This window comes from Enterococcus sp. AMC1157, assembly GCF_058216555.1.
Window position 1 is genome coordinate 2,210,344 of record NZ_CM177099.1, and the last position, 57,671, is coordinate 2,268,014.

51 protein-coding genes and 1 pseudogene (2 of these 52 only partly in view) are annotated in these 57,671 nt (G+C 35.9%); 35 read left to right on the top strand and 17 right to left on the bottom strand.

Annotated elements, in window-relative coordinates; genetic code table 11:
• The 4 genes from AC4BBX_RS10770 to AC4BBX_RS10785 all read right to left on the bottom strand — a co-directional run.
• Window positions 1-2,117: the 5' portion of a YfhO family protein gene (locus tag AC4BBX_RS10770; protein WP_490453821.1), read on the bottom strand. The gene continues 490 nt to the left of window position 1, outside the view; only the first 2,117 of its 2,607 coding nucleotides appear in the window; it begins with the start codon at window positions 2,115-2,117; its stop codon lies off the left edge, out of view.
• 418 nt (window positions 2,118-2,535) lie between these two features.
• A complete protein-coding gene (locus tag AC4BBX_RS10775; protein WP_490453822.1) occupies window positions 2,536-3,153 on the bottom strand; it encodes a hypothetical protein in 618 nt (205 codons plus the stop codon).
• Between the two features lie 5 nt (window positions 3,154-3,158).
• The gene (gene floA, locus AC4BBX_RS10780) at window positions 3,159-4,160 is read right to left on the bottom strand and encodes a flotillin-like protein FloA (protein ID WP_490453823.1); all 1,002 of its coding nucleotides are present in this window, start codon (window positions 4,158-4,160) and stop codon (window positions 3,159-3,161) included.
• Window positions 4,160-4,789: an NfeD family protein gene (locus AC4BBX_RS10785; protein ID WP_490453824.1), complete on the bottom strand. Its 630-nt coding sequence runs from the start codon at window positions 4,787-4,789 to the stop codon at window positions 4,160-4,162. The genes floA and AC4BBX_RS10785 overlap by 1 nt, the downstream gene beginning before the upstream one ends.
• Window positions 4,790-5,302: 513 nt before the next feature.
• On the opposite strand from AC4BBX_RS10785, the gene AC4BBX_RS10790 reads away from it, so the two are divergent.
• A complete protein-coding gene (locus AC4BBX_RS10790) occupies window positions 5,303-5,749 on the top strand; it encodes a GNAT family N-acetyltransferase (RefSeq protein WP_490453825.1) in 447 nt (148 codons plus the stop codon).
• 154 nt (window positions 5,750-5,903) lie between these two features.
• On the opposite strand, the gene AC4BBX_RS10795 is transcribed toward AC4BBX_RS10790, so the two are convergent.
• Window positions 5,904-6,371, bottom strand: coding sequence for a hypothetical protein (locus tag AC4BBX_RS10795; RefSeq protein WP_490453826.1), 468 nt, complete (start codon window positions 6,369-6,371; stop codon window positions 5,904-5,906).
• Between the two features lie 172 nt (window positions 6,372-6,543).
• The gene (rpmB, locus tag AC4BBX_RS10800; RefSeq protein WP_490453827.1) at window positions 6,544-6,732 is read right to left on the bottom strand and encodes a 50S ribosomal protein L28; all 189 of its coding nucleotides are present in this window, start codon (window positions 6,730-6,732) and stop codon (window positions 6,544-6,546) included.
• Between the two features lie 758 nt (window positions 6,733-7,490).
• On the opposite strand from rpmB, the gene AC4BBX_RS10805 reads away from it, so the two are divergent.
• The 5 genes from AC4BBX_RS10805 to acpP all read left to right on the top strand — a co-directional run bounded on the left by AC4BBX_RS10805 (window position 7,491) and on the right by acpP (window position 13,214).
• Entirely contained in the window at window positions 7,491-7,853 is a 363-nt protein-coding gene (locus AC4BBX_RS10805) for an Asp23/Gls24 family envelope stress response protein (protein WP_490453828.1), read from the top strand.
• Between the two features lie 52 nt (window positions 7,854-7,905).
• Window positions 7,906-9,573, top strand: a complete 1,668-nt coding sequence (locus AC4BBX_RS10810; protein WP_490453829.1) for a DAK2 domain-containing protein — start codon at window positions 7,906-7,908, stop codon at window positions 9,571-9,573.
• A 127-nt stretch (window positions 9,574-9,700) separates the two neighbouring features.
• On the top strand, window positions 9,701-11,728 hold the full coding sequence (gene recG / locus AC4BBX_RS10815) for an ATP-dependent DNA helicase RecG (protein ID WP_490453830.1): 2,028 nt from the start codon (window positions 9,701-9,703) through the stop codon (window positions 11,726-11,728).
• A 111-nt stretch (window positions 11,729-11,839) separates the two neighbouring features.
• Complete coding sequence (plsX, locus tag AC4BBX_RS10820; protein ID WP_490453831.1) at window positions 11,840-12,841, top strand: phosphate acyltransferase PlsX; 1,002 nt, start codon at window positions 11,840-11,842, stop codon at window positions 12,839-12,841.
• 130 nt (window positions 12,842-12,971) lie between these two features.
• Window positions 12,972-13,214 (top strand): acyl carrier protein, encoded by a 243-nt coding sequence (acpP, locus tag AC4BBX_RS10825; protein ID WP_490453832.1) that lies wholly within the window; start codon window positions 12,972-12,974, stop codon window positions 13,212-13,214.
• Between the two features lie 165 nt (window positions 13,215-13,379).
• Here acpP and AC4BBX_RS10830 read toward each other — a convergent pair whose 3' ends face one another.
• Window positions 13,380-14,036: a Crp/Fnr family transcriptional regulator gene (locus AC4BBX_RS10830; RefSeq protein WP_490453833.1), complete on the bottom strand. Its 657-nt coding sequence runs from the start codon at window positions 14,034-14,036 to the stop codon at window positions 13,380-13,382.
• Between the two features lie 236 nt (window positions 14,037-14,272).
• Between AC4BBX_RS10830 and AC4BBX_RS10835 the strand changes: the two genes are divergently transcribed.
• The 13 genes and pseudogenes from AC4BBX_RS10835 to AC4BBX_RS10895 all read left to right on the top strand — a co-directional run bounded on the left by AC4BBX_RS10835 (window position 14,273) and on the right by AC4BBX_RS10895 (window position 29,685).
• Window positions 14,273-15,460 (top strand): MFS transporter, encoded by a 1,188-nt coding sequence (locus AC4BBX_RS10835; RefSeq protein WP_490453834.1) that lies wholly within the window; start codon window positions 14,273-14,275, stop codon window positions 15,458-15,460.
• 17 nt (window positions 15,461-15,477) lie between these two features.
• Entirely contained in the window at window positions 15,478-15,663 is a 186-nt protein-coding gene (locus tag AC4BBX_RS10840) for a hypothetical protein (RefSeq protein ID WP_490453835.1), read from the top strand.
• 775 nt (window positions 15,664-16,438) lie between these two features.
• Window positions 16,439-16,828 (top strand): annotated as a pseudogene (locus tag AC4BBX_RS10845) (ATP-binding cassette domain-containing protein); the annotation flags it as partial.
• A 372-nt stretch (window positions 16,829-17,200) separates the two neighbouring features.
• Window positions 17,201-19,192 carry a peptide ABC transporter substrate-binding protein gene (locus tag AC4BBX_RS10850; protein ID WP_490453836.1) on the top strand — a complete coding sequence of 664 codons (1,992 nt, stop codon included), beginning with the start codon at window positions 17,201-17,203 and terminating at the stop codon, window positions 19,190-19,192.
• A 75-nt stretch (window positions 19,193-19,267) separates the two neighbouring features.
• A complete protein-coding gene (locus AC4BBX_RS10855; RefSeq protein WP_490453837.1) occupies window positions 19,268-20,755 on the top strand; it encodes an ABC transporter permease in 1,488 nt (495 codons plus the stop codon).
• A gap of 3 nt (window positions 20,756-20,758) precedes the next feature.
• Entirely contained in the window at window positions 20,759-21,694 is a 936-nt protein-coding gene (gene oppC, locus AC4BBX_RS10860) for an oligopeptide ABC transporter permease OppC (RefSeq protein WP_490453838.1), read from the top strand.
• Window positions 21,695-21,705: 11 nt separating this feature from the next.
• Entirely contained in the window at window positions 21,706-22,794 is a 1,089-nt protein-coding gene (locus AC4BBX_RS10865) for an ABC transporter ATP-binding protein (RefSeq protein ID WP_490453839.1), read from the top strand.
• Complete coding sequence (locus AC4BBX_RS10870) at window positions 22,787-23,728, top strand: ATP-binding cassette domain-containing protein (protein WP_490453840.1); 942 nt, start codon at window positions 22,787-22,789, stop codon at window positions 23,726-23,728. Before AC4BBX_RS10865 ends, AC4BBX_RS10870 begins: the two co-directional genes overlap by 8 nt.
• 295 nt (window positions 23,729-24,023) lie before the next feature.
• Window positions 24,024-25,028, top strand: a complete 1,005-nt coding sequence (locus tag AC4BBX_RS10875) for an ABC transporter ATP-binding protein (protein WP_490453841.1) — start codon at window positions 24,024-24,026, stop codon at window positions 25,026-25,028.
• Window positions 25,029-25,973 (top strand): ATP-binding cassette domain-containing protein, encoded by a 945-nt coding sequence (locus tag AC4BBX_RS10880; RefSeq protein ID WP_490453842.1) that lies wholly within the window; start codon window positions 25,029-25,031, stop codon window positions 25,971-25,973. It abuts the gene before it with no gap.
• Complete coding sequence (opp4B, locus tag AC4BBX_RS10885; RefSeq protein WP_490453843.1) at window positions 25,973-26,935, top strand: oligopeptide ABC transporter permease; 963 nt, start codon at window positions 25,973-25,975, stop codon at window positions 26,933-26,935. Before AC4BBX_RS10880 ends, opp4B begins: the two co-directional genes overlap by 1 nt.
• A 19-nt stretch (window positions 26,936-26,954) precedes the next feature.
• Window positions 26,955-27,872, top strand: a complete 918-nt coding sequence (locus AC4BBX_RS10890; RefSeq protein ID WP_490453844.1) for an ABC transporter permease — start codon at window positions 26,955-26,957, stop codon at window positions 27,870-27,872.
• 19 nt (window positions 27,873-27,891) lie between these two features.
• Window positions 27,892-29,685: an oligopeptide ABC transporter substrate-binding protein gene (locus AC4BBX_RS10895; RefSeq protein WP_490453845.1), complete on the top strand. Its 1,794-nt coding sequence runs from the start codon at window positions 27,892-27,894 to the stop codon at window positions 29,683-29,685.
• 159 nt (window positions 29,686-29,844) lie between these two features.
• Here the strand turns inward: AC4BBX_RS10895 and AC4BBX_RS10900 are convergent, their stop codons facing one another.
• Window positions 29,845-31,173: an ISL3 family transposase gene (locus AC4BBX_RS10900; protein WP_490453846.1), complete on the bottom strand. Its 1,329-nt coding sequence runs from the start codon at window positions 31,171-31,173 to the stop codon at window positions 29,845-29,847.
• A gap of 470 nt (window positions 31,174-31,643) precedes the next feature.
• Between AC4BBX_RS10900 and AC4BBX_RS10905 the strand changes: the two genes are divergently transcribed.
• The 6 genes from AC4BBX_RS10905 (at window position 31,644) to AC4BBX_RS10930 (ending at window position 40,469) form a co-directional block, all read left to right on the top strand.
• On the top strand, window positions 31,644-32,603 hold the full coding sequence (locus AC4BBX_RS10905) for an IS30 family transposase (protein WP_490453847.1): 960 nt from the start codon (window positions 31,644-31,646) through the stop codon (window positions 32,601-32,603).
• Window positions 32,604-32,715: 112 nt separating this feature from the next.
• Window positions 32,716-33,408 carry a ribonuclease III gene (rnc, locus tag AC4BBX_RS10910; RefSeq protein WP_490453848.1) on the top strand — a complete coding sequence of 231 codons (693 nt, stop codon included), beginning with the start codon at window positions 32,716-32,718 and terminating at the stop codon, window positions 33,406-33,408.
• Between the two features lie 13 nt (window positions 33,409-33,421).
• A complete protein-coding gene (gene smc, locus AC4BBX_RS10915; protein WP_490453849.1) occupies window positions 33,422-36,997 on the top strand; it encodes a chromosome segregation protein SMC in 3,576 nt (1,191 codons plus the stop codon).
• A 32-nt stretch (window positions 36,998-37,029) separates the two neighbouring features.
• The gene (locus tag AC4BBX_RS10920) at window positions 37,030-37,839 is read left to right on the top strand and encodes a Cof-type HAD-IIB family hydrolase (RefSeq protein WP_490453850.1); all 810 of its coding nucleotides are present in this window, start codon (window positions 37,030-37,032) and stop codon (window positions 37,837-37,839) included.
• A 39-nt stretch (window positions 37,840-37,878) separates the two neighbouring features.
• A complete protein-coding gene (gene ftsY, locus AC4BBX_RS10925) occupies window positions 37,879-39,060 on the top strand; it encodes a signal recognition particle-docking protein FtsY (RefSeq protein WP_490455807.1) in 1,182 nt (393 codons plus the stop codon).
• Window positions 39,061-39,278: 218 nt separating this feature from the next.
• Window positions 39,279-40,469, top strand: a complete 1,191-nt coding sequence (locus AC4BBX_RS10930; RefSeq protein ID WP_490453851.1) for a coenzyme F420-0:L-glutamate ligase — start codon at window positions 39,279-39,281, stop codon at window positions 40,467-40,469.
• Between the two features lie 138 nt (window positions 40,470-40,607).
• Here the strand turns inward: AC4BBX_RS10930 and AC4BBX_RS10935 are convergent, their stop codons facing one another.
• Entirely contained in the window at window positions 40,608-41,180 is a 573-nt protein-coding gene (locus AC4BBX_RS10935) for a hypothetical protein (RefSeq protein WP_490453852.1), read from the bottom strand.
• A gap of 258 nt (window positions 41,181-41,438) precedes the next feature.
• Between AC4BBX_RS10935 and gshAB the strand changes: the two genes are divergently transcribed.
• The gene (gshAB, locus tag AC4BBX_RS10940; protein WP_490453853.1) at window positions 41,439-43,700 is read left to right on the top strand and encodes a bifunctional glutamate--cysteine ligase GshA/glutathione synthetase GshB; all 2,262 of its coding nucleotides are present in this window, start codon (window positions 41,439-41,441) and stop codon (window positions 43,698-43,700) included.
• 164 nt (window positions 43,701-43,864) lie between these two features.
• Here gshAB and AC4BBX_RS10945 read toward each other — a convergent pair whose 3' ends face one another.
• The 3 genes from AC4BBX_RS10945 to AC4BBX_RS10955 all read right to left on the bottom strand — a co-directional run bounded on the left by AC4BBX_RS10945 (window position 43,865) and on the right by AC4BBX_RS10955 (window position 45,436).
• Window positions 43,865-44,269 carry a hypothetical protein gene (locus AC4BBX_RS10945; RefSeq protein WP_490453854.1) on the bottom strand — a complete coding sequence of 135 codons (405 nt, stop codon included), beginning with the start codon at window positions 44,267-44,269 and terminating at the stop codon, window positions 43,865-43,867.
• 17 nt (window positions 44,270-44,286) lie between these two features.
• Complete coding sequence (locus tag AC4BBX_RS10950; protein WP_490453855.1) at window positions 44,287-44,730, bottom strand: YueI family protein; 444 nt, start codon at window positions 44,728-44,730, stop codon at window positions 44,287-44,289.
• An 85-nt stretch (window positions 44,731-44,815) separates the two neighbouring features.
• Window positions 44,816-45,436: an LbetaH domain-containing protein gene (locus tag AC4BBX_RS10955; RefSeq protein WP_490453856.1), complete on the bottom strand. Its 621-nt coding sequence runs from the start codon at window positions 45,434-45,436 to the stop codon at window positions 44,816-44,818.
• Window positions 45,437-46,140: 704 nt separating this feature from the next.
• Here AC4BBX_RS10955 and AC4BBX_RS10960 point away from each other — a divergent pair.
• The 6 genes from AC4BBX_RS10960 (at window position 46,141) to AC4BBX_RS10985 (ending at window position 50,816) form a co-directional block, all read left to right on the top strand.
• Window positions 46,141-47,334, top strand: a complete 1,194-nt coding sequence (locus AC4BBX_RS10960; protein WP_490453857.1) for an NAD(P)-dependent oxidoreductase — start codon at window positions 46,141-46,143, stop codon at window positions 47,332-47,334.
• A 12-nt stretch (window positions 47,335-47,346) separates the two neighbouring features.
• Window positions 47,347-47,922 carry a GNAT family N-acetyltransferase gene (locus tag AC4BBX_RS10965; protein ID WP_490453858.1) on the top strand — a complete coding sequence of 192 codons (576 nt, stop codon included), beginning with the start codon at window positions 47,347-47,349 and terminating at the stop codon, window positions 47,920-47,922.
• An 18-nt stretch (window positions 47,923-47,940) separates the two neighbouring features.
• The gene (locus AC4BBX_RS10970; protein ID WP_490453859.1) at window positions 47,941-48,357 is read left to right on the top strand and encodes an iron-sulfur cluster biosynthesis family protein; all 417 of its coding nucleotides are present in this window, start codon (window positions 47,941-47,943) and stop codon (window positions 48,355-48,357) included.
• Window positions 48,320-49,213 (top strand): metallophosphoesterase, encoded by an 894-nt coding sequence (locus AC4BBX_RS10975; protein ID WP_490453860.1) that lies wholly within the window; start codon window positions 48,320-48,322, stop codon window positions 49,211-49,213. The genes AC4BBX_RS10970 and AC4BBX_RS10975 overlap by 38 nt, the downstream gene beginning before the upstream one ends.
• Before the next feature lie 9 nt (window positions 49,214-49,222).
• A complete protein-coding gene (locus AC4BBX_RS10980; RefSeq protein WP_490453861.1) occupies window positions 49,223-49,807 on the top strand; it encodes a nucleotidyltransferase family protein in 585 nt (194 codons plus the stop codon).
• Between the two features lie 277 nt (window positions 49,808-50,084).
• Window positions 50,085-50,816: a PucR family transcriptional regulator gene (locus AC4BBX_RS10985; protein ID WP_490455808.1), complete on the top strand. Its 732-nt coding sequence runs from the start codon at window positions 50,085-50,087 to the stop codon at window positions 50,814-50,816.
• Window positions 50,817-50,981: 165 nt separating this feature from the next.
• Here AC4BBX_RS10985 and AC4BBX_RS10990 read toward each other — a convergent pair whose 3' ends face one another.
• Together AC4BBX_RS10990 and AC4BBX_RS10995 are read right to left on the bottom strand one after the other, a co-directional pair.
• Window positions 50,982-51,149, bottom strand: a complete 168-nt coding sequence (locus tag AC4BBX_RS10990; protein ID WP_490453862.1) for a hypothetical protein — start codon at window positions 51,147-51,149, stop codon at window positions 50,982-50,984.
• A 47-nt stretch (window positions 51,150-51,196) separates the two neighbouring features.
• Window positions 51,197-51,964 (bottom strand): helix-turn-helix domain-containing protein, encoded by a 768-nt coding sequence (locus AC4BBX_RS10995; RefSeq protein ID WP_490453863.1) that lies wholly within the window; start codon window positions 51,962-51,964, stop codon window positions 51,197-51,199.
• 290 nt (window positions 51,965-52,254) lie between these two features.
• Between AC4BBX_RS10995 and AC4BBX_RS11000 the strand changes: the two genes are divergently transcribed.
• The 3 genes from AC4BBX_RS11000 to AC4BBX_RS11010 are packed head-to-tail and all read left to right on the top strand — an operon-like array spanning window position 52,255 to window position 54,819.
• On the top strand, window positions 52,255-52,746 hold the full coding sequence (locus tag AC4BBX_RS11000; protein ID WP_490453864.1) for a PH domain-containing protein: 492 nt from the start codon (window positions 52,255-52,257) through the stop codon (window positions 52,744-52,746).
• Window positions 52,739-54,157 (top strand): PH domain-containing protein, encoded by a 1,419-nt coding sequence (locus tag AC4BBX_RS11005; RefSeq protein WP_490453865.1) that lies wholly within the window; start codon window positions 52,739-52,741, stop codon window positions 54,155-54,157. Before AC4BBX_RS11000 ends, AC4BBX_RS11005 begins: the two co-directional genes overlap by 8 nt.
• 53 nt (window positions 54,158-54,210) lie before the next feature.
• Complete coding sequence (locus AC4BBX_RS11010; protein WP_490453866.1) at window positions 54,211-54,819, top strand: DUF1054 domain-containing protein; 609 nt, start codon at window positions 54,211-54,213, stop codon at window positions 54,817-54,819.
• Window positions 54,820-54,858: 39 nt separating this feature from the next.
• Here the strand turns inward: AC4BBX_RS11010 and AC4BBX_RS11015 are convergent, their stop codons facing one another.
• The 3 genes from AC4BBX_RS11015 to acnA all read right to left on the bottom strand — a co-directional run.
• Window positions 54,859-55,404, bottom strand: coding sequence for a biotin transporter BioY (locus tag AC4BBX_RS11015; RefSeq protein ID WP_490453867.1), 546 nt, complete (start codon window positions 55,402-55,404; stop codon window positions 54,859-54,861).
• 547 nt (window positions 55,405-55,951) lie between these two features.
• Entirely contained in the window at window positions 55,952-57,223 is a 1,272-nt protein-coding gene (gene icd, locus AC4BBX_RS11020) for an NADP-dependent isocitrate dehydrogenase (RefSeq protein ID WP_490453868.1), read from the bottom strand.
• A 32-nt stretch (window positions 57,224-57,255) separates the two neighbouring features.
• Window positions 57,256-57,671 carry the 3' end of an aconitate hydratase AcnA gene (gene acnA, locus AC4BBX_RS11025; protein ID WP_490453869.1) on the bottom strand. Its footprint extends 2,260 nt past the window's final position, so only the last 416 of its 2,676 coding nucleotides appear in the window; the start codon falls outside the window, past its right edge; it ends in the stop codon at window positions 57,256-57,258.

A 57,671-nucleotide genomic window follows, 5' to 3' on the forward strand; every position in this document is an offset into this window, starting at 1 on the left:
TGTTCACCATTCACTGAAACAGTAACGGTTGAACTTTTTAATTGGCCAAAATTCGTTGGATACAAGCTAAGATAGGCTTGGGAATTTGCTGGAATATGCACCGACCAGGTAATATCCTTAGCGATGTTTGGCTCTTCTTCTTCAAAGGTTGTATGATTACCGACATTTTTAATGGTTGTATTTTTTAGCTCAATATCATGGATCGATTGAAATTGATAAAATTGTTCTTCCAAGCCAGAAAGTCCATTCATTAAATTCGTTTGGCTACCAAGATTATCGTTTTGGTATTGTTCGATTTCGTGAATACTTGCATCAGCTAAGAAACCTAAAGGTAAAGCATTTTGGTTTTCGTAGAGTAAAAAATCTCCAGAAGCATCAATTTCTTCAAAACCATATTTGTTGATTGATTGTTTAGCAAGATTATATTTGATTCCTACAAAACTATCCATTAATATCGTGTTGTTCGGATAACGAATATTTAAGTTTGTTCCTCGCGAACGAAAGCCTAGTTGATTTAGATAGCTAGAAGAGTGTCGATTTCGAATAGAAGAAAACATTCCGACACCACTATAGCCAAAGTTAATACTATCATTTGCAGATACTGGATCGAGATTTTCTAGACGATAAAATGAATCATTGGCTTCTTTGGTTGTATCCACCAAGTTGCGAATATCTTTGTGAGGTTTTGTGTACAAACTACGGGAAGCATAATTCCAGTCATCTAAAATCCCACGAATCATCCCATTTGTATTTAAGGTCATTTCTAGTGAAACGAAAAGTAATAAAAACAAAGCAAAACGTTTTTGAGTAAATAGACCTCGTTGATAGAAAGTAAAAATTAAACTATAAACAATCAAAAATGTAATCGTTAAAATAAAGGATAACAAGGAGACGTATTCGTAACTTTCTCCAGGAATTAAACCATAGGCGATGCAAAACATCCCAATCCACAAGCAAAGAATAGCGAGTGTTTTCCCGCGATCTCGAGGTTTAAATTGCTCCCAACCATAGCCAGCTAACATAACAATCAAGAATGACAGTAAGTAGGCATAACGGAATAAAAACATATTCGGTGCGTGCATACCATGCCAGAATAAATTAAGTGGCACAATATAGAAACTGGCGATTAAAATAACGAAAATTCCTGCATAAGCAAGTTTTGATTTCAAGGAGATTGATTTAGTTAAAAAGTAAAGTGTACAAAAAACCAAAGGCAGTAAGCCAACGAAAATAAAAGGAATCGAACCATATTTGGTGGTATCGTAAACACCAATCATATTTTTTATGAAAAAGTCTAAATAATCGGTGGCAGCTGTTTTAAATTTAGTGATTTCGGTCAAAGCTTCTCCATTGGTCTGTAAATCTAGAACCGCAGGTAAAATAATAATCATCGACGCTCCACCAGCAAGTAGCGAAGTGATTCCGTAGGGAAGAATGCTTTTTTTATAAACTTTCCAATGACTGAATAACTGGGCTAAGAAGTAAAGAACAGAAAACACACCAATCATAAAGCCCATATAAAAACTAGAAAAAAAGAGCATAAAATAACTAACAAATAGTAGTTTAGGTTTTTTTAGTTGTAATAAGCGGTCAATGCCCCAAATCACTAAAGGAAGATAGATGAAGGCATCTAACCACATAATTAATTCAGAATGAGCAGTGACAAAAGACATCAAGGCATAAGACACAGCTAAGGTGACTTGGTGCCAAGGATGAATCTTAAAGGTGTGTTTGGCATAAAACCAAAAAGCCAAGCCAATACTTCCAATTTTAATCAATGTGATGAAATATAAAGCATCTGGCATCCACTGATTTGGAAAGAACACAACCAAGGGTGTAAAAAATCCACCTAAATAATAAGAAATTATGGAAAGATAATTCAATCCTAATGAAGCATTCCAGGTATAAAAAATACTTTGTTTCCCTAACAACACATTACGAAAACTCGCATGGAAATTAGAAAATTGAGAAAAAGCATCACTGGCTAAAACACTGCGACTACTGCCAGGAAAAACGCCAATCGTTAAATAAATAAATACCATAATACCAAATGGGATAAAAAAGCTAGCTAACAGATAGGCTTTATTTTTTTGATAAAAATCTTTTGCTGCCGTCAAGAAAAGGCCTCCTCGTCTAGATAAAAATACTGCATTAAGTGTACCATAGAAAAGTAAAAGAGATGTAATAGAAAATGAGATTCAGATGATTCTTAAAAAAGAGGTTTTTTTATCAAAAGAAGTGAGTAAATACCCGAAAAGTGTTGTATATATAATGAAGAGGAGGGGGAAAAGTGGATCACGAATGGATGGAAAGAATTAGAAAAAGAGAAGAAACAGCTTTGCAAGCAGTTATACGCTCAGGTTAAGAAAACATCTTGCTAGACGAGCTATTGCCACTAGGTTCTAGTGGCTGGATTGAAACGCCTTATACTGATTTAAAAGATGTGGCTTTTTTAAAGATAAATAATCAAAAAATTTGGATATTCAGAAACTAAAAAAATACCGGACAAAAGCATCCGCTCCCATCCGGTATTTTCTATTTGTCTCGTAAAGCTAATGGTTTATCTAAGATTTCTTTGTAAATCATCGCATCTACAAGATGATTTTTTTTGAATGAAACAGCAGCTTTTTTGTCAACGGTTTTAATTGGAGCCATGATTCGTTTCTTGGGTCGTATCTCCCGAGGACGCATTTCTTGTGAAGCAGCTGTAACATCTTGTTGTTGTTTTCGAGCGGCTTGCTCTGCTTGTAATCTTTGTTTGGTGCATTCTTGTTGCAATCGCTGTTCCATTGATAATTGATTTCTTTGAGGAGTTCTTGTTTGGGTAGGAGTAGTCCGTTTAGCTGTATCTTCCTGATAAGCTTGTTGGAATTCTTCCTTGACTTGCTCTAAGAAACCTTTTCCTTGAACAGGTGCATTTCTCCGTTGTGCTTGCTGTGTATTCCGTCGTTGCCCAACTTGAGGATTGTTACCTGTTCGTGTTTGATTTGGTGGCATTTGACGGGACGACCGCATAATATCACCACTTCTTCGTTGTTGCTCGTTTCTTTGATTACGTTGGTTTCGTCGAATACTAACCACAACTATAACAATGATAATCAGTGGAGCCAACGTAAAAATTAATTGAAGTAAAGCTCCTATTAGTATAAACATAACGATCACTCATTTTCTTTAGTAGGATTTGCCTGATCAGAAATAGATGATCTCATTTGTGTGTCAGCATCGATATTTTGCATTTTATAGTAATCCATCACGCCTAATTTTCCTGCACGCAAAGCTTCAGCCATAGCTAATGGTACTTGTGCTTCAGATTCTACAACTTTTGCTTGCATTCGTTGTACTTGTGCACGCATCTCTTGTTCTTCGGCAATCGCCATCGAACGACGCTCTTCGGCTTTGGCTTGAGCGATGTTTTTATCCGCTTCTGCTTGATCCGTTTGTAATTGGGCTCCGATATTACGACCGACATCAACATCTGCAATATCAATCGATAGAATTTCAAAGGCTGTTCCAGAATCTAAACCTTTGCTTAAAACAGTTTTCGAGATAGAATCTGGATTTTCTAATACGGCAGCATGTTTTTCAGAAGAACCTACAGTTGTAACGATCCCTTCACCAACACGAGCGATGATAGTGTCTTCACCGGCACCACCGACTAAACGTTCAATATTGGCACGAACAGTTACTTTAGCTTTTACAATAATTTCAATCCCGTTTTTAGCTACGGCTGCAATTTTAGGTGTTTCAATGACTTTTGGATTTACCGATACTTGAACAGCTTCGAAAACGTCACGACCAGCTAAATCAATCGCTGCTGCTTTTTCGAAAACTAAATCAATGTCCGCACGTTGAGAGGCAATTAACGCATCAATCACTCGATTGACATTTCCTCCCGCTAAATAGTGGGCTTCCAGTTCGTTTGTTGAAAGAACCAAGCCTGCTTTAGTTGCTTTGATCATTGGTTGAATAATTTTTGAAGGATTTACCCTTCTTAAACGCATTCCGATTAATGTACCAATTCCGACTTTAACGCCCGAGAAGTACGCTGTAATCCATAATCCTACTGGTACGAAGCGTAGGAATAAAGATAGAACAAAAAGAACAACGAATGCTAGAATGACTACGCCAATGATACTACCGTCTGATAAATAATAACCCATTACACATCACCTTCCATTTTATGTTTTCTTACTAAAATTTTAGAACCCTGAATTTTTTCGATGACGATTGGAGTACCTGATTTAATTAAATCTTCTCCACTCAATACATCATACAAAGGACTGTCAGCCCCTCCGAAAGTAGCTTTTCCTGAGGGTCTCAAGGGTGTTTTTGCTTCCCCGATAAGCCCAGGATATAAAATTACTTGATTTTCTTCACTAACTGCAATGTTATCGGTTGCTAAATTTGTATCTAAAACAAATTTAGAGAGACGACCCGCAGTATATCCGCTTTTGACTAAAAAGACGACAACTGCTGCGGAACTGATAATAGCCATACTCATATCTCGAATAGCTATAAATAAATTTCCCCCTGAGGTAAGATATAATCCTGCGAAGAGCAAGATGCCACCCAAAATTCCAATAAGACCAAAATCTGGAATTAGAAATTCAAAGACAATCAGTAAAATACCTAGTGTGAACAAAGCGAATGGAATCCAATCATCAATACCAAGAGCATTGAGATAGAAGTAGAAACTGACAAGAGCTACCAGTGTTCCAGTCTTTGTCCACGGACTTAATAAAGCACAAGTCAAGCCGATGAATCCAACTGCAAGTAATAAACCTTCCATAGAATAACCTCCTTTACTTTATTTGTCTTTCTATAACAATGATACCATCTTACGACAACATTGTCATACTACTAGAGCCGTATATTATCGGTATTTTTGTAAAAATCATAAAATATTAAGTTTAAAAGCCGTGGTTAATAAAATATTTTTGTAGTGATTATTCTTAGTTAAAAAGAAAAAACTCTAACTTAAAAGTTTTTCTTTCAAAGTTATTACTTTGGTAGGGATTTGTAAGACAGTACTAGTTTATATCGAATTCAAGATTTCCGAAAGTCTGAATAACTGAATGTAACTATTTGAAGTGTCTACAAAAAGTATGTATTCAACAAACTCATGCCAATTTTTGATGAATATATATGGTATAGTTGAATAAAATTGATTGAAGAATTTATAACGAAGTAAGATTTGAAATGAAGAGAAGTACCCAAATGAAAGAAAGTATGGTTGGGCTGACTAATAACCTATTTAAACTGGAGTTGTAAAAAATGATACTGAAAGTAATTGGAGGATAAAATGATTGCATTAACAGAAATTACCGAAGAAAATTTTTATCAGGTAATTCATTTAGAATTAACTGATGAACAGCAAAGTTTTGTTGCGCCAAATGTTCGCAGTCTAGCTGAATGTTATTTATATCGTAACAATAACGATGTCTTTCCTTATGCTATTTGTGCCAATGGTGTAGTAGTTGGCTTTGCTCTGCTAGATGTAGATGACGAGGAGCAATCAATAACAATTTGGCGAATCATGATTGACAAAAAACATCAAGGGAAAGGTTACGGTCGACAAGCTATGGAAAAAATTGAGCAACGTATTTGTTTAGAAAATAAATATACACATCTTTACACTAGTTATTCTTTAAAGAATGTTCAAGCCAAGGGACTGTATGAAAGCTTAGGTTACGAAGCCCAAGGATTAAATGACCACAATGAAATGGTTGTACTGAAGAAATTAATGTGAGTGTCATGTTAAACTACAAATAAAAAAATCAAAGGGACTGTAAGATAAGTAGAAACAAAAATATCCGAACAAAATAGAATGATTGCCCATCAAAGCAATCTTTTATTGTTCGAATATTTTACTGTTAAACAACTTATGTTACAGTCCGTTTTTCTTATTGATTTAAATAAAGTTCGATTCCTAGATTTTGTAAAACTTGATATTCTAATTCATCCAGCTGCCAGAACAAGAGGTTTTCATGACCGATAACACCTAACATATACTCATTTTTATTCATTCTAAAAAATGAAATATCTTCAAAAAAATTGGGTGCTTGCCAGTTGGTAAAATCATCTGTATACGACAGCAGGATAGAAAGTGTTTTGTGATTGAATTGATAAGTATAAATATCAACACTTCCCTCACTTGTTTCGTTTACGGACCATTCTGTTCCCTTTGTTTTACTTATGATAAATGGTTGGAGTTCATTCAGCGCTTGATTTAATGTATCGTCAGTTTGTTCATCTGATGAAATATCTGCTCGAATGACTGTTTTGAATCGGTCACACTTTTTGAGTACATAGCTCAATAATAATGGATATAAATTTTCTTTATTAAGTTCGGTTGTTATATATTTTTTCATTACGTTTCCACTCCTGTATCTATTGCTTTGCTTATAGGCGGTAATCGAACTTATAAATCCAAAATCATTTGATATTTTTAGAAAAGTTACAGTTATATGTATAGTAGAGTTCTCATTTTAGACAGAAAAAAACCGTTCGCTAGTCGAACGGTTGTCTTAGTCTGTGTGTTTATTAAACGCGCTCAACTTTTCCAGATTTCAAAGCACGAGCTGAAACCCAAACTTTTTTAGGTTTTCCGTCGATTAATACGCGAACTTTTTGTAGGTTAGGTTTAACTGTACGTTTTGAAGCATTCATCGCGTGAGAGCGGTTATTACCACTAGTTGTTTTACGACCAGTAAAGTAGCAAACTTTTGCCATTGTTTATTTCCTCCTTTGCCTTGGTAGTGGAGCATTGAAAATCGGCTCATACTAAATGAATTTATCATAAATTTGAAATGTTTGCAAGTATATTTTTCTCCATTTGTTGACTTTTTTATAAGAACATTGTAAATTATACAAGGTTATATAGCGAGAATTTCAACTACAGCATTCGAATGAGAGTGATCAAAACTTCCAGCCTGGCTGACCTAAAAAGACACTCATTGTAGGAGACCGATTTGAGCTTCTGGAGAATCTCAAATCTCTCGGCGTTCAAACGCATTGTAGGAAGTGGAAGTTCTTTACTTCCAACTATGCGTAATTCATCCTCGTCTTTATACTATGATGATTGTTTTTTCTCCCAGTCAGACTTCCAGTTTTTGCATAGTCTTTCTGTTAATCTTATAAATGATGAAATAGTTTGCTTGAAGAAGATATCTGTCGCTGGAAGAACAAATCGGAGAAAGTTCCTTGTCGTGTGTTAAAGAGCTGAATGAATTACGCTGACTTAGCGGGGTTAGCGCTTAGTCAGCGTTTGAAGGTCAGCAGCCTAAGAGACTCATAAGAGGCTCGTGGCGGTCTCACACAACAAGGGAAATTTGGAGCTTTGTTCTGGAAGCTTCCGCATCAAATGCCAATAGAAACAAATTTCCATCTTTCACAAAGCATTTAGTTGCGCACTTCTTTTATTTATAAGGTAGCTATGTTAGAATACTATAGAAGAAAATAGATGCATAGTCTGTTAAGGAGGCTTTATCATGGCTGTTAAAATTAAAACATCATCTGGTACAATTGAGATTTCAAATGAAGTAATTGCAACTGTCGTTGGCGGTGCAGCAACTGACGTGTTTGGAATTGTAGGGATGGCAAGTAAGAATCAAATCAAAGATAATATCAATGAAATCTTACGCAAAGAAAATTATTCTCGTGGCGTAGTCGTACGTCAAGAAGAAAACGGTATTGCAGTCGATGTATACACTATCGTCAGCTACGGAACAAAAATTTCCGAAGTTTCTCGCAATGTACAAGAAAAAGTAAAATATAATTTAGAAACAATGTTGGGTGTCGTAGCGAATTCAGTGAACGTTTTTGTTCAAGGTGTGCGTGTATTGCCTGATTAGGCTGACAATGCGCTGAGAAATTTCAGCGATTGATCGTAAGGAGGATTTATCAGTGAAAGTAACGAATATCAGTGCCAGTCAATTCCAAGAAATGGTTCAAGCTGGTGCCAATCGTCTACAAACAAATGCAGAGTTTGTGAACTCATTAAATGTATTTCCAGTTCCCGATGGAGATACGGGTACAAATATGAACTTGTCTATGACAAGTGGAGCGAAAGCTGTGTCAGACGCGACTACAGAAAAAGTAGGCGAGTTGGCTAATCATTTATCAAAAGGCTTACTTATGGGAGCTAGAGGAAACTCTGGTGTCATTTTATCTCAATTATTCCGCGGATTTGCCAAACAAATTCCGAATGTGGATACGTTAAATGCAACAGATTTAGCGAAAGCTTTTACTCATGGAGTAGAAACTGCTTATAAAGCAGTAATGAAACCAGTTGAAGGAACAATTCTGACAGTTGCTCGTGTAGCGGCTGAATTTGGCGAGCGCAAAGCAGCTGAAACGGATGACTGTGTGGAAGTAATGACTGCTGTTGTTAAAGGTGCAAAACGTGCCTTAGCAAAAACACCTGATTTATTACCTGTGCTAAAAGAAGTTGGGGTAGTGGACAGTGGTGGTCAAGGACTGTTATTCGTTTATGAAGGCTTTTTAAGTGTGTTAAATGGCGAATATGTATTAGAAGAAAACTTTGTTACGCCTGCTGCCATGGAAGAAATGGTGAATGCAGAACATCATCGTAGTGTTCAAGGACACATGGCGACAGAAGATATTACTTTTGGTTACTGTACAGAAATTATGGTTAAAATCGGCGATGGTCCAACCGTGGATAGCGAATTTGACTATGATACATTCCGTAACTATTTAAATGAATTAGGGGATTCATTATTAGTTGTAAATGATGATGAAATCATTAAAGTTCACGTGCATACTGAACATCCTGGTGAAGTCATGAACTACGGCCAAAAATTTGGCTCATTAGTAAAAATCAAAGTAGATAATATGCGTGTTCAACACGAAACTCTTCTAGATAACGAAGACCGTACACCAGCTAATAAACCACGCGTACCATATGCAGTTATTGCAATTGCTGCCGGAAACGGTGTAAAAGAGTTGTTCACTAGTTTAGGTGCTGCTCATGTAATTAGTGGTGGACAAACAATGAATCCGAGTACAGAAGATATTCTAAAAGCAATTGAAGAAGTCAATGCGGATCAAGTAATTATTTTACCGAATAACAAAAATATCTTTATGGCTGCCGATCAAGCCGCAGAAGTTGCGGATATCCCAGTTGTTGTTGTACCAAGTCGTACAATTTCACAAGGTATGACAGCAATGCTAGCCTTTAACGATCAAAATACGCTGAATGAAAACAAAGAAGCAATGACTGAAATGTTGGATAGTGTAATCAGTGGCTCAATTACTCACGCAATTCGTGATACAACTATTGATGGCGTAGTTATCAAAGAAGGTAACTTCTTAGGAATGATTGATGGTAAAATTGTCGTTGCACAAGAAGATATTTTAGAAGCTTCAGTGACAACTTTGGAAAAAATGATGACAGAAGATACAGAAATTATCACAATTATTATTGGTGAAGAAGGTTCTCAAAAAGTTGCGGACAAATTAGAAGCAGCTTTATTGGAAATGGACGAAGATTTAGAAATTGAAATTCATGTCGGCGACCAACCTGTTTATCCATATTTATTTTCTGCAGAATAAAATAGCAAAAAAATGCGTATGTTAATCATAGTGGGTACGCAAGATATACAGAAAGAAAGCTTGGTCGAACCACTACAGACCAAGCTTTTTTGTTTAGTATAATCAGATTTCGAAGGGAGGGAAACCCATGCTAGAGCAATCGGTGCGTGTTTTATCAGGAGTAGGAGAAAAAAGAGCCAAGGATTTAGCTGATTTAGGGATTGAAACCATTGAGCAGCTATTAACCTATTATCCATTTCGATACGATGATATTCAAGAACGACAATTGGCAGAAATTCAGGATCAAGAGAAAGTAACGATTAAAGGGACCGTGGTATCGCCAGCAGTTGTTAGTCGTTTTGGTTACAAAAAATCAAGACTACAATTTCGAATGATGCAAAACCACGATGTGTTCAGTGTCTCCTTTTTTAACCAACCTTATTTAAAAGATAAGGTGGAAGTGTCTGAAGACATTGCTGTTTATGGAAAATGGGATGCTAAAAGGAAGTCGCTGATGGGCATGAAAATTTTAGGTAGTAATAGCGAAGGGGACTTTGCGCCCATCTATCATGTGAGTAAAGCGGTTAGGCAGGCAACGTTAATTGAACTGATTCGTAAGGGTTTTGAAACTTATGGCGATGCTGTTGAAGAAAATTTACCTTTATTTCTGATTGAAAAATATCGGTTACTCTCCCGTAAAGAAGCGATGTTTGCGATGCACTTTCCCAATGATCCCAAACAGCATCACCAAGCCAAACGACGTGTAGTTTTTGAAGAGTTCTTTCTTTTCCAAATGCGAATTCAAGGGCTTAAAAAAGCGGAAAAAGCCGAAGCCAATGGATTGGCAGTTTTGTATGATGTGGACCGCTTGAAGAATTTTACCCGCTCTTTGCCTTTTGAATTAACCAGCGCGCAAAAACGAGTGACCAATGAAATCTGTCAAGATTTACGAAGTCCCAAACACATGCAACGTTTGTTACAAGGAGATGTAGGGAGTGGGAAAACGGTAGTAGCGGCGATTGCCTTGTATGCTAATGTGACGGCAGGTTTCCAAGGGGCGTTGATGGTGCCGACGGAAATTTTAGCTCAACAACATATCGAGAGCTTAAATCAATTATTTGATCCCCTGGAAGTTCGGACTGCTTTGTTAACAGGTTCCACCAAAACAAAAGAACGACGAGCAATTTTAGAACAGTTGGTTAATGGTGAAATTGATGTCATCGTAGGAACTCATGCCTTGATTCAAGAAGGAGTCGATTTTTCTAATTTAGGTTTAGTGATTACCGATGAGCAGCATCGCTTTGGCGTTAATCAACGAAGAGTATTACGAGAAAAAGGGTACCATCCAGATGTCTTATTTATGACCGCAACCCCGATTCCACGAACGCTAGCCATTACGGCTTATGGTGAAATGGACGTTTCAGTGATTGATGAAATGCCAGCAGGGAGGATTCCAGTGGAGACACGTTGGATTCAACCTCCGCAATTAACCCAAGCTTTGGAATGGACGTATAAGGAATTAGATGCTGGACACCAAATGTATGTCATCTGTCCATTAATTGAAGAATCTGAAATGTTGGATGTTCAAAATGCTGTGGCAATCTTTGAAGAGTTGCAAGATTTTTTTGCCCCTAAATTTCAAGTGAGTTTACTACATGGGAAAATGAAAAATAGTGAAAAAGACGAGATTATGGAGGCTTTCAAAAATAATGAAAGTCAAGTATTGGTTTCTACGACTGTCATTGAAGTTGGGGTTAATGTGCCAAATGCCACCATCATGTTAATTATTGATGCGGATCGTTTCGGCTTAGCTCAGTTGCATCAGTTACGTGGTCGTGTTGGACGTGGGGCAGAGGCTTCCTATTGTGTGCTAGTTGCTAATCCTAAAAATGAAACGGGTAAAGAGCGGATGAAAATCATGACTGAGACGACTAACGGCTTTATTGTTAGTGAAAAAGATTTGGAATTGCGTGGTCCTGGGGAAGTATTTGGTTTCCGTCAATCAGGTTTACCGGAATTTGCAGCAGGTGATTTAGTAGCAGACGCACATATTTTAGAAGTAGCGCGAGAAGAAGCGCAAAACCTTTGGAGAGTAGAAGGTTGGCAAGTTTTACCAGAGAATCAATCGCTAGCTACTTACCTAGAAAAAGAAAACGAAAATCAATTTTTTGATTAAAAAATTATGCTATACTTAATCCAGCCACTGGAATGGTATACGTGAAGAGAATCAAACTTAAATACATTAAAACGACTTAATGAATACATTAATATGAACGGAGTGTTACTCATGAGAATTGCTGTAGATGCAATGGGTGGCGATAATGCCCCACAAGCGATTGTTGAAGGTGTAATGTTAGCAAAACAAGAGTTTCCTGACATTGAGTTTCAATTATATGGCAAGGAAGTTGAAATTAAAAAATACCTAACAGATGAAAAAAATATTACCATTATTCATACGGATGAAAAAATTGCCAGCGAGGATGAGCCAGTAAAAGCGATTCGTCGAAAAAAACAAGCGTCCATGGTTTTGGCAGCTCAAGCGGTAAAAAGTGGTGAAGCAGATGCGATTTTCTCAGCTGGAAATACAGGTGCTTTATTGGCTGCTGGTTTATTTATTGTGGGCAGAATCAAAGGCGTAGAACGCCCAGGATTAATGTCAACACTGCCAGTAGTAGGTCAAGATGCAGGTTTTGATATGTTGGATTTAGGTGCGAATGCTGAAAATAAAGCAGAACATATTTTACAATATGGCGTGTTAGGTTCTTTTTATGCGCAAAATGTTCGTGGGATTCAAAAACCAAGAGTGGGTTTGTTGAACAATGGTACAGAAGAATCTAAAGGTAGTGAAGTAACTAAAAAAGCTTTTGAATTATTATCAAATGAACCGGCTATTCACTTTGTAGGCAATGTGGAAGCTAGAGAAATCCTAAATGGTGTGGCTGACGTAGTCGTGACAGATGGATTTACTGGTAATGCTGTCTTGAAGTCAATTGAAGGTACAGCTTTAAATATTATGAGCTTATTAAAATCATCCATTTTAGGCGCGGGAGTAAAAGGAAAATTAGGTGCATTGTTATTAAAAGATTCCTTAAGAGGTTTACGGGATGAAATGGATTATGCAAAATACGGTGGTGCGGTGTTATTTGGTTTGAAAGCACCAGTCGTTAAAACCCATGGATCAACTGGACCAGAAGCAGTTGCAACAACCATTCGTCAAATTCACACGATGTTGGCAACAGACGTAGTTGGCAAATTAGTAAAACAATTTGATGAAAAACCAACAGAATAAAAAAATCGTAATTTGAATGCAATGATTGTTACGAAAATGCAAAAAAGCTAGACATTTTAACGTAAAAGACGTAAAATATAGCGTAGCTCTTTTTAAGGAGATTGTTGTAGAAGCGTGGAGGTGAATATAGTTGACGCGTGAAGAAGTATTTATTAAAGTAGCGAATGTGATTGCAAATCATTTTGAAGTTGAAGCAACTGAAGTGAGAGATGCCATGAGTATCAAAGATGATTTGAATGCAGATTCAATTAGCGTGATGGAATTTGTATTAGAGCTTGAAGAAGAGTTTGGTACAGAAATTTCAGATGAAGATGCAGAACAAATCCAAACAGTAGGTGCAGCAGTAGACTACATCACAAATAATTTAGCATAAAAATTAGCAGAGAGAGAGTGGTGAACATACCAAACTCTCTCTATTTGTTTGGAAATTTCTCCAGATTTAGCCAATAAAATAAGCACTCTTAAGTAGGCGACACTTTTGTTGTCTAATTAAGAGTGCTTACTGTGGGTTCGATTTCTCTCGTCTATCTAAAAAATATTAAACGATAATATTTTCTTTAATCATTTCAAGGTCGGTAATGATAATTTTTCGCTGGTTTATTTTAATAGCTCCCGCATCCTTTAGTTGCTGTATCATTCGATTGACACTGCTTGCTGAAGTAATGCCACAAAAATGAGCAATTTCCTCATAAGTCACTATAAAATCAATCAAGTACCCTTCCTCTGTAGGAACACCAAAAAGTTCATATAAATCATAAAGGTGTGTACATACTGCTCCGAATTTACCGTTCATCAGCATTTGTTGCATTTTCTTCATGGATTGTAACAAATTGACGCGATAGTATTCTTTGACATAATTTTGTAACTCAGGACTATTATTGATATCTTTCCAAAACTGAACACGATCAATTTGATAAAGGACAGCCGTGGGAGACTCAACGCGAATGTTGAAGGGAGCATCAATCAGCTTAGAATATTCATCTCTTAATAAAGAGACAATCTCAAGCCCTGTGATGTAACTAAAATTAAATTCTCTACCATCACTGGAAATGACACTTGTTTTGATAATTCCTTCTTTAAGGATGTAAGCAGAACTATCTTGTAAGCCTTCATACATCAAATATTTTTTTCTCTTTTTTACAATAATCGGATAAGAATGACTATCCAAGTATTCTTGCAATACGCGTTTATCCATTGAGACGCCTCCTTGGTACTGTTACTATAGCATTTAAACGTAAAAAAGTGCAAAAAACAATAACAAATATCACCAACATTTGTCATTGCTTTTTGCTATTAGCATATTTTTTTTACATAATAACATTTTTTATTCTCTCTAAGTCAGTATAATCCGATTGTTGAGTTGCCTTTTCCATGTAACTAGTGAATCAAGCACAAAGAAAAAGTAAATCAACGTTAAGAGGAGGAAAACAGATGGAGAAACAAGAAACATTGTTCAACAAGGGATTTATAGGAATCACAATCATCAATTTTGTTGTTTATTTAGTGTATTATTTGCTGATGGTGATTATTGCCGTTATCGCACAGGATAATCTGCAAGCAACTTTAGGACAAGCGGGTTTAGCTTCGGGGATTTATATTATCGGCACATTAGTAGCGCGTTTGCTCATAGGGAAAAAATTAGAACTATATGGACGTAAAGCAGTCTTAAGATATGGCTGTTTATTTTATCTACTGACAACGATTGCTTATTTATATACACCGACAATCAGTATGTTATATCTTATTCGACTATTGAATGGATTTGGTTATGGAACGGTGTCTACAGCAACCAACGCGATTGTAACGGCATATATCCCAGAATCTCGTCATGGCGAAGGAATTAATTATTATGGATTAAGTACCAGTTTAGCTGCAGCAATTGGTCCATTCATTGGAATGATTTTACTGAATACAACTAGCTTTTATTTTATTATTTTATTTTCAATTGTTTTGATTGCGGCAACGACAATTGCCAGCTTTGTATTTCCCGTTAAAAATCTTGTATTAACTGAGACACATCGCAGAGAGTTGAAATCATGGTCACTTGATAGTTTTTTTGAAAAGAAAGTTTTGTTCATTACTTTTATTGCTTTTTTAATGGGGTTATCATACTCAAGTGTGTTAGCATTTTTATCTTCCTACGCTCAAGTGATTCATTTAGTCCAAGCTAGTTCATTTTTCTTTGTTGTTTATGCGGTAGTGATTACTTTGACACGACCTTTATCAGGAAGAATTTTTGATGCTTATGGAGAGAATGCGGTGATGTACCCAAGTTATCTGTTTCTTGCTTTAGGATTATTTGTCTTGAGCATGACAACAACGAGTTGGTTATTACTCGTTTCCGGTGCTTTGATTGGACTAGGTTACGGAACATTTATGTCGAATGGCCAAGCGATTTGTTTGAAAAAATGTGAGAAACATCAAATAGGTATTGCTCTTTCCACCTACTTTATTGGTTTAGATTTAGGCTTGGGTGTAGGTCCATATTTATTAGGTGAATTAAGAACCTATCTATCTTTTCAAAAAGTATATGTCGTAGCAGCCATATTACCAGTATTATGTATCGTGCTTTATACGATATTTTATCATCAAGATACAAAAGAAAAAGTGACAATATGAGTAGAAACGGGGAAAGTATGATGGAAATTGATGAACGTTTTTTAGTTATGATGCAACAAACGATAAGTACTTTAAACGAAATCAACCACAAATTGGATGATATTGAAATGAGTACGCAAAATATGGATCATCGACAAGAAAGCCTAAATTATTCTTTTAGTCATTTAGAACAAACGATAAAAAATGATAATTTTGTAGGTTAATCGCTCTATTGGTTCATAGATATACAGAAAGAAGTGGATTTATATAGCAAGTTATAAAAATTAGAGTGTACCAAAAGCTAACAAAATCTGAGAAATGAATGAACTAGTTTGTTATCTGTATCTGATTCAGACAATGAACATTTAGTTAGAAGAAATTACCCTAGGACATTTTGTCTATGGTTGTGATGATGAAGCGGAAATATATCCAGCTATGCTTCGAAAACGGCACAGAAAAGTGGAATAATTGGTCACTATTAATAAAAAAGAATTTTACTACTTAGATGTTTTTGCTAGATACTTAGTAAAAATATCTTTTTTAGAACTTTTTTTATCAAGTGAAGTATTTTTCTCGTTTTTCTAGCGTTCAGGCATGAATTTTCAACGTTTGGGTATTTTTGGCTATAACAAAAGAAAATCTGATATATTGATTTTGTAAAAAGTTATATAAATGAAGAAGGTAACTTTGCTATGGAATGAACCACTACAAGTCTGAAAACTAAGTGGATGGGTTTGTAGTGAAAAGATATCAAATTCTTGGAACGACCTATTTGTATCCAAATGCTTGGAGAAATTGAGGTATTTATGGAAAATAAATGGAAGCAATTTGTAGTTGAGTTAAAAACAATCATTTCTTTCAAGTCTAATTTAGTGGATGATTTACAGATTATCAGTGATTTTTATTTTTTTGCAATCTGACATTGAAATGGTAACTAGAACATTCAATCTTGAAATTAAACACAATGGGATTTATGGAATCATTTGACGGAATGGCTCGGGTAAGTCAACCTTATATGCTCTCATTAATGGGGGACTAAGAATCAATTCTGGTAAAATAATCGGATTTGACCACAGTGTGTATGTACCAAATTTAGAAATATTCAACGAAGAACTTTCAGGAATGGATTATTTGAACCTGTTACCAAGTAAGGAACATAAATGCGCAAAAGACTTGAGGCAGCGATTTCTTGCAGAGCGATTTTTAAAGAAAAAAATTAAAAACTACTCTCTAGGTATGAAAGAAATTTTGGCATTTATTTTAACACTCTCACTTGATGGAGATTTAATTATTATAGATGAGTTGAAGAATGGTTTGGATCAGGGGATGCGTGATTTAGCCTACAAAATTCTTCATGAGGTTTTGAAGGATAAGGTAATATTGTTTTAACCAATCATATTTTAGAAGAGGTTTTTGCAAATGCCAGTGAAGTATTTTTGCTCAATGATTCAATACTAGAAAAAATTAGTGAACTATCAATATTGAGAATTTTAATAAGAAATACCCTAGAATTTAACGCTTGAAATATTAATTATTAAATTTTTTTTTTTTTTTTTAGAATGCTGAAACCCTTGAATTATCTGAACATTCTGTCTAGAAAGACTATTTTTGATTAAATTTCAGTGGTTTTTTCGATTTGAAAAAGGTTGACCAATTATTAAAATAGGAGTATTGTACTTTTATGAAATTTCTATTTAATTCTTACTAGTAAAAATTGAATGAAATTTAAAAAGGAAATAAAAAAACATGGAGGGTATGTTGATGAACAAGAAAAAGGTTTTTGCGGCATTATTGAGTAGTGTATTTGTTCTTGGTGCTTGTGGCAATAATAGTGATGGAACTGATTCAAGTGGCGCTGAAGGTGATGGAACTCAGGTTGGAAATTTAGTAAGAGAGTATAACAATGTTTTCTCTACAGATTTAGAAACTTTGGATTACACATTTTCACAACGAGCTACTAATAACGATCATAATACAAACTTTGTAGAAGGTTTGTTAGAAAATGATGAATTAGGAAACTTAGTTCCAGCGATGGCTGAAGATTGGGAAGTAAGTGAAGATGGACTCACTTATACATACCATATCCGCCAAGGTGTGCCGTGGATGGATAGCCAAGGAAATGAATATGGTGCAGATGTAACTGCGCATGATTTTGTAACAGGATTAAAACATGCAGTTGATATTCATTCAGAAACACTTTACATTGTTGCTGGAAGTATCGAAGGCTTATCAGATTATATTGATGGTGTGACAGATGATTTTTCAACAGTAGGAATTACGGCTGTAGATGATTACACACTTGAATATAAATTGAATCAACCAGAATCTTATTGGAACTCAAAAACAACGTATGGTATTTTATACCCAATTAACGAAGAATTCTTGAATTCTATTGGGGAAGAAAACTTCGGTAATCCTCAACCAGATGGTATCCTTTATAATGGTCCATTTATTTTAGTAAATAATACAGCTGGATCAGTGATTGAGTATGATAAAAATGAACAATATTGGGATTTAGACAATGTTCATATCGACACAGTTAAATGGACTTATAATGATGGTAGTGATCCAGATGGATTATTTAGAGCTTATCAAGATGGTAACATTACTGCAGCACGAGTATATCCAAACTCTGCAGGTTATCAAGACGTTGTAGCAGCATATCCTGATGGCATTACTTGGGCTGATACAGGTGGTTCTACCTTTAACTTAACATTCAACTTCAACCGTGGAACATTTGATGCAACTTCAAAAACAACAGACAAACAATTTGAAGATACTCAAAAAGCAATCCGTAACCGTGACTTCAGATTAGCAATGTTATTTGGTTTTGACAAAGCATCTTATAATGCACAAAACGTTGGGGAAGAAGGAGCTACTCGTAGTTTACGTAATACATTGGTTCCTAGCGAGTTTGTAACGATTGATGGTGAAGCTTTCGGAAACGTTGTACAATCAAAATTACAAGCATTAGATGCTGAAGCTTTTGGTGATGTTGATTTATCAGAAGGACAAGATGGATACTATAATCCTGAAAAAGCAGCAACATATATGGAAAAAGCGAAAGAAGCTTTGGAAGCCGATGGAGTGGAATTCCCAATTCATTTAGATATTCCTGTGGATGAAACAAGAGAAGTTGGTGTTAACCAAGTTCGTTCAATGAAGAGTACAATTGAAGAGTCTTTAGGGGCAGACAATGTTGTGGTAGATATTCAATTACTATCTAACGATGCATACCTAACAGCAACTTATCAAGCAACTACTGGTGAAGCTGGAGACTTTGATATTTCTAACGCTTCTGGTTGGGGACCTGACTATGTTGACCCATCTACTTACTTGGATATTTATGATTCACGTACAGGTGATATGTTGAGTACTTTAGGTTTAGAAGGATCTGCAACGGTTCAAGGGGATGACCCTTCAGCTGAAGCAAAAGAAATTATTGGTCTTTCTGAATACGATGCACTTCTTGATAAAGCAGCAGCAATTACTGATGATGAAAATGCTAGATATGATGCCTATGCAGATGCAGAAGCGCACTTGTTAAATGACGTTATTCAAATTCCAATCTACGCAAATGGAGGAACTCCAAGAGTAACTAATGTTGTTCCTTATTCAGCAGCATATGGTTGGGCAGGTATTGCTTCTACTAAATTGAAATATGTTCAAATTCAAGATTCAATTGTAACAGAAGATCAATATGAAGCTGCACGCAGCGAATGGGAAGCAAAACGTGAAGCTTTAGCAGAGTAGTAGTTCCGCAATACGTAAAAAAGGCTACTGTACAGTAGTCTTTTTTACTTTAAATTAGAAAGTAGGGAAAAACTCTTGAAGAAATACCTTTTATTCAGAATTTTAAGATCAATCGTGAGTGTTTTCTTAGTAACCACCATTACTTACACGCTCATTTATACCTTGATTCCTAGAAGAATTGTTTTTCAGGATGATGTGACGTATGGAAAATTAAAGAGCAAACCAGATGAACTAAAGGCGTATGAAAATACTGCGTTTAGAAACTTAGGATATATTGACTATTATGATTCAGCTTCATTAGTTGCTAAAGTAAAAGAAGATTATCCGGAAGTAACTGGAGAAGTAACAGATCAAAATACCGTGATTTTTCAAAAATGGGCAACTGATAATGGCTGGACGTTAAGTCAATTACCAATTAGTAAAGCCTATTATGCAGAAAAAGAAATTCCGATTTTGAATCGTGTTCTTCGTTTTTATGGAAATATGTTTGAGTTGGATCATCCTTGGAAAGTACAAGATCCAGAAAATCCAGACTTAGAACGATCTATTAAAATCCAAAATGATGAGCTAGCTGGTTGGTCATTAGTAGGTTCTGGAACACAACACAAATATTTGATTTACTTTAACTCAGAATTTCCATATATTCACCAAAATATTATTACAATGAATTTAGGAACTTCTTACCCAACATTTGCTGGATTACCTGTATTAGATGTTGTTGCTGGTGGGCAAGGTCGAACAGTGAGTGAAGAAATAACTTTTGAAGATGGAACAACTAGAAAAACAGCTGCTAACATATACACTCGTCAATATCAACCAACTTCAACGTTAACTGCAAATGATAAAAAAATGTATGACGATAATTATGCGCGAACACAAAACAATTATAGTGATCCTTCAATGATTGGTTTGTCTTTCAGAATGGGATTCATTGGTGTTTTAATTGCATACGGTATTGGGATTCCAATGGCGATGTTTATGGCACGTTTGAAAAACAAATGGCCTGATAAATTTGGTATAGGTCTAGTTACTGTTTTAATTTCAGTACCTAGTTTAGCATTTGTGTATTTCTTCCGTTACGTTGGAAGTACTTTCCTTAATCTGCCAGATTCATTTCCAACTTTAGGAGCAAGTAATATTAAGTCGTATATACTGCCAACAGTTATTTTAGGTCTATTATCTGTATCGGGCTTAGTTATTTGGGTTCGTCGATATATGATTGACCAACAATCTGCCGATTATGTGAAGTTTGCAAAAGCAAAAGGTTTGAGTTCTCGAGAAATTTCAAGAAAACACATCTTTAAAAATGCAATTATTCCAATTGTGAATGGTATTCCTGCAAGTATTATTGGAGCTATTACAGGGGCGACAATTACAGAAACAGTTTTTGCTGCGCCAGGTATGGGGAAAATGTTACCAGATGCAATCAAAGCACATAACAATCCCGTTGTAGTTGCGATTGTATTTGTCTTTACTACTGTAGCTGTAGCTTCAGTTCTAATGGGAGACTTAACCATGGCGATGGTGGATCCGAGAATTAATTTATCAGAAAAGGGTGAGTAATTAGTGGAAGAAACAACCAAAACACAAAATGATGGCTTTGTTTTTGTCAAAATTGATGAACTTGCCTCGGAAAAAATTGATACTCCAAAATACTCTTATTGGAAATCAGTTGGAAGAAAATTTTTCTCTAGCAAAGTAGCTATTTTTATGCTAATTATTCTAACTATTGTGTTGCTTATGTCATTCATTCAACCGATGTTTAGTGGCTATTCTTTTATGAATGTAGAGGGTGTAAATGATTTTTCAAGACGTTTTAATCCACCTAGTTTGGAAGAATGGTTTGGGACAGATGCCAATGGTCAATCAATGTTTGATGTTGTTTGGGCTGGCGCAAGAAATTCAATTTCTATCAGTGTAATTGCTACGGTTATCACTACAGTAATTGGTGTAATCGTGGGAGCAATTTGGGGAACATCAAAAAAAGTCGATCGTGTTATGTTAGAAGTTTACAATGTAGTAACCAATGTTCCTCAATTATTAATCATCTTCGTTATGGCATATACTTTAGGTAGTGGATTTTGGAACTTAATTTTTGCAATGTGTATTACAGGGTGGTTACCAACAGCGTATTTCATACGTGTACAAGTTATGATTATGCGCGATCGTGAGTATAATTTGGCATCGATGACTTTAGGCACACCAACTGGACGTATGATTGTTAAAAATATTTTGCCGTATTTAATTTCTGTTATTGTAACAGATGTCTCTCGTACCCTACCTTCCTATGTATCTTATGAAACCTTCCTTTCATTCTTAGGAGTTGGGTTAAGTATTAATACGTCATCATTAGGACGCGTCATTCAAAGATACACAAACAATCTAGGAAACTATCCATATTTATTCTGGATTCCAGTTGTTGTTTTAGCTTTAGTAACTGTCTCTCTTTATATTGTAGGTCAGACTTTAGCAGATGCTGCAGATCCTAGAACTCATATGTAAGGAGTATACCAATGGAAAATAAAACAATTTTAAAAGCTGAGAATATTTCAGTAAGTTTTACTGTTCGGGATAAGGAACTAAAAGCGATAAGAAATGTCTCTCTTGAGCTGAAAGAAGGAGAAACCTTAGCTTTGGTTGGGGAATCTGGTTCAGGAAAGTCTGTATTAACAAAAACTTTTACTGGTATGCTTGACTCAAATGGTTCTGTTAAAAATGGGACAGTTGAGTACAATGGAGAAAATTTAACTAATTTAAAAACAGATAAACAATGGGAAAAAATCCGCGGAAAAGAAATTGCAACGATTTTCCAAGATCCAATGACTTCTTTAAATCCAATTAAAACGATTGGTTCGCAGATTACAGAAGTAATTATTAAACATCAGAAAAAATCAGCTAAAGAAGCTAAAAGAATGGCGATTGAATTAATGGATCGTACAGGAATTCCTGATGCAGCAAAACGTTTCAATGAATACCCATTTCAATATTCAGGTGGGATGAGACAGAGAATCGTTATTGCTATTGCTTTAGCTTGTAGACCCAAAATATTAATTTGTGATGAACCAACTACAGCATTGGATGTAACAATTCAAGCGCAAATTTTAGATTTAATTAAAGAACTACAAATTGAGTATCAATTTTCAACGATTTTTATTACTCATGATTTAGGTGTAGTTGCGGCAATTGCTGATCGTGTGGCAGTTATGTATGCAGGTCAAATTATTGAAACTGGAAAAGTAGAAGAAGTGTACTATGATCCAAAACACCCATATACATGGAGTTTATTGTCTTCTCTTCCTCAACTAGGAAGAAAAGGAGATGACTTGTATTCTGTGCCTGGAACACCACCTTCTTTATATAAAGATATTGCAGGAGATGCTTTTGCACCAAGAAGTAACTATGCAATGCAGATAGATTTTGAAAAAGAGCCTCCAATGTTTCAAGTTACAGACACTCATTTCGCTAAAACTTGGTTGCTTGATCCAAGAGCTCCTAAAGCAGATAAACCAGAAATTATTCAAAACTTACATGAAAAATTAGTTGGTTTAACGAGTGAAATGGGTATTGACGATATAGAGGACGGAGGCGAAAATCTTGGCTAAAGATACAAAGGAAACTATTTTATCTGTAAAAGACTTAGAAATTAGTTTTGGAGAAGGTAAGAAAAAATTTGTTGCCGTTAAAAACGCAAGTTTCGATATCTACAAAGGAGAGACTTTTTCACTTGTAGGAGAATCTGGTTCAGGTAAAACGACTATTGGACGTGCGGTTGTTGGATTAAATCCAACAAGCAAAGGTGACATTATATTTGAAGGTAAACGAATTAATGGGAAGCTATCTAAGGCGGAACAAGCTGATAAAATTCGTAAAATTCAAATGATTTTCCAAGATCCATCCGCATCGTTAAATGAACGGGCAACAGTTGATTACATCATTTCAGAAGGTTTATATAATTTTGATTTATTTGACTCTGAAGAAGATCGAATCAAAAAAGTGGAAAATATTATCAATGAAGTTGGACTATTAAATGAACACATGTACCGATATCCTCACGAATTTTCCGGAGGTCAACGTCAACGAATCGGTATTGCGCGTGCTTTGATTATGGAACCTACTTTGGTAGTTGCAGATGAACCCATCTCTGCATTAGATGTTTCGATTCGTGCGCAAGTTCTGAACTTACTGAAAAAATTCCAGATAGAAAGTGATGTTACGTATCTATTTGTAGCTCATGATTTATCAGTTGTACGATTTATTTCAGACCGAATTGCAGTTATTCGATCTGGTCAAATTTTAGAATTAGCTGAAACAGAAGAGCTTTTCTTAAATCCATTACATCCTTACACGCAAGCGTTACTTTCTGCTATTCCAATTCCTGATCCGATTTTGGCTCGTCAAAAAGAGCTAATTGTTTATGATCCTGAGATGCATGATTATTCAGAGGATAAACCATCATTTGAAGAAGTGAAAACAGGTCATTTTGTTTGGGGAAATACTAAAGAAATTGAAGAATACAAGAAAGTAATTAAAAATTAGCTAAGGGCTTTTTAGATAAGATCATTAGAAAACGATTAGACAGTTATCTTCTGTTTAATCGTTTTTTTCTCTTGCAAACAGTGATTGTATCAAGGAAATTCACAAACAATTAAAAAATATGTGTTTTTATTGTGAATTAAATGTAAATGTAAAACTTGCAAATCAATACCCCTTTCTATATAATTATTAAGAAAATATTATACTACTTTAATAAAGCAATAAGAAATCCCTCTATTATGGGTATTTCCAAGTTTTTTTATTTTTGTAACTTTTTAATCAGAGAGGGGAAAGTAGATTGTCAACAGATAATCAATTACTGGATGTTCAAAATCTACACACGAGTTTCCGAATCAAAGATGAATATTTTGATGCAGTGGATGATGTATCTTTTACACTGAATCGTAATGAAATCTTAGCAATTGTTGGAGAATCTGGTTGTGGAAAAAGTACCCTAGCAACAACCATCATGGGTTTACACGATCCATTGAATACTAGAATCACTGGGGAAATTCTTTACAAAGATTTGGACTTAGCAAACTTAAATGAGACACTTTATAACAAAATTCGAGGAAACGATATTGGAATGATTTTCCAAGATCCGTTATCAGCATTAAATCCTTTAATGCGTATTGAAGACCAGATTAAAGAAGGCCTTTCTTACCACACTAAATTAACTAGTGAGCAACGCCAAGCCCGTGCGATGGAATTATTAGAACAAGTAGGAATTCCTAATCCGCCACGTGTTGGCCGTCAATATCCCCATGAGTTATCAGGTGGGATGCGCCAACGTGTAGTTATTGCGATTGCGATTGCTTGTAAACCGCCAATCATTATTGCAGATGAGCCAACAACAGCATTGGACGTAACAATCCAAGCGCAAATTTTAGATTTATTGACTGATTTACAAAGAGAAACAGAAGCAGGAATTATTTTAATTACCCACGATTTGGGTGTTGTAGCTGAAATGGCTGATCGTGTAGCAGTAATGTATGGCGGTCAGTTTGTGGAAGTCGCAACAGCAGAAGAGCTATTCGATAATCCGAAGCATCCATATACTCGTTCATTATTGAATTCTATTCCACAAGATGATTCTGAAGGCCAAGACTTACACGTAATCGAAGGAACTGTTCCTTCTTTACAAAAAATGGAGCGAACAGGTTGTCGTTTTGCTTCACGTATTCCTTGGATTCCTGCAGAAGCTCATGAAGCCAATCCAACTTTACATGAAGTGACTCCAGACCATTGGGTACGTTGCACATGTCATGAGCATTTTCATTTTAGAAACGAGGGAGAAGTGTAAATGTCAGAATTAATTACAATCAATGATCTGAAAATTCACTATCCGATTCGTAGTGGTTTTTTCAATTTAGTAACCGATCATGTCCATGCAGTCGACGGTGTCGATTTTACAATTGAAGAAGGAAAAACTTATGGACTTGTAGGAGAATCAGGTTCTGGGAAATCAACAACAGGTAAAGCCATTGTTGGTTTTGAAAAAGTAACAAGTGGCTCAATCATTTATCAAGACCAAGATATTACGCAAGCTTCTGTTCGTCGCAAAATGAACTACAACAAAGATGTTCAGATGATTTTCCAAGATTCAATGTCTAGTTTAAATCCTAAAAAACGAGTGCTTGATATTATCGCCGAACCTTTACGTAACTTTGATCGTTTAAGTGATCAAGAAGAGAAAAAACGCGTTAAAGAATTATTGGATATCGTTGGGATGCCAGAGGATGCTTTATATAAATATCCTCATGAGTTTTCCGGTGGTCAACGTCAACGTTTAGGAGTTGCTCGTGCAGTTGCAACCAATCCTAAATTAATTGTGGCAGATGAACCTGTTTCCGCATTAGATTTGTCAGTGCAAGCGCAGGTGTTAAACTTTATGAAACGTATTCAAGAAGAGTATAAATTAAGTTACTTATTTATCTCTCATGACTTGGGTGTAGTTAAACATATGTGTGACAACATTGCCATCATGTATAAAGGTCGCTTTGTAGAAATCGGAACAAAAAATGATATTTACAATGATCCACAACATATTTATACAAAACGTCTATTGTCAGCTATCCCTCAAATTGATGTACGTAATCGCGATGCTCACATGGAAAATCGTCGTATGGTTGAGAGAGAATATATCACCAATCAAAAAGAATATTACGATGAAAATGGTCGTGTGTATGACTTAACTGATCGTACTGCAACGCACAAAGTAGCATTAAGTAATGGGGGTGCGAACTAATGTGGAAAACGATTCTACGTCGCTTACTTTTGATGATTCCACAAGTAATTATTTTAAGTTTGTTGATTTTTATTTTAGCTAAAATGATGCCAGGTGATCCATTCACAGGTATGATCGATCCTTCAACGGATCCTGCTCGTTTAGAAGAATTGCGTCGTGCTGCAGGTTGGTATGATCCTTGGTATGAACAATATTACCGCTGGATTGTCAATGCACTGCAAGGAGACTTTGGTAAGAGCTTTATGTACAAATACGATGTAACGACTGTTATTGGTCAAAGAATTGGTAACACTGTTCGATTGGCAATTGTTTCAGTAGTTTTAACTTATGCATTAGCCATTCCTCTAGGTTTGTATGCGGGTCGTTACCAAGATTCTTGGTTGGATAAAGGTGTAGTTGTGTACAACTTTATCAGTTTTGCCGTACCAACCTTTGTATTAGCTTTGATGATGATTTATTTATTTGGTTTCAATTTACGTTGGTTCCCAACAAGTGGTAGTGTTTCGATTAATGAAACACCGGGGACAATTAGTTATTTCTTTAATCAGCTATACCATGTTCTCTTACCGTCGATTGTTCAGGCACTATTAGGAACAGCTGTTACGATTCAATATCTTCGTAGTGAAGTAATTGATGCCAAGCAAATGGACTATGTTCGAACAGCACGTTCTAAGGGAGTGCCAACAAGTACTGTATTTAATCGTCATATTTTCCGTAATGCATCTTTACCGATTGCCTCTATTATGGGATATGAAATTACCGGATTAATTACTGGGTCAGTTATGGTCGAACAAATTTTTAGTTACCCAGGAATTGGTAACTTATTTATTTCAAGTATTAACCAACGTGACTATTCAGTTATTACCGCGTTAATCTTGTTATTCGGTCTAGCTACCTTAATTGGTACCTTGTTATCAGACATTATCATGAGTATTGTCGATCCGAGAATTCGGGTTCAATAAAACGGGAGGGAAGTCACGTATGTCAAAGGAACAAGTTAAACAACCAGAAGCAGTGTCTATTCCACCCATGGGAATACGAATGATTGCTAGAGAGTTTAAAAAAGATAAGATAGCAATGTTTTCATTAGCATTGTTAGTAGCAATACTATTGTTTGCTTTTATTGGGGCAGCTGTATTGGATCAAGGTACAGTAACCCGTGTAAATATATTAGATCGTTTTGTTAGACCAGGTACAGTGTCCATGGATGGACACAAGTATCTCCTTGGTACGGATGAAGGCGGTCGTGATATCTTTGGTTTATTAATCTTTGGAGCTCGTAATTCAATTTTTATTGGTTTTTCAATCACGATCATTACTTCAATTATTGGGGTGATTGTAGGACTAGTAGCAGGTTATTTTGGTGGAATGATTGATAGCATCATGATGCGAATTGTCGATTTCGTGATGATTTTACCAATCTTCGTTATCATCATTGTATTAGTAACCATCGTTCCACGTTACAACGCCTTTACTTTAATTTGGATTATGTCTGCCTTTTATTGGGTAGGAAAAGCACGTTTATTCCGTGCAAAAACATTATCTGAAGCACGCCGTGATTATATCAGTGCTTCCAAAACGTTAGGAACGCCTGATATAAAAATTATTTTCCGTGAATTGTTACCTAACGTTAGTTCATTAATTATTACGAACTTAACGATGTCATTTGCGGCAAATATCGGTATTGAAACAGGTTTAACTTTCTTAGGGTTTGGTCTCCCGGCTAAAACACCAAGTTTAGGTACGTTGACTGCTTATGCAAACAACACCGAAACATTAGCGAATCGACCATGGGTTTGGTTACCTGCATCAATTCTAATTTTAGTCTTGATGTTAAGTATAAATTATGTCGGGCAAGCACTGAAGCGTTCAGCGGATGCGCGTCAACGACTAGGATAAAACGAGGGGGAAAAAAGTAATGAAGAAAAAAGCTCTTATTGGGTTAGTAACAGTTGCTGGGTTATCATTGACTCTAGCGGCATGTGGCGGCGGTAACGGCGGCACGGACACAAGTGGTGGCGCAAATGGTGGTTCTGGAGAAGCTGGAACGGAACTAAACTTTAGCCCACGTGTATCAAATACAGCAGAAGCAATTGAAGGTCAAACGTTAGAGATCGCTCAAGTTTCAAACAGTGATTTTCCAGGGATTTTTTCTAATGCGTTCTATTCAATCAGTATTGATATGGATTTCTTTGCTCCAGCTAATGAATCATTGTTCTTATTCGACGAAGATTTACGCATCATTGATGGAGGAGCTGCATCCATTGAATTTGATGAAGAAAATAAACAAGTACGCGTGACATTAAATGATGGCATAAAATGGAACGACGGCGAAGATGTAACGGCAGATGATTTAATCTTCCCATATGAAGTAATTGGACATGCGGATTATTCTGGTGTTCGTTATGATGGCGGTAAGAGAAACATCGTAGGTATGGAAGAATACCATGCAGGCGAAGCAGACACTATTTCAGGTATTGAAAAAGTAAATGACAAAGAAATCGTTATTACATTTAAAGAATTTGTTCCTTCAATGTTACAAGGTGGCGGACCTGTATTGAGTTACGCTATGCCTAAACATACTTTTGAAGGTATTGAAGTAAAAGATATGGAAGCTTCTGATCCAGTACGTAAGAACCCAGTTACATTTGGACCGTACTCTATCGAAAGTATTGTTCCGGGTGAATCTGTTTCTTATGTGCCAAATGAATTCTACTATGGTGAAACTCCAAAATTAGATAAAATCGTTATGACAAAAGTTCCAGTTTCACAAGCAGTAGCTTCAATCAATTCTAAAGGGTATGATATTTACAATGGTATGCCTACAGCTGAATATACTTCATGGCAAGATGCTGAAGGATATGAAGTAATTGGACAACTAGATAACGCATATAACTATATTGCTTTCAAATTAGGTCATTTTGATACAGAAGAAAACAAAAACGTAATGGATCCTGATGCGAAAATGGGTAACAACTTAGTCCGTCAAGCAATTGGTTATGCAATCGATAACGATACAATTGCTCAAAGACTTTACAATGGTTTACAACAAGGTGCAAATTCACTAATCGTTCCAGTATTCGGTAATTTACATGATGCTGATTTTGCAGGTTTCACTTATGATCCTGAAAAAGCAAACGAATTATTAGATGAAGCTGGTTATGTTGATGTGAACGATGATGGTATCCGTGAAGATGCAGATGGTAATGAATTCACTATTAACTTCGCTTTCCGTGATGGTGGAGATACAGCGCAAGCATTGGCTGAGTATTACATCCAACAATGGGAAGAAGTTGGCTTGAATGTTGAACTAGCTACGGGTCGTCTAATCGAAGTAAATGCCTTCTACGAACAGTTACAAAATGACGAAGGTGATATCGATATGTACCAAGCTGGCTGGGGAACTGGTTTTGACCCTAACCAAGAAGGTCTGTATGGCGAATTGGCTCAATTCAATATGACTCGTTATGTATCTGAGAAAAACACTGAGTTAATCAATAAAATGTCATCCGAAGATGCTTTTGATGCCGATAAAGCAAAAGAAATTTACAGCGAATGGCAACAATATGCATTTGAACAAGCGTTTGTTATCCCAACAACTTATTCTTATGCAGTATTACCAGTACATGAACGTGTAGTTGGTTATGATGTTTCATTTGATGTAGACCACGAAGTATATGCTACTGTGGGTGTATCTGCTGAATCTCGTTAATCAATCCAATTAACTCTGAACCGCTAGCCTTGAGCTAGCGGTTTTTGGCTCTTTGTCAAATAGTGTTGTTTAGCAATATCCATATAATTAAGAAGGACGTCTGTTCCTTCTTTTTTTGTTATTTAATTTTCAAGATAGTTTCATCTAACCCTATGCATTTTACTGAATATCCAGTACACCTTGTTGAATAAGGATGCGTTTTCGGAGATGTTTAAATGTACGAAATCCAAAGGCAATCCGTTGAATGACTTTAATTAAATTGTTTTTCCCTTCTAATTTTCCATTTGAGTACGACTGAGTAAAAGATAAGGTAATCGCTTTTCGATGTCTTTTTAAATACTGTAGTGACTTGATAAACGGCTTTTCTAATGAAGAAGGAAGATGGTCAATGAGTCTAAAAAACTCAGAGGCATTGCGCTCTTCAAAGGCATCTAATAAGTCTTGATACACGTCATAAGAAACTTTAAGAATAGGATCGATCGTTAATAAATAATCGACTACTTCGGACTCTGTGACATATTTTTGACGAAACAACGGAAATTGTTTGAGATGTTCATAGCCTAGTTTCTTATGTTTTTTTAGAAGTTGTTTCCAATATTTTTTTAGCTTTCGATAGTTTCGCCCCTCTTTAGAATCTTTCGGGTTTAATCGATTTTGAGTGCGAATGCGTTGTTGATTAAAGGCACGACTAATTTGTTGGATAATATGAAAATGATCAATGAGTATTTTGGCATTTGGGAAAACTTTGGGAACCATGGAAGCATAGGCTGCGTTCATATCCATAACGACATGTTGGACACCTTGTCTTGCTTTTAAAGAAAAACGTTGAAAGAAAGCAATTAACTTAAAGTTACGGCGGTCATCTAGAATATCAATGATTTTGCCTGTTTCGGCGTCACTAAAAATAAAACACATCTTTCCTTCACAGTCTCTGGTTCCTTTAAATTCATCAATTAAAAGATGCTTCGGTAAATAATTTTTATTTGCTTGATAGTCATGATAAAAGGAATCTAACACACGTTCGACCGTTTTAAAAGAAACAAAATACCGAGCGGCAATGTCTTTCATTGAAATCTTTTTCTTTAAGTCCACGGCAATAGCGAACTTCAGCGATTGAGAAATATAACAATTTTTGGCCACATAATAGGTTTGAGCTGAAAATGTTTGATGGCATTTCTTACATAAAAAACGTTGCTTGAAGAGTCTTAAAATCGTCGGTACTTCTTGAAAAGGAAGTAACTGAATATCTGATGGTTTCGGTGAATGTTTGATAATAGTTGTTCCGTCATTCACTGCACCACAACACTCGCATGCTTTGGGAGTATAGGTTAATACACCATAGAAAACGTTGGTTAGTCTGTCTTTCACTCTTTCTTTTTGATATGCTTGAGTAGAAAAGAAAAGATGAGAGTCTTTGATATTTAATAATTGTTTAAAGGTTTGGTCTAGCTTTTCATCCTTGAATTTGATATCTTTATAGCAGAGCATTTGTTTTCCTCCTTTAATTGGTTGTCCGACTTAATTATAAGGGAAACAGATGCTTTTTTGTTATTCAAAGAAAAAAGGTGTTCCTACTAATTTCTTAGTAACAACACCGAATATTATAGACCCCGGTTTTTTGGCATTAAAGGAAGTATAGCTTTTCAAGAAACGAATCGCAGGTTATCATTTTTCATTTGTGTATGAAGAATAAAAGCTATTGCTATACATTTAAAAATCTAAATCAAAAAACTGACAAAAAAAAACTCCAAAAACTCAGGTATTGTGTGAGAACACAATGAGTTTCTTGTAAAGAGGTTCAGCAATATCTGTTCTTTGTGGACAAATGGATGAAAAGTTTGTCAGTGCTTTTTATAATCACGCGAATTGTAAAATTAAGTTAGAAAAATAAAAAAGCCATTTATGGTACACTCAAATTGTATTTCCGACCAAAGAAAACAAAGGAGTGTAAACCATAAATGACCTACAAACATCTTACCATAGACGAACTGACTATGATAGAATCTTATTTTCTTCAAGGGACTAAACCGACTGATATTGCCAAACGAATGAAACGCGCTATTCAAACGATTTATACGGTCGTTAATCAATTTAAATTAGGCAAGACAGCACTTGATTATTGGTATCAGTATAAAGAAAATAAGAAAAAATGTGGTAGAAAAGTCATTCAATTACCTGCTCATGAAGTGGATTACATTAAAGAGAAAGTTTCTCTTGGTTGGACGCCTGACACCATTATTGGGCGTCAAGAATTAACTATTTCATGTGGTATGAGAACACTCTACCGTTTGTTTTCTAAAGGAATATTTGATGTTGAAACACTACCTATGAAAGGGAAAAGAAAACCTAATGGCCATCAGGAAAAACGTGGAAAACAACAGTTTAAGCGTTCAATCCATAATCGACTTGATAATTATCCAGATTTCAATTCTGAATTCGGTCACCTTGAAGGTGATACAATTGTTGGCGTTCATCATAAAAGTGCCGTCATTACTTTGGTTGAAAGATTATCTAAAGTAATTATCACGATTAAACCTAACGGCCGTAAGGCATCAGATATTGAAACTGCCCTTAACTGTTGGTTTTCTCGCTTTCCTAAAAACTTCTTTAAATCCATTACCTTTGACTGTGGAAAAGAATTTTCTAACTGGAAAACTGTCAGTAATCAGCATGATATTGCTATTTATTTTGCTGATCCTGGAACACCTTCTCAACGTCCATTAAACGAGAATTCCAACGGGATTCTACGTCGTAACGGATTACCAAAATCAATGGATTTTAGAGAAGTCGACCAACCATTTATTTCAAGCGTCAGCAATCAACGTAATCATATTCCAAGAAAATCCTTGAATTACAAAACACCTATCGAAGTATTTTTGAGCTATGTACAAGAAGCATTTTATTCTAACTTAATTTGACAAATCATATCAATAAAAAAGATTTACCAAGGAATTTATGACAATCATTTCCTAATTGGACAAAAAACAGTATAATGAAACAGTGTGAATAATTAATAAAGGAATGGAACGAATGGATAATCAGTTAATCATCGAATTAAAAGAGAAATTTACTATTGTTTTCCATGATGTCAGTTTGTTGGAACAGGCATTTACCCATTCATCTTATGTGAATGAGCATCGAAACTTACAACTATCAGACAACGAACGATTGGAATTTTTAGGAGATGCCGTATTAGAACTTTTAGTGTCACGTTTTTTGTATAATAAATTTCCAGATGTACCTGAAGGAAAGCTAACCAAATTACGTGCTGCCATTGTTCGAGAAGATAGTTTAGCTAAATTTGCCAAAGAATGTCATTTTGATCAATACATTCGTCTTGGTAAAGGGGAAGAGAACTCAGGTGGACGTAACCGTCCGTCGTTATTGTGTGATTTGTTTGAATCTTTTTTGGGTGCCTTGTATTTAGATCAAGGTTTAAAAGCAGTTCATAATTTCTTAACACGCATTATCTTTCCTAAAATTGAAGCAGGTGCTTTTTCACATGAGATGGATCATAAAACGAAGTTGCAGGAAGTTTTGCAACAATCAGGAGATGTCTTGATTGACTATCGTTTAGTGAAAGAAGAAGGGCCTGCCCATGAGCGCCTATTTTGGACAGAAGTTCATTGTGACGGCGTGTTGATTGGTCAAGGACATGGAAAATCAAAAAAATTAGCAGAGCAAGCAGCCGCTGCAGATGCTTTGTTAAATCTTGAAAAGTAAGTGAGGAAGGCAAGTGTACTTAAAACGAATTGAAATAGCTGGTTTCAAGTCTTTTGCTGATCGAACCGTTATTGATTTTGAAAATAGTGTAACTGGAATCGTTGGACCTAATGGTAGTGGTAAAAGTAATATTACCGAGGCAATTCGTTGGGTCTTAGGGGAACAATCTGCAAAAAATTTACGTGGTGGCAAAATGCCAGATATTATTTTTGCGGGATCAGATTCTAGAAGAGCGCTGAATATTGCCGAAGTAACCGTAATTTTAGACAATACCGATCAGTATTTGCCTGTCGAATATAGCGAAATAAGTGTAACTAGACGATTACGTCGAACAGGGGAAAGTGATTTTTTCCTCAATAAACAAGCGTGTCGTTTAAGAGACATTCAAGAATTATTTATGGACTCTGGTCTTGGGAAAGAGTCCTTTTCTATTATTTCTCAAGGAAAAGTAGAAGCGATTTTTAGTAGCAAACCAGAAGATCGCCGTGGGATTTTTGAAGAAGCTGCAGGTGTATTAAAATACAAGCAGCGTAAGAAACAAGCAGAGCAAAAATTATTTGAAACCGAAGATAATTTGAGTCGTGTGCAAGATATTGTATACGAATTAGAAGATCAATTAGCTCCTTTAGCAGAACAAAGCAAAACTGCTCAATTATACTTAGATTTAAAAGAGAACTTCACACAAATTGATGTGGCGTATACTGTGGCAGAAATGAAAGAAGCTAAAGGAATTTGGGATGAAACCCAAGAAACCTTAGAGGAAATGGATCAGCAACTAGAAAAAATTGCTCAAACTATTCATAAAGAAGAAAAACAATTACAAATTTGGCGTTTAAATCGCAGTGATTTGGATCAAGAGCTAGAGGAAGGCAATCAAAAACATTTACGTTTGGTAGAAGCTTTGAAACAAGCCGAGGGTCAACGTGAAGTTTTATTAGAGCGCTCTAAACATACGCAAAAAAGTAGCCAAGAATATCAAGATAATTTAGAAGAAGTTGCTCAAAAAGTTAGTGAGTTAGAAGAAGAAAAAACAGAACTAATTCAAGAGCTTTCTCAGAAAAATAGACAAGTTCAAGAGCTTGAAAAGCAAATTTCTGAAACAGAAAGAGAATTAGCTAAATACCAAAAAACCACAAAAGAACTGATAGAGGAACTTCGCGGGCAGTATGTTGATTATATGCAAGAGCAAGCCAATACTGGGAATGATCTAAAGTATTTGGAACGACAACATCAACAAGAAATGGCAAAAAATCAAAACGCCTTAGATAAACAAAACAAGGTGACCGAAGAAGCAACTGAAAAAGAACAGGAATATGCTGAAATCAGCGAGGCGTTAAAAGCAGAACAACAAAAATTAGCCGCTCAAAGAACAAACTATGTACAAACACAAGAGAAGGCTAAAAATAATCAGCAGCATTTTATTGATGCTCAAAAGAAAATGTATCAATTGATGAATGACTTACAACAAGTTAAAGCTCGTCAAAAAAGTTTGCAGGATATTCAAGAAAATTATACAGGATTTTACCAAGGTGTCCGTTTAGTTTTGCAACAGAAAGAACAATTGACGGGAATTGTTGGTGCCGTAGCTGAATTAGTGGATGTACCTCAAGAGTATACCTTAGCCATTGAAACAGCTTTAGGTGGTGCTGCTCAACATATCGTAGTAGAGGATGAAAGTGATGCACGAAATGGGATTACTTTTCTAAAAGACCGTCGTGGAGGAAGAGCAACTTTCTTACCTTTAACCACAATCAAACCACGAGTATTATCAGCAGCAGTACGTCAACAAGCCCAACAAGTCGATGGTTTTTTAGGGATGGCTAGCGAATTAGTTGTTTTCCCTGAAAAAGTTGCCAATATCGCTGAAAACTTATTAGGAACGACTCTTATTACTAAAGACTTGAGCAGCGCTAATCAATTGGCTCGAGCAATTCAATATCGTTATCGCGTGGTTTCTTTAGAAGGAGACGTAATGAATGCCGGTGGTTCTATGACTGGTGGTGCGACTAAACGTGGCAATCAAGGGAATTTATTTGGACAAACCAATGAATTGCAATTGTTAAAAGAACAAGCTGAAAAGCTAGATCAACGCTTAAAAGCAACTGAAAAACAAGTGCAACAATTTGAATCAGCGGCCAAAGAAGCCCAAGTAGCTTTAGAAAGCCTACGCCATTCTGGAGAAGCGGCTCGTATGAAAGAGCAAGAACTAGCCAACAGACAACAACATTTACAAGTGGAACTAGATCGCTTGCGAAAAGAGCAACAGCTTTTTGCCTATGAAAATCGTGAAGTCCAATCTTTCTTGGAAGAATATCAAGAACAAAAAGAAGAAATTCAAGAGAAACAAAAACAAGTGGAAGAAATGTTGAAAAAAATCAATCAAGAAATTCAACAGCTAGATGCTGAAGGGGATTTGATTGAAGAAAAACGCCAAAGCTTAGGACAAGCATTAAGTCGTTTACAAGCAGAATTTGCCGTAAATAAAGAACAGGTTGCCCACTTGCAACAAAGGATTGCAACCATTAGTCAATCGGAAACTGAACAACTTCGTCGCAAAGAATCACTGGAACGTCAACTATCCGCCTTATCCATGGACTTTTCTGATCATGAAATGACGGAGGAAGCTTTAGATAAGCAAGTGACAGAATTGAGTGAACGCAAAGAAGCCATTCGACAAGAACTACAAGAAACACGAGAAGAACGTTATCGTTTACAGCAGGCTATTGCTCGTAAAGACGAAGAATTAAGTCAATTAAATGTGCAACAAAAAGAAACTTTGGCGCATAAAACAAAAGTTGAAGTAGAAAAAAATCGAGCGGAAGTCTTATTAGATAATCGCTTGAATTATTTACAAGAAGAATATCATCTAACTTTTGAAGCCGCAGAAGCTAGTTATATAGAAGTGGAAAAAACAGAGGAAATTAAAGCTGAGATTCAAGGGTTGCGTCGTCGAATTGAAGCATTGGGACCAGTCAATTTAAATGCAATCGAACTTTATAAGCAAGTTAAAGAGCGTCACAATTTTTTAACCAGCCAACGGGATGATTTATTAGCAGCTAAAACTCAGTTGTTTGATACGATGTCCGAAATGGATGAAGAAGTAAAAACACGTTTCAAAGAAGTTTTTGAAGGCATTCGTCAGAAATTTAAAGTTGTGTTTCCAAATATGTTCGGTGGGGGTCGAGCGGAATTAATTTTAACTGATCCTACAGATTTATTAAATACCGGGATTGAAATTGAAGCTCAACCACCAGGTAAAAAACTACAAAATTTAAGTCTTTTATCCGGTGGAGAAAGAGCGTTAACCGCGATTGCTTTATTGTTCTCGATTATTCAAGTTCGTCCAGTGCCTTTCTGTGTTCTGGATGAAGTTGAGGCAGCATTGGATGAAGCCAATGTCTTACGTTTTGGTCATTATTTAAGAAGTTTCCAAAATGATACTCAATTTATTGTCGTGACTCATCGTAAAGGAACAATGGAGGCGGCTAACGTTTTATATGGCGTTACCATGGAAGAATCTGGGGTATCGAAAACTGTTTCGGTACGCTTAGAAGAAGTTTCTGAAGAAGGTAAAATTACTGTTAGTTAGACACAAAAAGTAAAATAAATGAGGGGTAGAACATGATTAAACTTATTGCTATTGATTTAGATGGAACGTTGTTAGACAACCAAAAACGAATTTCTGCTCGCAATAAATTGGCTTTAAAACAAGTCAAAGAGAAAGGAATTAAAATTGTTTTATGTACAGGTCGTCCCTTACGTGCGATTGAGCCCTTTTTAGAAGAATTAGATTTACTAAATGAGGGAGATTTTAGTATTACCTTTAATGGTGGACTAGTTCAAAAAAATGATACTGGTGAGGTAATAGAGCGAGCAGCATTGAATGTTGCGGATATCCATACCTTAGTGGATTTAGCGAAAGAGTTAGATTTACCAATGGATGTGTTGTCTCAAGATACAGTAATTATTTTAAATCCCTCTGAAAAACATTTGACACTTTATCCTGAAATGTCCCCTTTATTAAACCGTGAAGAAGGAATTGCTTCCGAATTAGTTGAAGGACGTTTGTATAACAAAGTAGTTGTGGCCTACCATCCAGAATATTTGGATCAACAAATTCAAAAAATTCCTGATGTGATTAAGGAAGCTTACGAAGTTATTAAGACCCGAGAAAATTTACTAGAATTTATGCCAAAAGGAATTACCAAAGCGTATGGAATTTCTTTATTGGCAAAAGATTTAGGAATTACTGTGGATGAAGTAATGTGTATCGGTGATGAAGAAAATGATTTACCGATGATTGAATATGCTGGTATCGGTGTGGCAATGGCAAATGCGATTCCAAGAGTGAAAGAGATAGCGGATGTCGTAACGGCTTCCAATGAAGAAGATGGCGTGGCACAAGTAATCGAAAAATATGTGCTACAATAAAAAAAGAGCAACAAAGTATTCTTGAAAAGGAGTGAGATGATGGGCTTATTCGATAAAATCAAAAGTGCTTTTATGAAAGAAAAGCAAGAAGAAGTTCAAGAACAAGAAGTACTTGAAGAATTAGAAAAAACCGAAGCCGAAGAAGAGCTTCTTGAAACAACAGATGAAATAGTTGAAGATGCAGAAGAAGTCGTAACGGATTGGTATAGTGAGAAAATAACAGGTGAGTTACCAGAGGAAGAAATTATCACACCCATTGTTGAAACAACACCAGTAGCGGAAGTTTCTCAAGAAAAATACGAAAAAGGCTTAGAGAAAACTCGTAAAACGTTTAAAGATCGGATGAACGAGTTGTTTGCTAACTTCCGTTCAGTAGATGAAGATTTCTTTGAAGAAGTAGAAGAAGCTTTAATCAGTGCCGATGTCGGTTTTGAAACATCTATGCGAATTGCCGATGAATTGAGACAAGAAGTAAAATTACGTAATGCCAAGAAACCTGCTGCTGTTCAAAATGCAATCATTGAAAAATTGGTTGATTTGTACGAAGAAGAGGGGCAAGATGAAGTCAATGACTTAAACTTGCAAGCCAATGGACTAAGTGTCTTTCTTTTTGTAGGTGTAAATGGTGTAGGTAAAACAACTAGTATTGGTAAATTAGCCAATCAATACCGTTTAGAAGGTAAAAAAGTTTTATTAGCCGCAGCCGATACTTTCCGTGCCGGAGCGATCGATCAGTTAGTAGTCTGGGGTAATCGAGCAGGTGTAGAAGTTGTTCGAGGCAATGCTGGTGGGGATCCAGCAGCTGTTGTATTTGATGCAATGCAACGTGCAACTGAAGAACAAGCAGATGTTCTTTTGGTGGATACAGCTGGTCGTTTGCAAAATAAAGTCCATTTAATGAATGAGTTGGATAAAATTAAACGAGTGATTCAACGAGTGAATCCATCTGCTCCCCATGAAGTATTGTTAGTGGTCGATGCAACAACTGGACAAAATGCGATGACTCAAGCCAAACAATTTAAAGAAACCACTGATGTGACGGGATTAGTTTTAACCAAACTAGACGGAACAGCCAAAGGTGGGATTGTCTTAGCTATTCGAAACGAACTTCATTTACCAGTCAAGCTTGTGGGTCTGGGCGAAGGCATCAATGATTTACAACCATTTAATCCCAATGATTTTGTGGTCGGTTTGTTCAAAGAGTTATTACAAGAAGAATAAGATTGAAACCTTTGCCCCTTTGATTTGTTCAAAATGGCGAAGGTTTTTTTGAAATTAAATCCTTCTAGCATTCGAAAACAGTGAACTAAGAAAATTAAGTTCATTTATCCTTAAAGAAAGGTTATGATAGTACAGTAGTGATTAATTATCACACATACCAATAAGTATCATTACAAACAAGGGAAATGAATCATACCAATCAAAGGAGCGAATGAATAGTGGAAAGAACAGTTGGAACGGTGACGAGAGGCTTGCGTTGTCCGATTATCAATCAAGGCGATGATATTCAAGCAATTGTAGTTGAAAGTGTTTTAAATGCAGCACAAGCGGAAGGATTTACCATTCAAGATCAAGATATTGTCGCTGTAACAGAGTCGATTGTTGCACGTGCGCAAGGAAATTACGCTAGTGTGGACCAAATTGCAAGTGACGTGAAAAATAAATTTGATGAGGCGACAGTTGGAGTGATCTTTCCGATTTTAAGTCGTAATCGATTTTCGAATATTTTAAAGGGAATTGCTCGTGGTGCGAAAAAAATCGTGCTAATGTTAAGCTATCCCTCTGATGAGGTAGGGAATCATTTAATTTCTTTAGATGATTTAGATGAAAAAGGAGTTAATCCTTGGACAGATGAATTGACGGAAAGTGAGTTTAGAAAATTATTTGGCTATAATAAGCATCGTTTTACTGGTGTTGATTATATTGAATATTACAAAGAGTTAATTACCTCAGAAGGAACAGATTGCGAAGTTATTTTTTCTCAAAAACCAAAATCAATTTTAAAACACACGAAAAATGTCTTGACGTGTGATATTCATACACGCTATCGAACAAAGCGTATTTTAGAAAGTAATGGGGCAGAGAAAGTCTATACGTTAGATGATATTCTTTCAGAGACTGTTGATGGGAGCGGTTATAATGAGCAGTATGGACTTCTAGGTTCGAATAAATCGACAGAAGAAGGGGTAAAACTATTTCCTCGTGACTGCCAACCCGTAGTTGATGGAATTCAAGAACGTTTGCTAGAAGCCACAGGTAAAAATATTGAAGTCATGGTCTATGGGGATGGTGCCTTCAAAGATCCTGTAGGGAAAATTTGGGAACTAGCAGATCCAGTAGTTTCACCCGCATATACGGCAGGTTTAGACGGTACGCCTAACGAAGTGAAATTAAAATATTTAGCAGACAATAATTTTTCTGGCTTACGAGGAGCAGAATTAGAGGAAGCGATTAAGAAACACATCAACGAAAAAGAACCGGATTTAACAGGGGCGATGGAAGCGCAAGGAACCACTCCTCGTCAATTAACAGATTTGATTGGTTCATTAGCGGATTTAACTTCTGGTAGTGGCGACAAAGGAACACCGATTGTTTTCATTCAGGGGTATTTCGATAACTTTACGAAATAAAAAAATGTCTTCGGAATGAAGCGACCCTCAAAAGTTAGACAAAAAAATCTAACTTTTGGAGGTCGTTTTTTTATTAATAGGACACTTATCCAAGAGTTAACAGATATGTGGTTAAGTGTTTGAGATTGGATTTGTTTTCTAAAGTCGTAACCAAGTATTTACGTACTTTTCAACTAAAGAGGTATCCATAAATTTTTCAGAGATAGTTGCATAGTCATCTCCAGCAGTATGTCGTTGTAAAAAGCCTTGTTCATTGATACGGAAGCGCTCATCAAGACTAGCTGTGTCATCTGAAGCACCTTCAATTTTTCCAAAGAGCGTTACATAAGCAAGACCATCATCTCCTAAAGTCACGTTTGCATAAGCAAATTCTAAAGGATTTTCGATATCTAAAACGTCATTTAACTTATTCTTTACCGCTAAAGCCCAATCGATTGCTTGATCAGAAGTCAAATTTCTCGTATTTACAGAAGGTTCCTCGCTAGAAGATTCGATAGTTTCTACGGTACTATTGCTAGTAGACTCAGAAATTTCCAAACTTGATGATTCGGTACTATCTGTTGGATTTGAACTAGCAGATTCGCTTAGACTATCACTTGTTTCTGTTATAGTGGTTTCTTCTGGTGTTCTTCCAGAGGGTATTGTGTTTTTGCAGGCAACTAACAAGATACTTAAAACAAACAGACAACCCCAGATACTTATACGTTTCATTCGTAAACCCTCCAATAATTAATTACTTGTTTTCTCTATAGTAACAAACTTGTGTCAATAATTCATAGATAATTATTGACCTTTAATTGTTTTGTAAGCTTTTTCTTCTCTATTTTGACGATAAATGGTAAAGATTATAAAAAGAGAAAACGGAATAAATAATCCAAGGAGTACATCATCTAGAGACAAAAAGTAAGCAAATAACTTTGAATGTTTGATATAATACTTTTAATCATGATGCAAAAGAAGGGAATAATTATGAATATACAAGAAATCTTAAAAAATAAAGAACTTCACCCTTACTTGCTGAAAGTCCGTTATGGTTTGGAAAAAGAAAGCCAACGTGTAACTTTAGCTGGTGATTTGGTTCATACGGAATACCCAAAAACATTGGGAAATCGCTCCAATCATCCTTATATTCAAACGGATTTTGCGGAAACTCAAATGGAATTAATCACGCCAGTTACTGAGAGTATCCCGGAACTCTTTCGTTATTTAGCAGCCCTTCATGATGTCACTTATCGCTCAATGAATGAAGGCGAGATGTTGTGGCCATTAAGTATGCCACCTGCTTTACCTGAAAAAGACGAAGATATTAGAATTGCAAAATTGGATAATTTTGAAGATGTTTTGTATCGTCGTTATTTAGCAAAAACATATGGACGTCGTAAACAAATGGTCAGTGGGATTCATTTTAATTTTGAATTTGCTGATACCTTGATTCAAAAAATGTTTCAACTACAAACGGAAGAAACAGATTATTTAAAGTTTAAAACTGACCTATATTTAAAAGTTACTCGTAATTATCTGCATTATCGTTGGTTAGTGACTTATTTTTATGGAGCGACACCCTTAAGTGAAGCCAATTATTTTACCGATGAAGCACCTAAAGAACCCGTACGAAGCATCCGCAATAGTGATTTTGGATATAAAAACTTTGAAGATGTGGAAGTGACTTATGCCACAATCGAAGCTTATTTAGCAGATATTAATCATATGGTGGAGACAGGGAAACTTTCTGAGGAGAAAGAATTTTATGCACCAGTTCGTTTACGTGGTGGCAAAAAAGTTGCTGACCTAGCGGAGGCAGGGATTCGTTACATTGAATTACGCAATATTGATTTAAATCCATATGAACTTTATGGAATAAGTGAAGAGCAAGTAGAATTCTTACATGTGATGTTGCTATTTTTATTGTGGAAAGAAGAAGGTGCTGGGGCAGATGAATGGGTAGCAGAAGGAGACCAGAAGAATAATCTGGTTGCTTTGGAACATCCATTGAAAGCAACGGCTTATCAAAAAGAAGCGGAGTTATTTGTCAGCGAGTTAGAAGCTTTTATTCAAGAAATGGATTTATCCGTTTCAGAATCATTAATTCCTCACTTAAAAGAAATGATTGCTGACCCCGCAAAAACTTTAGCAGGAAGATTATATACCGAAAGTTTAGCTACTAGTCAAAAAGATGTGGCTATTACTCTAGGAAAACAATATTACCATCAAGCTTGGGAAAAGCCTTATCAATTAGCAGGTTTCCGTGGTATGGAATTATCTACTCAAATCTTATTATTTGATGCGATTCAAAAAGGAGTCGCAGTGGAAGTACTAGATGAAAGTGATCAATTTTTGAAGCTAAAAGCCAATGACAAAGTAGAGTATGTCAAAAATGCCAACATGACAAGTAAGGATAGCTACGTCGTTCCTTTAATTATGGCAAACAAGACAGTGACGAAAAAAGTTTTAGACAAAGCAGGCTTCCGAGTACCAGCTGGACGTGAATTTGATGAAATGAATTCTGCCTTGGCTGCTTATCCTGAATTCGCACAAATCGGTTTTGTGGTCAAACCTAAATCAACGAATTATGGCTTAGGGATTTCGATCTTTAAAGATGGTTCTTCTTTTGAAGATTACCAAGAAGCAGTCAAAATTGCATTTGCGGAAGATTCTTCGATTTTAGTAGAAGAATTTTTACCGGGAACCGAATACCGTTTTGTTGTTTTCAACGGAGAAACTAAGGCAATTATGCTAAGAGTTCCTGCCAATATAAAAGGCGATGGCATTCACACAATTGCCGAACTAGTTGCTAAGAAAAATGAAGATCCATTAAGAGGAACACATCACCGTTCACCATTAGAATTGATCCAACTTGGAAGCATCGAAAAACTTATGCTGAAAGAACAAGGCTATACCGTCGATGCTATTCCTGAAAAAGATGAAGTGGTGTATCTGCGAGAAAATTCTAATGTAAGTACAGGTGGCGACTCCATTGATGTGACGGAGGAAATTCCAGAAGCGTACAAAGCAATCGCATCCAAGGCTGTTGAAGCGATTGGAGCAGTGATTTGCGGGATAGATTTGATTATTCCAGATGTTTCTCGTCCGGCTAATGAAAAAGGTGCCTATGGAATTATTGAAGCTAATTTTAATCCAGCAATGCACATGCATATTTACCCTTATCAAGGTAAAAGCCGTCGTTTGACAATTGATGTGCTAGAGCTATTGTATCCAGGGATTACGAAATAGAATAGTATTGGAAAGAATACAGGTGCTCGTTCTTCGAAAAATTGAGAAAATGAAAGAATACAGGTGTTCGTTCTTCGAAAAAGCAGAAAAATCAAAGAACATTAGTCACAATAAAAACCGAGTAAAAAGGAGAGGTGTTACGCTCCTTTTTACTCGGTTTCTGTTTAGTCATTCATATCCATCGTTTGTTTTGTATCATCTACGTGTAAACCGGTCAATTGTTCCCACCAAAGTTTCATTTCTTTTTCGTAAGTGGTAGGGAAAATTTGGACAATCTCTAATAAAGAGCGATTTTGGATTTTTGCATAAGGATAATTTAGACGAAGATTATTTTTTAATTCAGTCAGTAAACTATAATATTGGAACATTAAGAAATTCATTTCTTCTGGATCGTCCTCTAATAAGACCTTTGGCGCGCGATCCAACATAAAACCAAAGCTACGCATCATAAACATAATTCCATCCAAATGTTCTGGTGCAATTAACGAGGTGTCCTTTAAAATATCGATATGAATATCTAGAGCTGTTACAAGTTCTTTCTTTAGGGCATTATAAGTTGGGGTTGTCATAGGTCTACTCCTCCTCGTTAATGAAACAGGTTGTGCCAAAAACCATTTTTTTCTTGAGTGTCGGACGGTTGATCAGAAGGACGGACAAATTTTTTCTCAATATCAATCGTTTCTTCATTTACAGCTTTTTTTGCTACTACCAGTAAACCAACGTTGTTCTTGTCATAAGGAATTTCTTGATTCACGACTGTAAAGGGTAACTTAGCATTCATAGCCACTTGGATGTAACTTGTTTGTAGAGATTCTGGTAAGCTACCATTAATTAAAATTGAGCTAGCAGGAAATTTTTCCAAAGCGCTAATCAATTGTTTTTTATTAGCTTCATTTTTCATTTGTTCAATCGTCATACTAAGTTGACAGCGTTCACGAAAGGTTCCTAAATATTTTCGTTGCTCATCAGGTTTCAATAAGGGGGTACCGTAGCGGCCTTTGTCTAGATGCTTTTGGATTTCATCGGTCATCTAACCACCTCCTAAAGGGATCTTTTCTTTTATTATAACATAGAAAAATCTTTCACATGAAGATAAACTGACTCAAAAAAAATAACTAGCGATGTTTTTCAACAAATTCTTCAATGGGTAATCGGAAATCTAAATAGTGGGTTTCTAATTCTTGGCGACTCCAATTCCACCATTCAATTTTTTGTAAGGCAGCAATAATATCTTCTTCAAATCGGTATTTAATGACCTTCGCTGGAACGCCACCAACAATGGCGTATGGCGGAATGTCTTTCGTAACCACTGCATTGGAAGCAATCACCGCACCGTTACCTACAGTTACACCAGATTGAATGACGACACCATGACCAATCCAAACATCATTTCCGATGGTAGTGATTTTCTTTTTACGATTTTCTAAAAAGGAACTATCTTTTGGCGCAAAACCATAACCTTCGCCATTGTAAGCAAATAGATGTTGACTAGGTCGTTCATAAGGATGATTTGTGGGACCGATTCTGACCATCGCAGCAATACTAATAAAACGCCCTAAATAACTGTTTTGGATAAAACAATATTGACCAGTATAAGTGTAGGCATCAATAAAACTGTTATCAATATGATTTTCTTCCCCAATTTCTACGTACTCACTAAGCTCTGTTACTTGAATTTGGCTGCCAGTTCCAATAATTGGATCTGGTGTTGGAAAATTTGTGATGGATAAGTGCATAGAGATTCCTCCTCTTATTTAAAGTTACTATTCACAGTTACTTTTTTAATCCATAAGCTACACTACACATCGAAGACTGCTTTTGTCGACCATGGGACCAACTGGAGCCTGTAGTCTCCAGTCTGTCAAGCTTCAAACTGTCACTAATCGCTGCGCTAAGTGACAGTACCAAGTAGGTATTTTTCATCATCTACTCTGTCTTGCTACGCTAGCCAATCGTAGTGATTCAAAACAGTTCACATTGACTCCTTTTCACGGTGACGACGCAGTTTTCGCTGTTTTGTTACGCTAGATAGCTTTCAAAATTTCTGTAGGTTAACTCATAAAGTGACGATATACGATAAAAATAATGACAGAAATGCGTGCAAAAGATAATGTTTGTCAATCAATTTTCAGCGTAACGAAGAGAGAGGCTTGTGTTGTAGCCACGTTAAGAATACAATGTGAACAGCCAATTGATTTACTGGGCGTGTGAAGCTTGAAAGCTCCAAGACTACAGGCTTGGAGCGGTTCCGGGCTGACCTAAGCAAGCATCTCTCGTAGTGAAGCATCAGGCTTACCGTGAATAGTAACTATTTAAAAGATAATTCGATGAATATTCTTACTTATAGGTATCATTCTACCGCATTTTTTTGTAATATTTAACTTAGAAGTGTTTTTTTATTTTAACTAACCTTGATTGTATGGAAATAGGAGGATTTTTTATGACTAGATTAAAAGCATTAGATCCACTTTCAGAAGAGGTTCAACATAAATTAACCATTAAAGGATTTATTTTTGAGACAAATGAAAAGCCTCAAGCAATTTTTGTACGCAGCTCAGAAGTATCCAATGATTTGATTACACCTGAATTGTTAGTTATTGCTCGTTCAGGAACGGGTGTTAACACAATTGATATTGATCAGTGTACTCAAAATGGTACAGTGATTTTTAATACGCCGGGAGTTAATGCGAATGCGGTAAAAGAATTAGTTTTATCGAATTTATTTTTAAGTGTACGCCCGCTCATTCAAGCTCGTCAGATGGTACAAACATTAAAAGATGAAGTAGATTTAGAAGAACCAGATAGTGTATTAAAGGCAGCTGAAGAGCGTCGTCGCCCCTTTATCGGCGAAGAATTAGCCGGTAAAACTGTTGGGATTTTAGGTTTAGGAGAAATTGGTGAGCGACTAGCTCAAGCCTGTCATCAATTAGGAATGGATGTTTTGGGTTACGCCCGCACACCTAGAGAGAAACAAACCTATTATACGCAAGTTTCAGAGTTAGAGGATTTGTTGAAACAGTCAGATTTTGTGGTTATTTTATTGCCGTTGAATAAACAGACAGAAAACATGATTGATGAAGCTGAATTTAAACAGATGAAAAAGAATGCTGTCTTATTAAATTTTGGTCGTGGTCCGATTGTGAATGATGAAGCAGTTATTGAAGCCCTAAATCAGGGAGAAATTTCAAGATATATTTCAGATTTCCCCACAGCAAAACTATTAGGGCATGATAAAATTCGTTTGTTTCCTCATATTGGTGGAAGCACAACCACTGCACTAACGGAAGGTGATCGCATTGCTTTAACTAGAATGGAACATTATTTATATGAGGGGACGATCGAAGAATCAGTTAATTATCCTCATGCCGAACAGCATTTTGGCGCCCCTTATCGTTTAGCAATTTTTTATCGGGATCAACCAGGTGGTTTTGCTAAAATTATTGAATTGGTGACTGATTCTACCGCAGAGATTGATAATTTAACCAGCGAACGGAAAGATGGTGTGGTCTATGCTTTAATTGATATGGAGAGTCAGCAAGCAACTATTTTAGAAAAACTAACAACGGAAATTGCTGACTTGAACCATGTCATTCGAGTGCGACTATTAAAAAATCCGAATATGCTAGATGGATAGGAGGGAAACTGAATGGAAATTCAAGTAAATGAAGCTTATGTTCTTGCAGAAAATCGCCAAATCGAAACCAAACGATTAATTTTACGTCCAGTAGTGTTGGAAGACGCAGAGGATATGTTTGCCTATGCTAGCGATGAAGAAACAACTAAATTTGTCTTTGAGCAGCATCGTAATTTAATGGAAACTAAAATTTCGATTGCCAATTATTTTATGAAAGAACCTTTAGGAAAATATGCCATTGAGTATAAAGAAAACCATCAAATGATTGGTACGGTAGATTTACGAGTGAATACCAATGCGGGATTAGGAGAATTGGGCTATACTTTAAGTAAGAACTACTGGGAAAAAGGCTTAATGCCAGAAGCTTGCGAAGTCTTGTTGCAACTCGGTTTTGAAAAATTACGACTCGTACGGATTGAAGCAATTCACGATTTACGGAATCATAAATCTGGACGTGTAATGGAAAAAATCGGCATGACCAAAGAATGTACTTTATATGATGCAAAAAAACTACGAGGAGAAGTAGTCGATCTTGTAAAATACAGTCTTTCTAACAAAGAGTGGCAACAAAGAAAAGCTCTTCAGTAGCAAGAGGAGGAAACAAGGATGAAATTAACGATTACCAAAGAAGCTCAAGAAAAAATGACTGCTCTTCGTCAAGATGGAGATTATCTAGTTTTGGATTTTGAAGATGGTCAAGGTCCTTTTGTTGAGTCAGGAGCGTCTTGTCAGTTATATCCTAATTATCGCTTGTTGTTTGTACCTGAAAACTTTCCAGCATCAGAATTAGCTATTTACGATGATCAGTTGGAAACAAAAGCAGGTCCAGTTTATATGAAAAAAACTTCAGAGATGTTTTTAGATAATCAAGTGGTTTTAAAAGTAGAAAATGCTTATCAACGATTACAGCTACAATCAAATAGTGGTGTTTTGGTAGCTAATCTCCCAATGAAGCGTATTGAATTAGATGAGGAAGGTCGATATAATGGGCAAACTAGCCGTAGTAACGGACCTGCATGTTGATATCAATCATTTAACTGAACTTGAATTAGGAATGTTTCGAGATTTTTTATTAGAACAAGAAGTGACTCACTTTCACTTAGCTGGAGATACCGCCAATAAAGTTGAGCGAGTAGTGGCAGTTGTTGGATTTTTTAATCAAAAAATCCCAACGACTTTTCATTGGGGCAATCATGAAATGGCGGATATTACAGATGAGGTAAATTTTGAAGACTTCTCTGAGCCACATTTTTTGAATTTTAAAACAGTTGACCTTTCTTCAGAATATGTTTTGTTGGGAGTAAATGGTTGGTATGATTATCAATTTTCCGATATGAAAGATACGAAGGAAATTTTACGTTTGAAAAATCTATTTTGGTATGATCGGATGATTGACCGTCAAGGAACGGACCCTGAGATTAGTCAAAAAATTAGTCAACGAATGAGTGATGTCTTACAGACGATTCCAAAAGAAAAAAAGATTTTGTTGACGACTCATTTTGTTCCCAGAGAAGAGTTTATTGTACAACATTCAGGGAAGTATAGTCGTTGGAACCATTTGAATGCCTTTTTAGGAGCCAAATCATTTGGCGAGACTTTAGCATATTTTCCAAACGTGGATCAAGTGGTGTTTGGTCACACGCATCGAAGATTTGGGACACAACAAATTGATGATGTGATTTATCATTGCCGTCCCTTTGGTTATTACTTTGAATGGCAATTAACCCGAGAATTTATTTTAGGAAATCATTTGGCAGAAGTTTTTAATCCCACAAAAATGCGAGGGATTTTACGAAAAAATCAAGTCGCTTTCGATGCTTATAAACAAGAACATCTTTTAGAAGAATTTCAAAAAAGCTTAACGTTATTAGACTATTAAGGGGTAGCGATGCAAGAACAAGTGAAGCAATGGTTGACCGAAAATGAGGAATTAATGCAGTTATTAACGATTGTTGAAAAGTTAAACTTACCAGACTGTTGGATTAGTGCAGGGGCGATTCGAAACTATTTATGGAATCGTTTGGAAGGTCGCAATGAGTTAGAAGCCAGAGACATAGATGTCGTATATTTTGATCAAAATAGTCCTTACGAGCTAGCGTTAGAAATTGAAGCAGCATTAAAAAAAGATTATCCAATGTATCAATGGGAAGTACGAAATCAAGCACATATGCATCAACATAATTTTGAAGATGAAAAACCTTACACAAGTACTTTCGATGCTATCTCTAAATATCCGGAAATTTGCACAGCGATTGCTGCTAGAAAACAAGGTGGAGCTATTGAATTACTGGCACCTTTTGGACTGACAGATATTTTTAACTTTACCGTTCAAGCAACACCACATTTTAAGCAAAATTCTGTATATTTTCAGTTATATCTCACGCGTCAAAAACAGAAGAACTGGTCAGCAATTTGGCCACAGTTAAAAATGATAAATAAGATAACTAAAAGTTACTATTCACAGCAAACTTGATGCTTCACTGTGAGAGAGTCTTGCTTAGGTCAGCCCGGAACCGCTCCAAGCCTGTAGTCTTGGAGCTTTCAAGCTTCACACTCACAAGTAACCAATCAATTGGCAACTGTGCGTTGTTCACATTGAATTCTTGACGTGGCGACAATGCAAGCCTCTCTCAACGTTTACGCTGTAGGTTGATTGATAAACGGTACCTATTGAACTCATTTCTGTCATTATTTTTAATGAAACATTTTTTGAAATCATTCGAAATAAGTATGTAAATGAAGACGATCTGATACAATTTATTAAGTATTATCAATTAAAAGCGGATGCTATTTATTCAATTGCTATTTTGGAAACATCAAATAGTAAGTCACATTCAAATCGTCAAATGATGAATTTAAGCACTCGATTAAATCAAATGCTGAGCGGATATCGACAAAAAATGGTCTGTATTGAGTATAGCAATTCTTTTATTCTACTAGTACAAGATCCACCTGCTGATGAAAGAGAATATTTAAAGGCGATAAATACAATTGGAAAGTCATTACTAAATCAACTAGCAAAAGAATCGAATGATTTAGATATTACAATGGCGATTGGTCCAACTGTACCAAATCTCAAAGAAATTAATATTTCGTTTCAACAAGCGCTGCAAACCTTGGATATCTATAATAATGATAAGTCGTTTAAAAATTCCCATCAGATTATTTCATATGACGATGTATTCTTGAAACATATTGTCAGAGATCACTTGTCTACAGAAGGCTTGCAAAAAATCACAGAACGGTTTATTGCTCCATTAAAAGAATTTGACCAAATTAATAAAAGTGAATATCTAAAAACTTTGCAAGCTTATTATCAGGCAAATCGAAATATCACCAAAGCTGCTGAAAATTTATTTATTCATCGTAACACGCTGTTACATCGACTGAGTAAAATTGAAGAACTATTGAATATTAGCTTTGATATCCCTGAAGACAATTTGCAATTAGAGTTTGTTATCTATATCTTTCCTTTGTTGTAGTAAAAAGAACCTCAAGAAGTGATTTATTCAAAATAATCACTTCTTGAGGTTCTTCATCTATGAATAGGTAACTATTTTTACAGGAGTAATGGGTAGGGTGTGTGGTCTAAGATTATTTTAAGTCATTTTAAGAACAATAAAATTTTATTGATTTCTCCGTTCTTCTTAGTTTCTCAATCTTTCTTTCGCTCTTGTTTGCCGTTCGTTTTCCATCTTACGAACATTGGCTTGACGTTTTTCGATGTTTTGATTTTGATTCCGTCCGATAAAGTCAGGATTTAAGTGCGCAAATGCTTCAAAAAAACTAATGAAAAATCCTTTTTTCTTTGCCATGGTCAACATCCTTTCTATTGTCTTCTATAATTAGTGTATCATATTTACTAATATAACTCTTCGAATACAGGCATGACAGTGTCAATCAATCGCCGTAAGTCAAACGCCTCTTCTTTAAGAAACTCAGTAATTTCGTTTTTGGATAACTCTTCTCCAAAATTATTACCTGAAATAGGTGTTAAATCTGGAGTGAAATATATAAAGTTGCCACGCGCTTCTGAGTATAACATCAATTGATTCTTATCAATAAATGAAAGTTGGTAATCGTTAGAATAAGCAACATGAAAGTCGGTTATCAGTGTTTTGAACCATAAGTATGGAACAGCATTATAGTTTTCTATGGTGATGAAGTAGTTTGGTTTAACGTAATAATCCGTACCAATTTCTGAATTGTCTTCAATACTTAATAGATATAAATCCTTATATTCCCATTCAGCAGGCATGAAATCTGTTTGATAACTTTCTATTTTATTTAGGCGATATTGCTTCCAACCGAACCAAACTAGATTTAAACTGGCAAAAGCTAAAATAAATATCAACATTGCCAAGATTACTTTTTTCCAACGTTGATAAAATTTTCCTGCTTTGATTGTTGTGTCTATTTCTTCTACCATCATCGTATCCTCACGAAGCAATTCATCTAATGAAAGATTTAATAAATCACTTAATTGAATAATCATCGAAATATCTGGATATGTTCGTTCATTCTCCCAGCTTGAAATAGTTTTGTCAGAAACATTCAATTCTGTGGCTAATTCTTTTTGAGTGTAATTTAATTTTTTACGATAAGTTGCAATTGTTTTTCCAATGGGCATAAAAATCCCTCCTCATCTATAAGACAAGGGTAGCTGAGAAGGATAAAAAAGACAACCTATGATTTGTAGAGTGTTGATGTATTAGAGATTCTATCCCATTCATTTTTTTAAACTATTGATATTTTTTTGTTAAATAATTTTTGGTGATTTAACAAAGTCAGGAATTTCTGTCAAAAAATATGTAGATATTTAACAGAAAAGTGTAATAAAAAGATTACTTTCACATTTTAATGAAGTAAAATAAAGATAATTATTTTTAGAAAAATGAAATGAAACATTTGAGGTGAAACATGGAGTATTTATTATTATCAAAACAAATGCCAGAACGGATTCAACGTGTGTGGCGCAGAACAATTATTTTTACAAGTAGTCTACTGGTATTGATTGCTTTATTAGTTAGTGGAGGTCTTTTCTTTTTTTATGGCTGGAATAAGTATGTATTGTTAGGTGTTTTTACAATAATCAGTATCATTGCGATTTGGACAATTGTTAATATAAAGGTAGTTCCTTATCGTTATTCTTTTCGTCGATATGAAATCACTTCTGAAGATTTAGCTTTTCAAAAAGGCTATTATTTTCGCCAAACGACGATTGTGCCAATCAATCGAATTCAACACGTAACTACAGAACAAGGTCCTTTTTTACGTAAGGAAAATTTGATGGAAATTATTGTACATACAGCGGCAACTTCTCATCGAATTGCTGGTTTAGGCATAGAAGAAGCACAATCATTAAGAGAGCATATTATTGCGTTAGTAAAGGTGGTAAAGGAAGATGTCTGAAAAAAAGCATTATCATCCAATTGCAATTTTAATGGCTGTTGTAAAACAAATTCGTTCATGGCTTTTTCTAGTTGTGATTATTTTATTTCAAGGAAATATCTTTGGTATTTTTGGACTATTAATAGGGTCATTATTAGGAATGGTATTAATTCTTATTATCTATCATAACCAGTATTATCAATTAACGCCTAATCATTTAGTTGTTTCTTCGGGAGTTATTAATAAAAAAGAGACAATGATTCCATATGAACGAATTCAGACAATTAAACAGGAGCAGTGGTTTTTCTTTAAACCATTTGGTGTAGTTAGATTAGCTATCGAGACTGCAGGTGGAGTTTCTGGAGAGGCAGAAGCGGTCTTAACTGCCGTTCCGGAAATAGTTCTTACACAAATAGAAGCTCATCGACAGGAGCAACATTTGGCAGAAGAATATCAACGCTTATACGAAGTTAGTAACGGGCAAATCGTTTTATTTAGTTTAACTAATAGTAGTATTTTTGCAGGAATTTTTGCAATAATCGCCATAATAGAACAGGGATTTTTGGATAAATGGGAGGAAAAAATTTGGGGCTTAGTAGCACAAATTTTTTCATCAGGTTGGTTTATTATTAGTCTCATCATTGCATTAGGTTTCACTTTTTTTTCTGTTATCGCAATAGTTAGAAATTTTATCAGGTATCATCGTTTTCGAGTGACTAGACAGAAAGATATTTTAACGATCGAAAGTGGTTTATTTGAACGAAAAGTCCAAAAAATTCCTATTGGGAAAATTCAAGGATTAAAAATCCACCAAGCGCTGTTAAGAAAACTCTTTGGTTTAGCATCAGTCGAAGTATTGCTTGCGGGTGGACAAGAAATGGAAGAGGAACTTTCAGAACTATTCATCTTACCAATTATTCAAGAGCAACAAATTATTCCAGTTTTAGATTTCTTACTTCCAGAATGGACTCTAACAAAATCAGATATACAATATACTTCAAGAAAAAAATTGTGGTACTTTTTTAGAATTCCCGTTCTAGTACTGAGCCCGTTGATTTTTATTAGTGTTTTTTTCTCTCCATGGTTGAGTCTTATTTTAGGAGTAATCCTTTTAGTGTTAGTGGGACTAGCTTTCATAATGGGCTATTTTCAAGGATATTGGATTCAAGAAAAACAAATTTGTTTCCAAAACTATCGAGTTTTTACTAAAATTCGAACTATTATTCATTCATCTAAAGTTCAGGCTTTTTCACAGAAAACTTCAAAATGGTTATATAATAAAAAAACAGGTCATGTGACACTTCATTTTAAAGTGGGTGCTATTGGCTCATCAATGTCCTTAAAGTTTATTTCTTTTTCACATATTGAATCACTGTACACTATTTTTAAGAAAGAGATATCGCTCACTTCGCTATCAAAGAAAAATAGTTGATTGCACACGTATTTTGTAATTAAATAGAAGGAAAGGGGGAGAGAACCATTTTAATGTTTACTGAAAAAAGCTTTGAAGTATTTCAAGTAGAGGGTTTGGATGAACGAATGGCGGTTATTCGTAGTGAGATTCAGCCGATTTTTCAAGAGCTAAATGAGTATTTTAAAGCTGATTTAGAACCGAAGATTGGGGAAGAATTGTTTATTCATATTGCCCAACATATTCGTCGTACAGTTCATCCGCCAGAAAATACTTGGTCGGCGATTAGTCGTAAGAAACGTGGCTATAAGATGGAAGCTCATTTTCAATTAGGAATTTTTCCTGACTATGTATTTATGTGGTTATCGGTGATTGATCAACCAAAAGGCAAAAATCAGATGGCAGAACTGTTAATTGATCATCCTGAATGGTGGAATGAGTTACCAAAAGATTTTGTCTACAATAAAGATCATACAATCAGTGATTACTTTGAGTTAGAGACCGAGGGAATGGAAGCAGCTTTACAACGCTTAAAGAAGGTCAAGAAGAGTGAAATTCAAATTGGTCGAGTGATTCCAAGAGAAAGTAAATTATGGGAAACACCGGCAAAAGCTAAAGAGTATATGCTAGAAACTTATCAAGCGTTACTGCCAATGTATCAAGGATTACAAATAAATGAATAAAAAGAAATGGGCGCTGATTTCAGCCCCATTTCTTTTTATTTATCTATCTTGAACTAAAAATTTTTGAGGTAGACGTTGTAGCAAGACAAGACCAATTATTCCTGAGAAAACGGCTTTGATAACTTCTGGTAATAAAAATCCAACGAAACCGGATAACAGTGCAGCACTCCAAGTCATATCAGCAGCGAATTTTAACCAGACACTACCAAATAACAAGGTAACGATGAAACCAATTAGATTGGCTAAAACAATCCAAAACAAAGTTGTGGGCACTTTTTCTAATAAAGTTCCTAATACTAAACCTGTAAATAAAAATCCGACTAAGTACCCACCTGTAGGACCTAATAAAGATGCGATTCCACTGCCTCCTCCGGCATAAACAGGTAAACCAATCAGACCAAGTAATAAATAAATAATAATCGCCCAAGTACCAACTTTACGACCTAACAAAGTCACGGTCAACCCAACAATAAAGGTTTGTAAACTTAAGGGAACTAAACCTAAAGGAATAGTAATTTGTGAAACAATACTAATGATTCCTGCAAAAATTGCCGCAATTAATTGTTCTCTTAAAGATAATTTCATATAGTCACTCGCTTTCTGTCAACTATTATTTTTTATCTAGTTAACGATAAAAAGACTATAGCATAAACGTTAACTGTTTGTAAATAGTAAGTTAACGAAAAGTGAAATAAACAAAACGAGAGTTATCATTCCCAGCAAACTTGCCGCTTCACTGCGAGAGAATCTTGCTTAGGTCAGCCCGGAACCGCTCCAAGCCTGTAGTCTTGAAGCTTTCAAGCTTCACACGCACAGTAAACCAATCAATTGGCAACTGTGCGTTGTTCACATTGAATTTTTGACGTTGCGACAACGCAAGTCTCTCTTCGTTATACTGAAAATTAAATAATGTGTATTATATATTGCACTCATTTCTGCCATTATTGTTACCACATATCACCACTTTATGATTTAACATACAGAAATTTTGACATTTATCTAGTGTAGTGAAGCGTCAAATTTGCTGTGACTAGTATAAAACAAGAAAAAAACATCCGAACAAAGAATGAATGCCGGCAAATTTGCTGGGAGCAATCTTCTTTGTTCAGATATATTACAGTTCGTATTATCGTTACTTTTCTTTAATCAAAGAAACCAAAAGTGAACCAAATTCTTGAGTCGATAATAAGGTTGCATCTTCCATTGCTTGCGCAAAATCAGAAGTGACCTTTTTTGAACGGATCGCTTCTTCAATCGCTTCGGTGATTAAGTCAGCGGCTTCTTGCCAACCTAAAAATTCTAATAACATACCACCGGATAGAAGAAGTGAACATGGATTTGCTTTACCTTCTCCTGCAATATCGGGTGCTGTTCCATGAGTAGCCTCAAACAGAGCATAACCTGTATGATAATTAATATTTCCACCAGGTGCAATCCCGATGCCGCCAACTTGAGCGGCTAGAGCATCAGAAATATAATCACCGTTTAAGTTACAAGTAGCAATCACGTCATATTTTTCTGGATATAATAAAATTTGTTGTAAGAAGTTATCGGCAATTACATCATTGACGATGATTTTTCCAGCTGCTTTAGCATCCGCTAAAGCTTGATCAGCGACCTCAATACTAACTTCTGTTTTTAATGCTTGGTATTGGTTCATCGTGAAACAAACGTCTGCGTATTTACTTTCTACTAGCTCATAACCCCAGTTTTTGAAGCCACCTTCTGTAAATTTCATGATGTTTCCTTTATGAACTAAGGTTACAGTCGGACGTTTTTGTGCAATTGCAAAATCAATTGCTGCGCTAATAAGACGAATACTACCTTCTTCTGAAACAGGCTTGATTCCAAGAGCGGATGTTTTAGGAAAACGAATATTTCTAACTGAAAAGTCATTTTGCAGAATATCAATTAATGCTTGAGTTTCAGGTTGTCCTTTGGCAAATTCAATTCCTGCATACACATCTTCGGTATTTTCTCGGAAAATCACCATGTCCGTTTTTTCTGGTTCTTTTAATGGAGAAGGCACGCCATCAAAATAGCGAACTGGGCGGACACAAGCGAATAAATCTAAGGTTTGACGTAAAGTCACATTAAGAGAACGTATGCCTCCGCCAACAGGTGTTGTCAAAGGACCTTTCAAAGCAACTTTCGCTAGTTCGATGGCATCTAACGTGTGGTCAGGCAACCAACTGCCTGTTTCATCAAAAGCTTTTTCTCCGGCTAGGACTTCTTGCCAGAAAATTTTCCGATCATCTCCATAAGCTTTTGCAACAGCTGCATCAAAAACTGGTTGGGAGGCAGCCCAAATTTCTGGACCGACACCATCCCCAGCAATAAATGGAATTGTAGGAGTATCCGGAATCAGACGTTCCCCTTCTTCGGTAACTGTAATATAAGTCATGCTATTCCTCCGTTGTCTAGAATATAAATTTGTTAAGCCATTTTTTTGCGAATTACCATTGGCAAGATGCCTTGGTTTTTCCAATAGCGAATATCAGCAGGTGCATCAAAGCGTAAACGGGTAGTGAAATGAATTTCTTCGCCATCTGCTTTTTTCGCAACGACTTCAATTAATTGTTGAACTTGCGGTTCTTCTGGTAAAAAGATATCAAAGGTTTCTTCACCGGTTAAGCCTAAACTATCCGCTGTTTCTCCGTTAAGATACTCTAACGGGACAACCCCCATCATCACTAGGTTACTGCGATGAATTCGTTCAAAACTTTCCGCTAGAACAGCTTTCACACCTAATAATTGTGTTCCTTTGGCTGCCCAGTCACGAGAAGAACCCATGCCATAATCTTTCCCAGCCAAAACAATCCCACCAAGATTATTTTCTTGGTATTTCATGG

What these genes read in the sequence shown, in the direction of transcription:
- AC4BBX_RS10775 (WP_490453822.1), bottom strand. Translation starts at nt 3,153, where the DNA reads ATGTTTATACTAATAGGAGCTTTACTTCAATTAATTTTTACGTTGGCT.
- floA (WP_490453823.1), bottom strand. Translation starts at nt 4,160, where the DNA reads ATGGGTTATTATTTATCAGACGGTAGTATCATTGGCGTAGTCATTCTA.
- AC4BBX_RS10785 (WP_490453824.1), bottom strand. Translation starts at nt 4,789, where the DNA reads ATGGAAGGTTTATTACTTGCAGTTGGATTCATCGGCTTGACTTGTGCT.
- AC4BBX_RS10790 (WP_490453825.1), top strand. Translation starts at nt 5,303, where the DNA reads ATGATTGCATTAACAGAAATTACCGAAGAAAATTTTTATCAGGTAATT.
- AC4BBX_RS10795 (WP_490453826.1), bottom strand. Translation starts at nt 6,371, where the DNA reads ATGAAAAAATATATAACAACCGAACTTAATAAAGAAAATTTATATCCA.
- rpmB (WP_490453827.1), bottom strand. Translation starts at nt 6,732, where the DNA reads ATGGCAAAAGTTTGCTACTTTACTGGTCGTAAAACAACTAGTGGTAAT.
- AC4BBX_RS10805 (WP_490453828.1), top strand. Translation starts at nt 7,491, where the DNA reads ATGGCTGTTAAAATTAAAACATCATCTGGTACAATTGAGATTTCAAAT.
- recG (WP_490453830.1), top strand. Translation starts at nt 9,701, where the DNA reads ATGCTAGAGCAATCGGTGCGTGTTTTATCAGGAGTAGGAGAAAAAAGA.
- plsX (WP_490453831.1), top strand. Translation starts at nt 11,840, where the DNA reads ATGAGAATTGCTGTAGATGCAATGGGTGGCGATAATGCCCCACAAGCG.
- AC4BBX_RS10830 (WP_490453833.1), bottom strand. Translation starts at nt 14,036, where the DNA reads ATGGATAAACGCGTATTGCAAGAATACTTGGATAGTCATTCTTATCCG.
- AC4BBX_RS10835 (WP_490453834.1), top strand. Translation starts at nt 14,273, where the DNA reads ATGGAGAAACAAGAAACATTGTTCAACAAGGGATTTATAGGAATCACA.
- AC4BBX_RS10840 (WP_490453835.1), top strand. Translation starts at nt 15,478, where the DNA reads ATGATGGAAATTGATGAACGTTTTTTAGTTATGATGCAACAAACGATA.
- AC4BBX_RS10850 (WP_490453836.1), top strand. Translation starts at nt 17,201, where the DNA reads ATGAACAAGAAAAAGGTTTTTGCGGCATTATTGAGTAGTGTATTTGTT.
- AC4BBX_RS10865 (WP_490453839.1), top strand. Translation starts at nt 21,706, where the DNA reads ATGGAAAATAAAACAATTTTAAAAGCTGAGAATATTTCAGTAAGTTTT.
- AC4BBX_RS10880 (WP_490453842.1), top strand. Translation starts at nt 25,029, where the DNA reads ATGTCAGAATTAATTACAATCAATGATCTGAAAATTCACTATCCGATT.
- opp4B (WP_490453843.1), top strand. Translation starts at nt 25,973, where the DNA reads ATGTGGAAAACGATTCTACGTCGCTTACTTTTGATGATTCCACAAGTA.
- AC4BBX_RS10890 (WP_490453844.1), top strand. Translation starts at nt 26,955, where the DNA reads ATGTCAAAGGAACAAGTTAAACAACCAGAAGCAGTGTCTATTCCACCC.
- AC4BBX_RS10895 (WP_490453845.1), top strand. Translation starts at nt 27,892, where the DNA reads ATGAAGAAAAAAGCTCTTATTGGGTTAGTAACAGTTGCTGGGTTATCA.
- AC4BBX_RS10900 (WP_490453846.1), bottom strand. Translation starts at nt 31,173, where the DNA reads ATGCTCTGCTATAAAGATATCAAATTCAAGGATGAAAAGCTAGACCAA.
- AC4BBX_RS10905 (WP_490453847.1), top strand. Translation starts at nt 31,644, where the DNA reads ATGACCTACAAACATCTTACCATAGACGAACTGACTATGATAGAATCT.
- rnc (WP_490453848.1), top strand. Translation starts at nt 32,716, where the DNA reads ATGGATAATCAGTTAATCATCGAATTAAAAGAGAAATTTACTATTGTT.
- AC4BBX_RS10920 (WP_490453850.1), top strand. Translation starts at nt 37,030, where the DNA reads ATGATTAAACTTATTGCTATTGATTTAGATGGAACGTTGTTAGACAAC.
- ftsY (WP_490455807.1), top strand. Translation starts at nt 37,879, where the DNA reads ATGGGCTTATTCGATAAAATCAAAAGTGCTTTTATGAAAGAAAAGCAA.
- AC4BBX_RS10935 (WP_490453852.1), bottom strand. Translation starts at nt 41,180, where the DNA reads ATGAAACGTATAAGTATCTGGGGTTGTCTGTTTGTTTTAAGTATCTTG.
- gshAB (WP_490453853.1), top strand. Translation starts at nt 41,439, where the DNA reads ATGAATATACAAGAAATCTTAAAAAATAAAGAACTTCACCCTTACTTG.
- AC4BBX_RS10945 (WP_490453854.1), bottom strand. Translation starts at nt 44,269, where the DNA reads ATGACAACCCCAACTTATAATGCCCTAAAGAAAGAACTTGTAACAGCT.
- AC4BBX_RS10950 (WP_490453855.1), bottom strand. Translation starts at nt 44,730, where the DNA reads ATGACCGATGAAATCCAAAAGCATCTAGACAAAGGCCGCTACGGTACC.
- AC4BBX_RS10955 (WP_490453856.1), bottom strand. Translation starts at nt 45,436, where the DNA reads ATGCACTTATCCATCACAAATTTTCCAACACCAGATCCAATTATTGGA.
- AC4BBX_RS10960 (WP_490453857.1), top strand. Translation starts at nt 46,141, where the DNA reads ATGACTAGATTAAAAGCATTAGATCCACTTTCAGAAGAGGTTCAACAT.
- AC4BBX_RS10965 (WP_490453858.1), top strand. Translation starts at nt 47,347, where the DNA reads ATGGAAATTCAAGTAAATGAAGCTTATGTTCTTGCAGAAAATCGCCAA.
- AC4BBX_RS10970 (WP_490453859.1), top strand. Translation starts at nt 47,941, where the DNA reads ATGAAATTAACGATTACCAAAGAAGCTCAAGAAAAAATGACTGCTCTT.
- AC4BBX_RS10975 (WP_490453860.1), top strand. Translation starts at nt 48,320, where the DNA reads ATGGGCAAACTAGCCGTAGTAACGGACCTGCATGTTGATATCAATCAT.
- AC4BBX_RS10980 (WP_490453861.1), top strand. Translation starts at nt 49,223, where the DNA reads ATGCAAGAACAAGTGAAGCAATGGTTGACCGAAAATGAGGAATTAATG.
- AC4BBX_RS10990 (WP_490453862.1), bottom strand. Translation starts at nt 51,149, where the DNA reads ATGGCAAAGAAAAAAGGATTTTTCATTAGTTTTTTTGAAGCATTTGCG.
- AC4BBX_RS10995 (WP_490453863.1), bottom strand. Translation starts at nt 51,964, where the DNA reads ATGCCCATTGGAAAAACAATTGCAACTTATCGTAAAAAATTAAATTAC.
- AC4BBX_RS11000 (WP_490453864.1), top strand. Translation starts at nt 52,255, where the DNA reads ATGGAGTATTTATTATTATCAAAACAAATGCCAGAACGGATTCAACGT.
- AC4BBX_RS11005 (WP_490453865.1), top strand. Translation starts at nt 52,739, where the DNA reads ATGTCTGAAAAAAAGCATTATCATCCAATTGCAATTTTAATGGCTGTT.
- AC4BBX_RS11010 (WP_490453866.1), top strand. Translation starts at nt 54,211, where the DNA reads ATGTTTACTGAAAAAAGCTTTGAAGTATTTCAAGTAGAGGGTTTGGAT.
- AC4BBX_RS11015 (WP_490453867.1), bottom strand. Translation starts at nt 55,404, where the DNA reads ATGAAATTATCTTTAAGAGAACAATTAATTGCGGCAATTTTTGCAGGA.
- icd (WP_490453868.1), bottom strand. Translation starts at nt 57,223, where the DNA reads ATGACTTATATTACAGTTACCGAAGAAGGGGAACGTCTGATTCCGGAT.